General features: G+C 58.6%; 52 protein-coding genes, 2 tRNA genes and 8 pseudogenes (2 of these 62 cut by a window edge). 31 read left to right on the plus strand and 31 right to left on the minus strand.

The window, feature by feature from the left end:
- Both EP837_RS10215 and EP837_RS10220 read left to right on the plus strand, forming a co-directional pair.
- Positions 1-812 carry the 3' portion of an ATP-grasp domain-containing protein gene (locus tag EP837_RS10215; protein ID WP_082919605.1) on the plus strand. Its footprint begins 340 nt before the window's first position, so only the last 812 of its 1,152 coding nucleotides appear in the window; its start codon lies beyond the left edge, outside the window; the stop codon is at positions 810-812.
- A gap of 67 nt (positions 813-879) precedes the next feature.
- Positions 880-2,016, plus strand: coding sequence for a DegT/DnrJ/EryC1/StrS family aminotransferase (locus EP837_RS10220; protein ID WP_066527086.1), 1,137 nt, complete (start codon positions 880-882; stop codon positions 2,014-2,016).
- 14 nt (positions 2,017-2,030) lie between these two features.
- Here the strand turns inward: EP837_RS10220 and EP837_RS10225 are convergent, their stop codons facing one another.
- Positions 2,031-2,639 (minus strand): IS110 family transposase, encoded by a 609-nt coding sequence (locus tag EP837_RS10225; RefSeq protein WP_066529169.1) that lies wholly within the window; start codon positions 2,637-2,639, stop codon positions 2,031-2,033.
- 297 nt (positions 2,640-2,936) lie between these two features.
- Between EP837_RS10225 and EP837_RS10230 the strand changes: the two are divergent.
- Positions 2,937-3,473 (plus strand): annotated as a pseudogene (locus EP837_RS10230) (IS630 family transposase); the annotation flags it as partial.
- Between the two features lie 284 nt (positions 3,474-3,757).
- On the opposite strand, the gene EP837_RS10235 reads toward EP837_RS10230, so the two are convergent.
- Positions 3,758-4,483: an IS110 family transposase gene (locus EP837_RS10235; RefSeq protein WP_225870537.1), complete on the minus strand. Its 726-nt coding sequence runs from the start codon at positions 4,481-4,483 to the stop codon at positions 3,758-3,760.
- 7 nt (positions 4,484-4,490) lie between these two features.
- On the opposite strand from EP837_RS10235, the pseudogene EP837_RS20960 reads away from it, so the two are divergent.
- Positions 4,491-5,132, plus strand: a pseudogene (locus tag EP837_RS20960) (DDE-type integrase/transposase/recombinase); the annotation flags it as partial.
- Here EP837_RS20960 and EP837_RS20475 read toward each other — a convergent pair.
- The 9 genes and pseudogenes from EP837_RS20475 to EP837_RS20485 form a co-directional block, all read right to left on the minus strand.
- Positions 5,079-5,225: pseudogene (locus EP837_RS20475) on the minus strand (helix-turn-helix domain-containing protein); the annotation flags it as partial. The pseudogenes EP837_RS20960 and EP837_RS20475 sit on opposite strands and share 54 nt — an antisense overlap.
- A gap of 135 nt (positions 5,226-5,360) precedes the next feature.
- A complete protein-coding gene (locus tag EP837_RS10245) occupies positions 5,361-5,876 on the minus strand; it encodes a helix-turn-helix domain-containing protein (protein WP_066527087.1) in 516 nt (171 codons plus the stop codon).
- Between the two features lie 88 nt (positions 5,877-5,964).
- Positions 5,965-8,025 (minus strand): hypothetical protein, encoded by a 2,061-nt coding sequence (locus EP837_RS20965; RefSeq protein WP_156518466.1) that lies wholly within the window; start codon positions 8,023-8,025, stop codon positions 5,965-5,967.
- 396 nt (positions 8,026-8,421) lie between these two features.
- Positions 8,422-9,007, minus strand: a pseudogene (locus EP837_RS20480) (IS5 family transposase); the annotation flags it as partial.
- A gap of 60 nt (positions 9,008-9,067) precedes the next feature.
- A pseudogene (locus EP837_RS22030) lies at positions 9,068-9,181 on the minus strand (transposase); the annotation flags it as partial.
- 12 nt (positions 9,182-9,193) lie between these two features.
- Entirely contained in the window at positions 9,194-9,382 is a 189-nt protein-coding gene (locus EP837_RS21305) for a hypothetical protein (protein ID WP_197486265.1), read from the minus strand.
- A gap of 24 nt (positions 9,383-9,406) precedes the next feature.
- The gene (locus tag EP837_RS21310; RefSeq protein ID WP_197486266.1) at positions 9,407-9,841 is read right to left on the minus strand and encodes a transposase; all 435 of its coding nucleotides are present in this window, start codon (positions 9,839-9,841) and stop codon (positions 9,407-9,409) included.
- Complete coding sequence (locus EP837_RS21315) at positions 9,801-9,995, minus strand: hypothetical protein (protein WP_197486267.1); 195 nt, start codon at positions 9,993-9,995, stop codon at positions 9,801-9,803. Before EP837_RS21315 ends, EP837_RS21310 begins: the two co-directional genes overlap by 41 nt.
- Before the next feature lie 46 nt (positions 9,996-10,041).
- Positions 10,042-10,281, minus strand: a pseudogene (locus tag EP837_RS20485) (IS5/IS1182 family transposase); the annotation flags it as partial.
- Positions 10,282-10,398: 117 nt separating this feature from the next.
- Here EP837_RS20485 and EP837_RS20975 point away from each other — a divergent pair.
- Together EP837_RS20975 and EP837_RS21320 are read left to right on the plus strand one after the other, a co-directional pair.
- A pseudogene (locus EP837_RS20975) lies at positions 10,399-11,394 on the plus strand (transposase); the annotation flags it as partial.
- Positions 11,395-11,441: 47 nt separating this feature from the next.
- Positions 11,442-12,194 (plus strand): annotated as a pseudogene (locus tag EP837_RS21320) (transposase); the annotation flags it as partial.
- A gap of 146 nt (positions 12,195-12,340) precedes the next feature.
- Here EP837_RS21320 and EP837_RS10295 read toward each other — a convergent pair.
- From EP837_RS10295 to EP837_RS10305, 3 genes are read right to left on the minus strand one after another with little or no spacing between them, the layout of a single operon-like run.
- Positions 12,341-12,988 carry an ABC transporter ATP-binding protein gene (locus EP837_RS10295; protein WP_066527112.1) on the minus strand — a complete coding sequence of 216 codons (648 nt, stop codon included), beginning with the start codon at positions 12,986-12,988 and terminating at the stop codon, positions 12,341-12,343.
- The gene (locus EP837_RS10300) at positions 12,985-13,782 is read right to left on the minus strand and encodes an ABC transporter permease (protein WP_066527116.1); all 798 of its coding nucleotides are present in this window, start codon (positions 13,780-13,782) and stop codon (positions 12,985-12,987) included. The genes EP837_RS10295 and EP837_RS10300 overlap by 4 nt, the downstream gene beginning before the upstream one ends.
- 2 nt (positions 13,783-13,784) lie before the next feature.
- Positions 13,785-14,948, minus strand: coding sequence for a Wzz/FepE/Etk N-terminal domain-containing protein (locus EP837_RS10305; RefSeq protein ID WP_066527121.1), 1,164 nt, complete (start codon positions 14,946-14,948; stop codon positions 13,785-13,787).
- A gap of 179 nt (positions 14,949-15,127) precedes the next feature.
- Between EP837_RS10305 and EP837_RS10310 the strand changes: the two genes are divergently transcribed.
- The 5 genes from EP837_RS10310 to rfbA are packed head-to-tail and all read left to right on the plus strand — an operon-like array spanning position 15,128 to position 19,742.
- Positions 15,128-16,270: a polysaccharide biosynthesis/export family protein gene (locus EP837_RS10310; protein ID WP_066527123.1), complete on the plus strand. Its 1,143-nt coding sequence runs from the start codon at positions 15,128-15,130 to the stop codon at positions 16,268-16,270.
- A gap of 55 nt (positions 16,271-16,325) precedes the next feature.
- Complete coding sequence (rfbC, locus tag EP837_RS10315; protein WP_066527125.1) at positions 16,326-16,889, plus strand: dTDP-4-dehydrorhamnose 3,5-epimerase; 564 nt, start codon at positions 16,326-16,328, stop codon at positions 16,887-16,889.
- Positions 16,890-16,893: 4 nt separating this feature from the next.
- Positions 16,894-17,961, plus strand: coding sequence for a dTDP-glucose 4,6-dehydratase (gene rfbB / locus EP837_RS10320; protein WP_066527126.1), 1,068 nt, complete (start codon positions 16,894-16,896; stop codon positions 17,959-17,961).
- Positions 17,958-18,851 carry a dTDP-4-dehydrorhamnose reductase gene (gene rfbD, locus EP837_RS10325; protein ID WP_066527127.1) on the plus strand — a complete coding sequence of 298 codons (894 nt, stop codon included), beginning with the start codon at positions 17,958-17,960 and terminating at the stop codon, positions 18,849-18,851. The genes rfbB and rfbD overlap by 4 nt, the downstream gene beginning before the upstream one ends.
- A gap of 21 nt (positions 18,852-18,872) precedes the next feature.
- Positions 18,873-19,742 carry a glucose-1-phosphate thymidylyltransferase RfbA gene (gene rfbA / locus EP837_RS10330; RefSeq protein WP_066527133.1) on the plus strand — a complete coding sequence of 290 codons (870 nt, stop codon included), beginning with the start codon at positions 18,873-18,875 and terminating at the stop codon, positions 19,740-19,742.
- A gap of 752 nt (positions 19,743-20,494) precedes the next feature.
- On the opposite strand, the gene EP837_RS10335 is transcribed toward rfbA, so the two are convergent.
- On the minus strand, positions 20,495-20,809 hold the full coding sequence (locus EP837_RS10335) for a hypothetical protein (RefSeq protein ID WP_066527138.1): 315 nt from the start codon (positions 20,807-20,809) through the stop codon (positions 20,495-20,497).
- Positions 20,810-21,024: 215 nt separating this feature from the next.
- On the opposite strand from EP837_RS10335, the gene EP837_RS10340 reads away from it, so the two are divergent.
- Complete coding sequence (locus EP837_RS10340; RefSeq protein ID WP_066527141.1) at positions 21,025-21,303, plus strand: hypothetical protein; 279 nt, start codon at positions 21,025-21,027, stop codon at positions 21,301-21,303.
- A 100-nt stretch (positions 21,304-21,403) separates the two neighbouring features.
- On the opposite strand, the gene EP837_RS10345 is transcribed toward EP837_RS10340, so the two are convergent.
- Entirely contained in the window at positions 21,404-22,441 is a 1,038-nt protein-coding gene (locus EP837_RS10345; RefSeq protein WP_066527144.1) for a tyrosine-type recombinase/integrase, read from the minus strand.
- Between the two features lie 285 nt (positions 22,442-22,726).
- Positions 22,727-23,314: a hypothetical protein gene (locus EP837_RS20980; RefSeq protein WP_156518469.1), complete on the minus strand. Its 588-nt coding sequence runs from the start codon at positions 23,312-23,314 to the stop codon at positions 22,727-22,729.
- Positions 23,315-23,902: 588 nt separating this feature from the next.
- Between EP837_RS20980 and EP837_RS10355 the strand changes: the two genes are divergently transcribed.
- From EP837_RS10355 to EP837_RS10365, 3 genes are all read left to right on the plus strand, one after another.
- Complete coding sequence (locus EP837_RS10355) at positions 23,903-24,820, plus strand: ArdC family protein (RefSeq protein WP_066527147.1); 918 nt, start codon at positions 23,903-23,905, stop codon at positions 24,818-24,820.
- Positions 24,817-25,035 carry a sigma factor-like helix-turn-helix DNA-binding protein gene (locus EP837_RS21325; RefSeq protein ID WP_066527149.1) on the plus strand — a complete coding sequence of 73 codons (219 nt, stop codon included), beginning with the start codon at positions 24,817-24,819 and terminating at the stop codon, positions 25,033-25,035. The genes EP837_RS10355 and EP837_RS21325 overlap by 4 nt, the downstream gene beginning before the upstream one ends.
- 83 nt (positions 25,036-25,118) lie before the next feature.
- On the plus strand, positions 25,119-26,033 hold the full coding sequence (locus EP837_RS10365; protein WP_066527152.1) for a HEPN domain-containing protein: 915 nt from the start codon (positions 25,119-25,121) through the stop codon (positions 26,031-26,033).
- Here EP837_RS10365 and EP837_RS10370 read toward each other — a convergent pair.
- The gene (locus EP837_RS10370; protein ID WP_066527154.1) at positions 26,030-26,425 is read right to left on the minus strand and encodes a polyketide cyclase; all 396 of its coding nucleotides are present in this window, start codon (positions 26,423-26,425) and stop codon (positions 26,030-26,032) included. The genes EP837_RS10365 and EP837_RS10370 overlap by 4 nt on opposite strands.
- Positions 26,426-26,891: 466 nt before the next feature.
- Between EP837_RS10370 and EP837_RS10375 the strand changes: the two genes are divergently transcribed.
- Genes EP837_RS10375 through EP837_RS10385 form a run of 3 tightly spaced genes read left to right on the plus strand, consistent with a single transcriptional unit; the run spans position 26,892 to position 29,484 of the window.
- A complete protein-coding gene (locus tag EP837_RS10375; protein ID WP_066527158.1) occupies positions 26,892-27,242 on the plus strand; it encodes a hypothetical protein in 351 nt (116 codons plus the stop codon).
- Entirely contained in the window at positions 27,239-29,209 is a 1,971-nt protein-coding gene (locus EP837_RS10380; protein ID WP_066527160.1) for a type IV secretion system DNA-binding domain-containing protein, read from the plus strand. Before EP837_RS10375 ends, EP837_RS10380 begins: the two co-directional genes overlap by 4 nt.
- Positions 29,210-29,238: 29 nt before the next feature.
- On the plus strand, positions 29,239-29,484 hold the full coding sequence (locus EP837_RS10385) for a helix-turn-helix domain-containing protein (protein WP_335675633.1): 246 nt from the start codon (positions 29,239-29,241) through the stop codon (positions 29,482-29,484).
- Between the two features lie 738 nt (positions 29,485-30,222).
- Here the strand turns inward: EP837_RS10385 and EP837_RS10390 are convergent.
- From EP837_RS10390 to EP837_RS20495, 3 genes are all read right to left on the minus strand, one after another.
- Positions 30,223-30,296, minus strand: a tRNA-Gly gene (locus EP837_RS10390).
- A 227-nt stretch (positions 30,297-30,523) separates the two neighbouring features.
- The gene (locus EP837_RS10395) at positions 30,524-31,297 is read right to left on the minus strand and encodes an autotransporter outer membrane beta-barrel domain-containing protein (RefSeq protein WP_237234880.1); all 774 of its coding nucleotides are present in this window, start codon (positions 31,295-31,297) and stop codon (positions 30,524-30,526) included.
- The gene (locus EP837_RS20495; RefSeq protein ID WP_225870538.1) at positions 31,228-31,938 is read right to left on the minus strand and encodes a TrbG/VirB9 family P-type conjugative transfer protein; all 711 of its coding nucleotides are present in this window, start codon (positions 31,936-31,938) and stop codon (positions 31,228-31,230) included. The genes EP837_RS10395 and EP837_RS20495 overlap by 70 nt, the downstream gene beginning before the upstream one ends.
- Positions 31,939-32,196: 258 nt before the next feature.
- On the opposite strand from EP837_RS20495, the gene gmd reads away from it, so the two are divergent.
- The 7 genes from gmd to EP837_RS10430 all read left to right on the plus strand — a co-directional run bounded on the left by gmd (position 32,197) and on the right by EP837_RS10430 (position 40,503).
- Complete coding sequence (gene gmd / locus EP837_RS10400; RefSeq protein ID WP_066529174.1) at positions 32,197-33,291, plus strand: GDP-mannose 4,6-dehydratase; 1,095 nt, start codon at positions 32,197-32,199, stop codon at positions 33,289-33,291.
- Complete coding sequence (locus tag EP837_RS10405) at positions 33,275-34,816, plus strand: oligosaccharide flippase family protein (protein WP_066527165.1); 1,542 nt, start codon at positions 33,275-33,277, stop codon at positions 34,814-34,816. The genes gmd and EP837_RS10405 overlap by 17 nt, the downstream gene beginning before the upstream one ends.
- An 11-nt stretch (positions 34,817-34,827) precedes the next feature.
- Positions 34,828-35,874 (plus strand): glycosyltransferase family 2 protein, encoded by a 1,047-nt coding sequence (locus EP837_RS10410; protein WP_066527167.1) that lies wholly within the window; start codon positions 34,828-34,830, stop codon positions 35,872-35,874.
- Between the two features lie 7 nt (positions 35,875-35,881).
- Positions 35,882-36,853, plus strand: coding sequence for a GDP-mannose 4,6-dehydratase (locus EP837_RS10415; protein ID WP_066527169.1), 972 nt, complete (start codon positions 35,882-35,884; stop codon positions 36,851-36,853).
- Between the two features lie 3 nt (positions 36,854-36,856).
- Positions 36,857-38,098, plus strand: a complete 1,242-nt coding sequence (locus EP837_RS10420) for a class I SAM-dependent methyltransferase (protein ID WP_066527175.1) — start codon at positions 36,857-36,859, stop codon at positions 38,096-38,098.
- 175 nt (positions 38,099-38,273) lie between these two features.
- Entirely contained in the window at positions 38,274-39,575 is a 1,302-nt protein-coding gene (locus EP837_RS10425; protein ID WP_082919610.1) for a glycosyltransferase family 2 protein, read from the plus strand.
- Entirely contained in the window at positions 39,553-40,503 is a 951-nt protein-coding gene (locus EP837_RS10430) for a hypothetical protein (RefSeq protein WP_082919611.1), read from the plus strand. Before EP837_RS10425 ends, EP837_RS10430 begins: the two co-directional genes overlap by 23 nt.
- Before the next feature lie 74 nt (positions 40,504-40,577).
- Here EP837_RS10430 and EP837_RS10435 read toward each other — a convergent pair whose 3' ends face one another.
- A complete protein-coding gene (locus EP837_RS10435) occupies positions 40,578-42,356 on the minus strand; it encodes a hypothetical protein (protein ID WP_066527181.1) in 1,779 nt (592 codons plus the stop codon).
- 546 nt (positions 42,357-42,902) lie between these two features.
- On the opposite strand from EP837_RS10435, the gene EP837_RS10440 reads away from it, so the two are divergent.
- Positions 42,903-44,204: a hypothetical protein gene (locus tag EP837_RS10440; RefSeq protein ID WP_082919668.1), complete on the plus strand. Its 1,302-nt coding sequence runs from the start codon at positions 42,903-42,905 to the stop codon at positions 44,202-44,204.
- On the opposite strand, the gene EP837_RS10445 is transcribed toward EP837_RS10440, so the two are convergent.
- Both EP837_RS10445 and EP837_RS10450 read right to left on the minus strand, forming a co-directional pair.
- Entirely contained in the window at positions 44,178-44,903 is a 726-nt protein-coding gene (locus EP837_RS10445; RefSeq protein WP_066527183.1) for a class I SAM-dependent methyltransferase, read from the minus strand. The two genes, EP837_RS10440 and EP837_RS10445, sit on opposite strands and share 27 nt — an antisense overlap.
- Complete coding sequence (locus tag EP837_RS10450) at positions 44,876-45,892, minus strand: glycosyltransferase family 2 protein (protein ID WP_066527185.1); 1,017 nt, start codon at positions 45,890-45,892, stop codon at positions 44,876-44,878. Before EP837_RS10450 ends, EP837_RS10445 begins: the two co-directional genes overlap by 28 nt.
- A gap of 117 nt (positions 45,893-46,009) precedes the next feature.
- Between EP837_RS10450 and EP837_RS10455 the strand changes: the two genes are divergently transcribed.
- On the plus strand, positions 46,010-47,539 hold the full coding sequence (locus tag EP837_RS10455; protein ID WP_066527188.1) for a YfhO family protein: 1,530 nt from the start codon (positions 46,010-46,012) through the stop codon (positions 47,537-47,539).
- A gap of 531 nt (positions 47,540-48,070) precedes the next feature.
- On the opposite strand, the gene EP837_RS10460 is transcribed toward EP837_RS10455, so the two are convergent.
- The 4 genes from EP837_RS10460 to EP837_RS10470 form a co-directional block, all read right to left on the minus strand.
- Positions 48,071-48,442, minus strand: a complete 372-nt coding sequence (locus EP837_RS10460) for a type II toxin-antitoxin system VapC family toxin (protein WP_066527191.1) — start codon at positions 48,440-48,442, stop codon at positions 48,071-48,073.
- On the minus strand, positions 48,439-48,636 hold the full coding sequence (locus EP837_RS20500; RefSeq protein ID WP_082919612.1) for a type II toxin-antitoxin system VapB family antitoxin: 198 nt from the start codon (positions 48,634-48,636) through the stop codon (positions 48,439-48,441). The genes EP837_RS10460 and EP837_RS20500 overlap by 4 nt, the downstream gene beginning before the upstream one ends.
- A 139-nt stretch (positions 48,637-48,775) precedes the next feature.
- The gene (locus EP837_RS10465) at positions 48,776-49,813 is read right to left on the minus strand and encodes a tyrosine-type recombinase/integrase (RefSeq protein WP_066527196.1); all 1,038 of its coding nucleotides are present in this window, start codon (positions 49,811-49,813) and stop codon (positions 48,776-48,778) included.
- A 508-nt stretch (positions 49,814-50,321) separates the two neighbouring features.
- Positions 50,322-50,396, minus strand: a tRNA-Val gene (locus tag EP837_RS10470).
- Positions 50,397-50,520: 124 nt separating this feature from the next.
- Between EP837_RS10470 and EP837_RS10475 the strand changes: the two genes are divergently transcribed.
- Complete coding sequence (locus EP837_RS10475) at positions 50,521-51,855, plus strand: dicarboxylate/amino acid:cation symporter (protein WP_066527200.1); 1,335 nt, start codon at positions 50,521-50,523, stop codon at positions 51,853-51,855.
- Positions 51,856-51,860: 5 nt separating this feature from the next.
- On the opposite strand, the gene cpdR is transcribed toward EP837_RS10475, so the two are convergent.
- Positions 51,861-52,238 (minus strand): cell cycle two-component system response regulator CpdR, encoded by a 378-nt coding sequence (gene cpdR, locus EP837_RS10480; RefSeq protein WP_066527203.1) that lies wholly within the window; start codon positions 52,236-52,238, stop codon positions 51,861-51,863.
- A gap of 148 nt (positions 52,239-52,386) precedes the next feature.
- On the opposite strand from cpdR, the gene EP837_RS10485 reads away from it, so the two are divergent.
- A complete protein-coding gene (locus EP837_RS10485) occupies positions 52,387-53,280 on the plus strand; it encodes an N-formylglutamate amidohydrolase (protein WP_066529188.1) in 894 nt (297 codons plus the stop codon).
- Positions 53,281-53,346: 66 nt separating this feature from the next.
- Here EP837_RS10485 and EP837_RS10490 read toward each other — a convergent pair whose 3' ends face one another.
- Complete coding sequence (locus EP837_RS10490; RefSeq protein ID WP_066527205.1) at positions 53,347-54,651, minus strand: sugar MFS transporter; 1,305 nt, start codon at positions 54,649-54,651, stop codon at positions 53,347-53,349.
- Positions 54,652-54,752: 101 nt separating this feature from the next.
- On the opposite strand from EP837_RS10490, the gene EP837_RS10495 reads away from it, so the two are divergent.
- On the plus strand, positions 54,753-55,910 hold the full coding sequence (locus tag EP837_RS10495; RefSeq protein ID WP_066527207.1) for an aldose epimerase family protein: 1,158 nt from the start codon (positions 54,753-54,755) through the stop codon (positions 55,908-55,910).
- Positions 55,911-55,914: 4 nt separating this feature from the next.
- Complete coding sequence (locus tag EP837_RS10500; RefSeq protein ID WP_066527208.1) at positions 55,915-56,772, plus strand: SMP-30/gluconolactonase/LRE family protein; 858 nt, start codon at positions 55,915-55,917, stop codon at positions 56,770-56,772.
- Between the two features lie 5 nt (positions 56,773-56,777).
- Here the strand turns inward: EP837_RS10500 and EP837_RS10505 are convergent, their stop codons facing one another.
- Positions 56,778-56,861, minus strand: the final stretch of a protein-coding gene (locus EP837_RS10505) for a LacI family DNA-binding transcriptional regulator (RefSeq protein WP_066529189.1). The gene runs 906 nt beyond the window's last position; only the last 84 of its 990 coding nucleotides appear in the window; its start codon lies beyond the right edge, outside the window; it ends in the stop codon at positions 56,778-56,780.

Genomic DNA, 56,861 nt, shown 5'->3' on the forward strand with positions numbered 1-56,861 from the left:
TATCGTCCCCTCGTACGGTCGATCACGCAGCGTTTCCGAGAGCGGGCAAGTTCATTTGCAAACCGATCGATGCCTTTAGCGGTCGAGGCATCACTGTTTTCGATGGCCAAGACGCTGCCGCATTGGACGATGCCCTCTCGCTTGCCCGCGCGGCCAGCCCTACTGGGGCGGCAATCATTGAAACATTCGCCTCAGGGCAACTCTATAGTTGTAGCTCATTCATCAAGAATCAAATGCCGTCTGATACCTTCTTCGTTCGTGAAGGAACGTCGGCTCATCCCTTCGCGGTAGATACAAGCTATGTTAGCTACGATCTACCTGCTTCTTGTATAGAGAAAATAGGGGGCGATATTGAGAAGCTTTGCAGAGCCCTTAATCTAAAGGATGGCTTGCTTCACGTTCAGTTTATATTGTGCGACGAAATGCCGATGATTGTTGAGGTCACGCGCCGCTGCCCAGGCGATCTTTACCCCTTGCTGATCGAATTCAGTACCGGCTTTGAATATGCGGCCTGCTACGCGGCGGCATTCCTTGGAAGTGAGCACGGAGCCTCCGTGCAAACCCGACGCCACATTCTTCGACATACTGTCACGGCCGACCAAGATTCTTATTTCGAAGGCCTTATGTTCACCGATGACGTTCCGATCACTGCCTTCTACCCCCTTGCTTGCATGGGTGACGCCTTAAAGGAACGGCAAGGGAATCGCGCAGGCATTCTATTTTGCGAAGAGTCGAGTGAAGACCTATTAACATCCTTATACAACCACTTCCTGAATAGAGAGAGCTACAAGGTGGCGACACAGTTCAAATAAAGATGATAAATTTAGGTCAATAGCATTTGCTAGAGTTTATTGGCATTCTAAAGATTGAGGATTAACTGTGTCAAGACCTCTGTATGTCACGCGTCCACTACTGCCCGACCTGGCTTCTGTTCAGTCTATGCTCGCGGAGATCTGGAAGACGGGCATCCTTACCAACGGCGGACCGATGCATGAGAAGCTGGAACGGGAGATGGAGGCCTATCTTTCCGTGCCCAATGCCATGTTGTTTAACAACGGCACCATCGCTTTGCTCGTCGCTTTGAAGATGATGGACCTCCCCCCCGGCAGTGAAGTTATCACCACACCGCTAACATTTGCTGCGACCGCTCATGCGATCGCATGGAATGGCTTGGTGCCGGTCTTCGCCGACGTTGATCCTGACACTCTAACTATTGACCCTGCGTCCATAGAAAAGGCTGTCACGCGTAAGACCTCAGCTATTTTGGCTGTTCACGTATATGGCACCATATGTGATGTTATTGGCATTCAGGCTGTTGCTGATCGATATGACCTGCGCGTTATATACGACGCTGCGCACGTTTTTGGCGCAACGATGCATGGCCGCTCGATCGGGTCATTCGGAGATGCCTCAGTATTTTCTTTTCATGCCACGAAGCTGTTTAACACGTTGGAAGGTGGCCTTATAACGACACCTCGGCAGGAAGACCGGCAGGTTATATATAATTTGCGGAATTTCGGTATTAAAAGCGAAGAGGAAGTCGTTTCCATTGGTATCAATGGAAAAATGAATGAGGTTCAAGCCGCGATTGGCCTGTTAAATATTCCCCTTGTAGAGGAGGAACGCCGACGTAGGTCGATTCTTCGGGAAAAATATTTTAGTATTTTTCGAAGCATTCCTGGAATAACGTTACCTATTAAACAGAAGGGAGTGATCAACTCTGAACAATATTTTCATATCGTGATTGATCCGGCAGCTTTCGGTAAATCGCGCGATGAAATTTACGATAATCTCAAGAAACGTGGAATTTTTGCTCGGAAATATTTTCATCCTATTTGCACTGACTTTGAGCCCTATAAGGATTTTCCGATTTTCTCTTCTCTCGAACGCCCGTGGGCCGAAATAGTGAAGTCCCAAGTGCTATGCTTGCCTTTTCATAGCGGCGTCGAAGATGAGGATATTCTTGATATTGCAGAGGAGTTTGGCTTATCCGTAGCCGAAGTCGCGCAACACTAGAGTATCCGTGATGATCAAGCTGGAGATTGCGTCCAGCATCGATCGGCTTTGAGCAGGGCATTCGCGGTGACGACGAGCTTTCGCATGACGGCGGTGATGGCGATCTTGGCGGGCTTCCGAGCAGTAACGAGCTGCTGATATTTTGCCTTGAGATCGGGATTGTACCGGGCGGCGACGAGGGCCGGCATATAGAGAGCCAGCGCGGTGCGATCGCGCACGAGGCCGTCTCGGGCATTGATGAGCTCCGCCATCTGCGCCTGCTGTGCGCTTCGAGCGGGTCTGACCGGCGGCTGCAAGGTGGCCGCCATACGGGCCAGCAACATGGCATCGATGCGATCGGTCTTGGCCAGAGTGCCAGTCGCCTGGGCGAAGCGCCGGGCGCGCTCCGGGTTGAGCTTCACGCAGGGCCAGTCGGCCAGAGCCGCCTCCAGCGCCCGATGGTAGGTTGCGGTTGCCTCATAGGCGATCCGCTCGACCGGCCATTGTCGCAGCCAGGCGATCAGCGCCTTGTGGCCCTTGGCGGTGTTGGCGAACTGGCGCTCGGCGCCGGCAGGGTGGACATGGCAGTCGAGGCTCGCTTTGGAGATGTCGATGCCGATCGTCTGTGGTAGATTGTCGCTCATCTTTTCCGCTGTCCCATGCTTGTCATCCGGGTCCAAAACCCCGGTATCCGTTCGGGCCCGATGGAAAAGAAAGGGGCGATCCTACTCTAACCCGGTCCCACAACGACCGGCGCTTTCACGATCCGTCCCCTTCCGCCCGGGCCGGGGTGGCCACCCCGGCCCGGGCAATCCAGCATGACCCAAACGGACCGCAATGTCATAAGACAAGCGGTTTTCGACCGTTTTGAATCGATGAGGGATTTCCCTCGGGTCTGATTTGTGATTCAGAATCTGTGCTGGTGAAGGAGGCCGGCATGGATGGGTCACCCTCTCTCGATGGATTTGCGCACGCGGCTTCTGGCGGCGATTGATGGCGGACTGAGTTGCCGAGGAGCGGCGGCGCGCTTTGGGGTTGCGCCATCGACAGCCATTCGCTGGCAGGCGCAGCGTCTGGAAACCGGCGGCTTCGGTCCCAAGCCGCAAGGCGGCGACATGCGATCCCGCCGAGTGGAGGAGCGAGCGGCCGACATTTTGGCGTTGTGGGAGGCGCGCAAGGACATCTCGCTCGAAGAACTGCGCATTGCCTTGGCCGAAGCGGGCCTGACGGTGTCGGTTGCCGGACTGCACCGCTTCTTCGCGCGGCGGGGCATGACGCGCAAAAAAAGAGACTGGGATGCCATCGAGCAAGACCGCCCCGACGTCCTGAGGCAGCGCCACTACTGGTTCGAGAACCAGGTCGATCTGGAGCCGGAACGCCTGGTGTTTATCGACGAGACGTGGACCGCCACCAACATGACCCGCAGCCACGGCCGTTGTGCCAGAGGCGAGCGGTTGCGGATGGGATACCCACATGGCCGAGGCGATGCTCGACAACGTGGTGCTGAAGGATCTGGCATCAAAAAATGTATGACCCGCCCTGTCCCTGCAAGGGCTGATTGGTGGTGACGGTGCCAGTCTGCACAAATGTATCCGGCCTCTCGCGAATGGACCGCTGTTGCGGCCAGGCCTTGATGAGATCCGCACGTGTCGTTCCCGAATAAATGGTCCGGACTGCCCGCTTTTTTGACGGGGCTTACGACGCGCTGGTCAACTGTTTCGTCATCACGCTCTCGAACCTTGCAGTCTGTCGGCGGCTTGGATCAGCTGAAAGCTGGATCGCTCCGCGCGTAGCTGGCGCCAGGCTTGGTCAGGACCACCCAGAGAATGCGAGCGATCTTGGCCGCCAGCGCGACAGTGACCTTGTTCTTGTGCATGCGGCTTTCCAAACCGTTCAGCCACGGCCCGAGGCGGTCGCGGCTACGGTCGAAATGGGTGACGCAGGATCGCGCACCGTGGATCAGCATACGCCGCAGATATTTGTTTCCGCGCTTGCTGATGCCCAGCAGCTTTGTCTTGCCGCCCGTCGAATACTCGCGCGGGACCAAACCCAGCCAAGCGGCCAGATCGCGCGCCTTCCGGAACTGCCGGCCGGTTCCGGCTGCGGCCAGCAACGCGGTCGCGGCGAGTGGCCCGACGCCGGGAATGGTCATCAGCCGCCGCGCGGTATCACTACGGGCCGCAATGGCCTCGATCTCGCGGTTCATCGTCGCTATCCGCTGCTCCAGTTCGGTCAGTTCCCCGAAAATCTCGGTCAGAATGCACCGCATGGCGGCGGACAGCTCGTTGGCATCGTCTGCGAGTATCTTCGGCATATCGGCCCTGAACTTTCCAGCGCCTTGGTGGATAGCAATGCCGTATTCCAGGCAGAAAGCGCGCATCTGGCTGATCAATCGCGTCCGGTGCGCGATCATCCGGTCTCGGACGCGATGAAGTGCTTGAAGGTCGATTTGCTCCCAGAGTGTGAGCGGGAAGACAGGGCGGGTCATCTCATTAATGGTGTCGCCCGGCGCTAAGCGGGATGCCGTTGCCCATGCCCGTGAGCATCACGGGCTGAGCGAGCGTCGGGCGTGCAATCCGTGGGCGTGAGCCGGCGGGTGATCCGGTATCGGTCCTTGCGGCTGGACGACGGTCCGCTGCGGCAGCGGCTGCGCGAGCTGGCGGCGGAGCGCCGCCGGTTCGGCTATCGGCGCCTAGTATGCTGGCGCGGGAAGGCATGAGCCCCAACGACAAGAAGCTGCTGCGGATATATCGCGAGGAGAACCTGCGGGTTCGCCGCCGCGGCGGACGCAAGCGGGCCCTGGGCACGCGGGCACCGATGGTGCTGCTGGACGGGCCGAACCAGCGCTGGTCGCTGGACTTCGTTTCCGACGCCCTGACGTGCAGCCGGGGTTCCGCATCCTGTGCGTGGTCGACGGTTACACGCGGGAATGCCTGGCGCTGGTGGCGGACACGTCGCTGTCGGGCATGCGGGTCGCCCGGGAGTTGACGCGGTTGATCGGGATGCGCGGCAAGCCGCACACTGTGGTCAGCGACAATGGCACCGAACTGACCTCATCGGCCATGCTGCGCTGGTCGCAGGAGCGGCGAGTCGAGTGGCATTATATCGCGCCGGGCAATGTATTTACGGACGGTTTTCCGGTCGATGCCGACCTGGCGGGCGATAGCCGCCACCTTGAGGCCTTGGCGATGTAAATCCAGGATCATTATCAGATCTCCAAGCTTCTTCATCGTGGCGTGCCTCCCGTAGGAGGATCATGCCCGATTTTTCGCTTTGGCCCTTGTCCGGGGCTCGCCCCGGACAAGGGCCAATCAGAAGAAGTGGGGAATTTTCAAATGTCCGTTCTGGGGTATTTTACTCCGCCATCAACAGCTCGGCTGCAAAGCCCCCGTTTTGAAGTCCTCCATCGCAGATTCATTCTGCGCATGGTGACGCGGGCGCGCTGTCAGTTTGACATAGCCCAGCTTCTTCAACTCCCGTCCCACGGTCGTCTCGGTCAAGGACACCCCGAACTCATCATGGAGCCAACGCGCCAGGTCGATCAACCGCCAGCGCACAACCCCATGGATCGCCGGGATCGGCCCGCTTTCAACGATGTCTGCGAGAGCCTGGCGCTGGGCATCATTCAATAAGGAGGGCTTGCCCGGCGCCTTCCCGTCGAGGAGCCCGTCTGGACCACGGGCATTAAACCGCACGACCCAGTCCCGCACGATCTGCAACGTCACCCCGCTGATACGCGCCGCATCGCGGCGGCTCCCACCATAATAAATCTCCGCCAATGCCAGCAGCCGACGACCCTGGTTCGCGCTCTTCGTCGCGCGCGCCAGTAGCCTCAAACCCGCCGCGTCAAAGTCATCCCGCAATCCGATCGCTACACCCATGGACATGCCCTCCAACCGGCACCCATAGAGTCAGAGTTTCGTCGTTTTGGGAATCCCCCTCGTGAGTCAGTATCATGAGAGGCTGGTATTACGCTCCAGGCAGGATTTCATATTTCTTCTTCATAAGGTTTTCTATTCTAGCCACATAATCATCGAAATTATAGAGCTCATCCCATTTAGAACGTAGAGCAGTATTAAGCGCTGTGTATCGATTAGGGTCAGTTTCCAACCTGCGAATTGTGGGAACAATTTGATCGATCATTTCCCGATCAGTCGAAAAGAAGTTATCGAATTTCTTATAGGATTGATCAGGAAAAAATTCGTCGGTGTACAACGCCAAACCAATACCGCCTTGATAAATTGGTTGCGCTACATACCCGTCAAATCCCTCACCGAAAGAGACCGAAAAGCGGCATCGTGTAGCCAGATCCATGTACGTGTCAAACGTTATGTCACGAATTTCTATCAATTCATAATCGCCCATCTTATTTAGGCGCTCTAGAACCTCTTGCTTATAAGGCGCATCGTCCAAGGAGTAGATGATAATATCCTCCTTTTCTCCAAAATTCGATGCCGGATATTGTCTAAGGTCCGTATAAGCTGGCAAAAGTAAGCTGGGAAGATCGTAACGATCTGCCCATTCCTGTCCAAAAAAGGCATGGTGGGATATTGATTGCCCTATGCTGTCGCTGATACGCCTCAGGTCTCGGAACTTATCCGCCTCCGGCATCAACCTCGTATTTTGATTCAAGATGTTCACGTGCAGATGGTCGCGATATAAAAGATATCGTAACATTTCAGGCGACAAGTTTCGCACGAATTCCACGGTCGCATACTCAGGAATATGAATTTGAAGTTCAGACACCTCAGTGAACAACATCAGTTGCTCGAAACGCAGAATCGTTTCGCTATTTTGGAATGAGCTATTCCGTAGATAAGTCGATCCTTGCCGATTGGGGCGAGTCATAACCACTACATCATATCCATGCTTCCTACGCATTTTTCGGGCTTGATTGGCAATGGAAAACATGGAGTATATACCACCGCTCATAGCATCATGCTCGGGCACAACAAATACTGCGAGCTTGCGGGTATCAAGGATTTGCATTGGAACCATTAAATCTTGGGCTCGCTGCAAAACGAAATCCGGCTCTAATGAAGGCACATTCTTACCAGTCCTTCTCCAAATTTCATTGATTTTTTCGTCAAATAGACCAAGCGAACGCTGCTCTTTTTGCCCAACATTCGCATAATGCACCAGCGGATCGAGGCCGACGGCTTCCACTTCCGGATGTCGAAGATAATATTCGCGTACGCTGAACTCCGGATTTGGATTACGGAATTCACGTCGACCATGCAGGAGGTAATGCGTATACGGATCAACCTTCTGAAAATCTATGTCCTTATTCTTTTTAGAATAAAAATGATCATCAAAAAAGGACCGAGCGATCATAATAGGCTTGGTCATTATGGCATCAAATTTTGAGCCATATTTGAGAAATGCACTTTGCCCTTCACTTATACGTGCCTTCGTTCGGGCACGAACCCAATAAAAAGATTTATCTTCCTCGGTAAACTGAGAGTTTATTTCATTATTCTCTTCGGGCTGTTCGTATATTTTTGCATCACACAGAAAAACATAAGGCGCGAACTCACCGCCGCGCTGTCCCCGGCCTTCATAAGCAATAGACACTCGAGTTGATATGTTCCGTGAATTCGCCGGTGCCAGCAACGCTACTTTTTGATATTTATTTGTAGAAGTGCCGCCGAGAAAGTCAGGGTGGAACTCAACAAAGTGGCGCGTTGTCGCTCCGGTATCGAGATCTTCAAATTCTACATGAAGCGTTGCCTTGGCTCTATGAGTGGCGATGAAGGCTTCAAAGACAACTGGGTGAGAGGCATCCTGTACAATCAATGGTTCATTAAAAATGATTTGAAATGTAGGCTCAGCATAAAGCGCAATTTGAAGCGTGACAAGATCGGAGACGCACCAGTCGGTTAAATGATTTACTGAAATATTGCAGAATCCATCTTCCTGGAATATCTTTTCTTCTTTTGCGAGACTAAAGTTTAGGGGGTTTCCAAACAGCACATGCTTGTAATTTGATAATGTTACAGGCTCAAAAATGACCTCATCGACTTCCGTCACGAGGTACAAATCGGTCAGCTTTGGTCGATCAAAAAAACTGACATAGATTGTATCTTGTGACGTTACAACTGAACGCAAATTCTCAATTGAGTATCGGTGCATACTTATTTCCAGTTATAAATGTCTTTGTGGCACATGTTGAATAAATGATATTATTAAAGATCATTCACATGGCAATGAAAATCCAAAGCCATACGTGATCAAATAAGTATCTCTTCCTAAATCTGTTGCGACTTTGCGAACGGCCAATCCCCGCCTTGTTCAGACATCCGTTGGCCATAAATGCACTTTACCGCATTTCAACGTAAAAAATGATTTTGAATGGCCCTCCCCGACGAGAGGCTATCAAAAAGGGGACCTACTTGGACTGTCGTTCGCGTCGGCTCCGGTAGAGAACTAGGCCGTGGACTCATAAACGCGGAGCCCCAGGCGCATTGAGGCGAGTTGGACCATAGCGAGGAAGTTGCAGCGAGCTTGTCGTAACGAGTGGCGACGCGGCGGAAGTGCTTCAGCTTGGAGAAGAAGCGCTCGATCAGATTGCGCTCACGATAGAGCCGCTTACTGAAGCAGGGTATCCACTTCCGGTTGGATTTGACCGTGATGTTGGGTGTGGCGCCCGGTTCCTCCATCAAGGCGCGGATGCGGTCACCGTCATAGGCTTTGTCTGCCAGCACGATGGTGCGAGGGTCGAGGTGATCGAGCAGCGTATCAGCGACTTGTCCGTCATGCGCCTGTCCCGCCGTCAGGCCGAGCCGGATCGGGAGGCCGTGCGCGTCAACGACGGCGTGGATTTTGGTCGTGAGCCCGCCTCGGGAGGGACCGAGACAGTGATCTCGATCCCCCTTTTTGCCGTCGCGGCCTGTTGGTGAGCGCGAACGGAGGTGCTGTCGATCATCTGGATTTCGCCGTCGTGCGCGGCGGTGATAGGGTCCATCATCTTGTCCCAGACACCAGCTTTCCGCCATCGTACGAAGCGGCTGTAAGTCGCGCAGATATTCCACGATTTATCGATCCGGCCCGGGATTTGTGGTCGGAGGCGACATCATACTGGAACGGAGAGAATATTCATCGTGCGCTTAAGGTTGTAGGCGATGGCGGTGAGGTGGACTTGGACGGCGGCTTTGGCGAGGCCTCGCCATCGCATTCGGCGCAGGCCGTAGCATCGCTTTCATGTACCGAAGATCTTCTCGATGCGGGCGCGCACGCGATGGATTGGTTGATTCCATTCATTGAGCTTACGCAGTGTTTCAGCTTCGTCGCGGCACCCCATGCCGGTGGCGACGATCCGGGGAATACCGCCCTTTGCCAGCACGGCAGCACAAAAGTGATTGCCGCGATAGGCGCTGTCGGCAAACACCTCACCGGGTTTGTCGGGCGACCCTTAGGGACCAGCTTTGCCGTCATTGATATTTGCCGGTGTGATGAACAATTCTTCGACCGACGCGGTATCGGCATCGGCGCCCAGGTGGGCCTTGAAGCCGTGAACAGCCCGTTTTCTCTTGTGCTTCACCCAGCGCGCATCATCATCGCCTTCACTGGCCGAGGCAATGATGGTGGCATCGACCAGTGTACCGGTCTTGACCGTCACCGCTTTGGCCTTGAGCTGCATGGTCACGGTTTCAAACAGCGATCGGTCAAGTTGGTGCGCGATCAGCAGCCGACGGAACCTGACGAACGCAGTACGCTCTGGCGTCGCCTCGTTCGCGGAAAACCCACAGAAGCGGCGAAAAGAGGCCCGGTCGTCCAGGGCCTCACGCAGCTTCACATCGGACAGATCATACCAGATCGACAATAGAAGCGCTTTGAACATTGCCATGCGCGGGCTCACCTTTGGAGGCCGGATAAAGCGGATCGAGAAGAACCGCGACCGCGTGCCAATCAATCAGCGATACAAGCGTGTTCAGCGATGACGTCGTGCGCTCGGATCCTAAAAACCCAAACCGCTCCTGACCAATTGAACGCTGCGCCACGGCCGCTATCCTCCCTGGAAAGACCATAGAATCAGCAATCGACGCACCTGTCTACGCCCACCCGCGCACAGGTCTCATTATAACCGAACATCGGGATGGCCAGATCGATCGGCTTTGCCGCCTTGGGATCGGCGCCTTCCCTGACCTTGGCTTTGGTATATTTGATCGACCAGCGCGCATCGCGGTCTTTCTGTCGGGTTTTGGCGGGGCTCCAGTCCTGAGGGATCCGGCCTTCCTTGATCGCCGTCTTCTCCTCCTGAGTGTTCCGTTGCTTGGATGAGGAAATTCAGGGCCGATCAGACCGCAAGATCGGCCCACTTGCCTCGAACAACCCGGTAACTGCGAACCTGGCGCTCAACGTTTCCTACACGCCACCTCACAACCGGGTTCTTCGAGGTCTCCGACGGTGGAGCGGTGCATGGTGGAGGGACTGGTCGGCGGTGAAGGCTTTGCCGTCGATGCCAGTCTCATCGCGGCCGATGCCAATCGCCGGCGCGGGGTTCGCGGTGGTGAGCCGTTGCCGCGGGAGGCGATCAACCATGCCGTGAGGGAATATCGGGCCTTGCTTGACGATGCGGCGTTTGGCGCCGCGACGCCTGTCGTACCGACGTTCTTGTCGCCCGCCGGTCCTGCCGGGCGCTGCACCAGCGCCAAGGGCGGACAGGCCTTCTTCACCTGCTGCACCAATTACCTGATCGACCTGAAGAACACCGTCATCATGGATGTGGAAGCAAGTACGGCGGTACGTTAGGCTGAGTTGACTGCCGCACCGCGAATGATCGATCGTGTCCAGGACCGGTTCGAAATCTGGCCTGCGCGACTGGCGGCCGATACCGCCTACGGCTCGGCAGAAAACCTTGCATGGCTGGTGCACGAGAAAGGGATCGAGCCGCATACCCCGGTGTTCGACCACAGCAACCGGGCGCACCTGCAGCTTCACGCCCCCCGCCTTCCGCTTCGAGCATAAGCGCGGTGTCTATGTCTGTCCGGGAGGAAAAGATCTGAAGCGATATAACCGCAATTTCGCAGCAGCTCGTCCTGCCGTCGATCAGGATGGCTTCGTGCGATATCGCGCGTCCAAAGCCGATTGTGACGCTTGCGCGCTCAGCCGGACTGTTGTCCAAGCCAGCCTGTCCGAAAAATGCTGCGGTCAGTTCATGAAGGCGCCCGTGATCTAGCCCGCGATCTCGCGCTGACCGACGCCTATGTCACCTCACGCCGGGAACGAAAGAAAGTCGAGATGCTGTTCGCGCACCTCAAACGCATACTGAAGCTGGATCGTTTGCGCCTCCGTGGACCAAATGGGGCAAAAGACGAGTTCCTCCTTGCCGCCACCGCCCAGAACCTCCGCAAGATGGCTAGGCTTCTCCCGATGAAGGCTCAACCAGCACCGGGCTGAGATCCAAAGCGCCACTCATGCCGTTCCCGCTTCGATCCCCGCCTCCGGCAAAAACCGACTTTTTCAACACTATCGAACGGTTCTTGGCTGAAGGCGTGGATGGATTGCTGCGCGACAAGACCCGACCGTCAAGCATTGCTCCTGTTGATGCGGCTTCGTCGATAAAGCCGTGGCGCTGACGCTGGAACCCCCCCAGCCACGAAGCCACGGATTGGACGGTACGGGCGATGGCCAAAGTCGTTCGTATCGCGGCGTCACCGGTGGCGAAGATCTGGCACGATCATGGCCTGGCACCTCATCGGTGGGGTAACTTCAAGCTGTCCAACGACAAGGCTTCTCCCGAGAAGCTGCACGATGTCAGGGGCTCTATGTCTCGCCGCCCGCCCACGCCATCGCGCCGTCGGCCGAGAAAAGAGCCAAATCCAACATGCAGCGGCACCGGGAGTTCATCCGCTTCCCGAACGCTATGGAAGCCGAGAGGCCCGCCGATAAGCCATCCACGTCATCCTCGACAATCACGCGACCCACCAACAGCCCAAAGTCCGCGCTCGCCAGGCATCGGCGTTGGACCTTCCACTTTGTCCCGACTTCCTGCTCTTGGCTCAATGCTGTCGAGGGCTTCGTTGCCAAGCTGACGCGGCGGCGGTAATGGCGCCCTTCATTCCGTAGTCGATCTGCAGGCGGCCATCCACCGCTTCATCAAGGAGCACAACGAGGCGCCGCGCCCCTTCGTCTGGAAGGTCGATCTAGACGAAATTATAGCCGCTGTGAGGCGCGGGTACCAAGTGTGGGAATCCCCAGAATCTGCAAATACGGCTCACGCCAGCGTTCCAGATCTTCTGGCCAGTCCTCGTCCATCTCCAGCCATCATCAAAGCTGGCTTTCCCGTCGCCGATCCACGGGAAAGGGAATTCCCAAAATTACTCTTCTGCCAAAGTAGTGCCGATCAAAGGTTAGAGTAGATATTCACCGCCAAATCCACGTCCTCGTAAATTATGGCTTCTCCCTTGTTTATTATAACAGCTTTGTTGCACATACCCTTGACAAATTCTGGACTATGTGAGGCCAGAATGATGGATCTGTCTTTTCTCTTATCGAACATTTCCGCGTGGCATTTGCGCTGAAAGCTCTGGTCGCCGACCAAGATAATTTCATCGATCAGATAACAGTCAAACTCAATGGCGAGTGATAACGCAAAAGCTAAGCGCGCGCGCATGCCGGAAGAGTATGTCTTGACTGGCATGTTCAATTGCTTGCCGAGTTCAGTGAAATCCTCGACGAATCGCCGAAGGTCTGCATATTCGCGCTGGTAGATGCGCGCAATGAACCGAGCATTGTCCAGGCCGGTCAAGCTGCCTTGAAAGCCTCCAGCGAAACCCAGTGGCCAAGATACGGACATGTTGCGGATGATCTTGCCTGAGGTAGGCATTTCGACCCCCCCGATCAATTTGATCAACGTGCTTTTGCCGGCCCCATTTCGGCCGAGAAGGCCAATCCGATCACCCCGGTCAATACAAAGATTGACCCCGTTTAGAACCCGCTTATGCCCACCGCCGTGGGAATATGATTTTGTGATGTCGCTGCAAATAATCATTCGACGGTCAGCTTACGGCGAACGCGACGGCAGAGGATGAGACCGGCCAAGGTGGCGATGATCGAGCAAATGATAGGATTCCAGATATTATAATAGGCCGTCACCTGATCACCCCAAATCCCCTTTCGCATCATCTCCATGCCGTTCACGAAAGGAGAGAGAAGCAGAAATTCCCTAGCGCCGGGAGTTACCCAGGACACCATGTAGAACAGTCCGGAAAAAGGGATCATGACATAAGTCGTGACGGGAATGAACTTTTCCATAGCCTCAGAGACTTCCGAAAGTGGAGCGATGATGAGGCATAAGGAAAAGCAGAAAAGGGAATAGAGTAACCAGCCCGCAATGAGGAGGCCGATGTCTGAGGGAATAGGAAACTCGCCAAAACCGACCAGAACGACAGCCATGAAAAGATAAGCCATCATGCCACCGAGTAGCTCGATGATAAATCGCGACAGGATGAAATCGACGATCTTGATCTGGCGGTGATAGAGCAGGCTCTGATTGACTGTGAAGACGGCTACGCTGCGCGATACGCCATGTCGGAACAATGTGATCGGGATATAGCCCGTGGCCACGAATGCAATCACGCCCACCCCATGTTCGGTGGGGCCGTGCGTGAAATGCCAGACCAGTCCGACCAGCCCGGCGAACAGCAGTGGTTCGGCCATGATCCAGAGGAAGCCGATATTTTCGCGCCCGAAGCGGGTTATCAGTTCGCGGATCATCAAGGCGTGAATGATGCGAACCTGCACGGCCCAGCTGTTGCGCAATCGATGTAAGCTCCCTTTCGCCATCCTTAATCTTCTGGCGCATGCTCAAGAACGCCGATCATGAACATCCAAGTGATGAAATACAGGCAAAGGGATGCGGCGAACACGACCAGGATGTTGAGGAAGCGCTTGGGCAGCAACGGCGTGTCGGGCGTGTTGGGATCGACCACACGCTCGAGATAGAATTGCTGGCGCAGCGCTTCGGCGCGCGCTTGGACCAGGGCAACGTTGGCTGCAGTTAGGCTTTCGGTCGCAAATTTCTCCTCCACCAGCAGATCTTCATAACCGCCCATCTTCGAAGCGATGCCGCTTCCACTGCCGACAACACGGCTGGTCTGGGACGCGATCTGCACAGAAATCGCGCTGATGCGGTTGCGTAATGCCGGGATGGAAGGGTTGTTGGGGGTAAGGCGCTGCATCAGGTCCAGCTGCGCCTGTAGCGCAGCCCGCTCCGCGATCATAGTATTGGCGATTTCTAGCACACCGCCAGCCTGCTTCGTCGGATCGATCAGCGCCTGGGCATTACGATATTGCGCCAACGCGATCCGGGCATTCCTGGCCCGCTGAGCCGCGAGCTCGACTTGCTTTTGCGCCTCGGCAATGCCCTTGCTTTGCGCGCGGCTGTTGAGGCGGTTGACCAGCCCTTCGCTCAGATCCAGCAACTGCCGGTTGATGACATAGGCATCCTGCGGGGCGAATGCCTCGACCTTGATGATCGCGGTACCCGCTTCGGCGTCCAAGCGCGCATCGACCCGCTTGCCATAATATTTGAACAGGCTTTCAAAGCTATTGTCGGCAAATGGCTGGGGAAAGCGGCTCAGGAAATCGGCCTGCGGGGTCGAGAATTTGTCGCGAATATGGACCGTCTTCTCCAGCGCCTTGAGAGCATCGCGAGAGCGGACATAGGTCAGCACCTCGTTCGTCTGCTCCTGCCCGCCCGACAGGCCAGTAGTCTGCACCAGATTGGCCAGTGTAGACATTTGCGAGCGCTTCTGGTCCGGGCTCTTGATGACGAAGCGGGATTCCGAGACATAGACGTCGGACGCGATCAGGCCGTAATAAAGCGCCGCCAGAAGGGTGGGCAGCGCCACCATCATCAGGAACCACCGACGTTTCTTGAGCCAATGGACTAGGGCGGAATGCTGAACGGGTGCCTCGGCCTCGATCGGGAACGATGGATTGACGTTCATAAATATCTTCGCAGCGCTTTGAGAGAACCAAACCAGCCTTGCGCTAGGCCAACATGGAGCGCGGCGCAAGGCCAAGCGCATCTTTTGGATGCAATTGCGAGAGGAACTATTGTCCATTGCTGAATCCCGATGCTAAGGCGTCGGCCAATCGAAGCCGCAAGCCTCCGAGTTCATTAGCGATGCAAGTGAAGAATAGCGTTTATCTAGCCCTGCTCGCCGGACTAGCGGGGTGCGCCACGCTGCCGTCCAGCGGGCCTACCGGAGGGCAGATCGAAAAATCGGCTGCCGTTCCCAAGGATGGTTCGTCCCCGATCCGGGTGGTTCCGATCCACACGATCGCGGATGTGCCAGGGGTCGGTGCGATAACGACGAGCTTGTTGCCCGAGCTGGCGCCGCCTCCCACCGACATGATCGGTCCGGGGGACGTGCTGGACATCAATATCTACGAAGCGGGGGTCACCCTCTTCTCTGGCGCTGGCGGTGGTGGCGGGGGACTGAGCCAGATTGTCGCCAATCCCGGCGTACAGGTGCAAAAGCTGCCGCCGACGCGGGTCGACGATTTGGGCGACATCACCATCCCTTATGCCGGAACGCTGCATGTGGCGGGGATTACGACTGGTGAGGTCGAAGCGATGATCCGCAATTCGCTGGCGCGGTTGTCGCAGAACCCGCAGGTGATCGTCACGCTGAACCAGGCCATCACCAATTCGATCATCGTCGGGGGTGAGGTGGCCAGGCCAGGCCGCCTCGTCCTCCAGACGAACCGGGAAACCCTGTCCGACGTGATCGCGCTCGCCGGCGGCTATCGCGGTAACGCCAAAGATCTGCTGCTGCGGATTGTCCGGGGTGAGCGAAGTGTCGACGTTCGCGTCAATGATCTTGTCGACAATCCCAGGCTGGATGTGCGGGCCTATCCCGGCGATCGGCTGATGCTGATTAATAATCCCCGTACCTATTCCGTGCTAGGAGCTCCGGGGCGGGTGGAGCAGGTGCCGTTCAGCCGTTCGTCGGTTTCCCTGGCCGAGGCGGTCGCTACCGCCGGTGGCGTCAATCCTGGAATCGGCAATCCCGCGGCAATCTTTGTGTTCCGTTATGTCCGCGATGAGCAGGGCAATGAGGTGCCGCGGGTTTATCATCTCAATATGATGAAAACCGGTTCCTATTTCCTCGCGCAGCGCTTCGCCATGCAGGACAAGGACGTGCTTTACATCGGCAATGCTGCGGCCAATCAGCCCAGCAAACTCATTCAGCTGATCAGCCAATTGTTTTCTCCGATCTTGACGGTGACAAGCGCGGTGCAGACTGTACAGAACAGTAACTGAACCTCCTGAGGGGCGACCTGGCCGTCGGCCGCTCTCTCTGTTTGGAAGTGGGAAGATGGAGATAGAGTTCTTCGACATCGTCGGCATCAAGTTGCTCACCCCCCGTCATATCGGGGATGAGCGGGGCTATTTCGCAGAAATTTTTCGGGCCGATCTGTTCGCTCAGTATTGCCGCGATCTCAGCTTCGTCCAGGACAATGAATCGCTAAGCGTCCGTCAAGGCACCATTCGCGGGCTGCATTTCCAAAGCGAGCCGCACGCCCAGGGCAAGCTCGTCCGCTGCACCGCGGGCGCCCTTTTCGATGTCGTAGTGGATATTCGCCAGGGCTCCCCCACCCATGGGCAATGGTTGGCCGAGACGCTCACCCCTGACAATGGCAAGCAGCTTTGGATTCCGCCGGGTTTTGCCCACGGCTTCTGCACGCTCGCGCCTGATACGGTCATCTGCTACAAGGTGACCGACTATTACAGCGCTGAGTGCGACAAGGGGCTGCGCTGGGACGATCCGGCGATTGGCATCGACTGGCCCCAGATCGCTGATCCCGACACATTGTCGCCGAAGGACCGGCAGCAACCGCTGCTGGTGGATCTCCCCGCTTATTTCACCTGGAGCGAATAACCTCATGCGCGTGATCGTCACCGGCGGCGCCGGCTTTATCGGGTCGGCCCTCGTCCGCTATTTGGTGCTGGAAAAGGGCTATGAGGTTCTGACCATCGACGCTCTGACCTATGCGGGTTGCGAGGCTTCACTCAAGACGGTCGAGGGCAAAGCCAATCACCGTTTCCTCAGGGCCGATATCTGCGACCGCGCGGCGATGGACCAGGCAATCACCGGCTTCTGGCCCGATCGCATCATGCACCTGGCGGCCGAAAGCCATGTCGATCGCTCGATCACCGGCGCGGCCGACTTCATCCAGACCAATGTCGTGGGCACCTTCACCCTGCTGGAGGCGGCACGTGGCTACTGGAACGGACTTGAAGGTGCGGCTAAGGAGGCTTTTCGCTTCCTCCACGTCTCGACCGACGAGGTTTACGGCTCGCTGGGCGATGAAGGGTTGTTCGAGGAGAGCACGCCCTACGACCCGAGCTCGCCCTATTCGGCGTCCAAGGCCGCATCGGATCACCTCGCCAAAGCCTGGCAGCGCACTTATGGATTGCCGGTGGTCGTGTCGAACTGCTCTAACAATTACGGCCCCTATCACTTCCCCGAAAAGCTGATCCCGCTCACCATCCTGAACGCGCTCGCGGGCCGTGCGCTGCCGGTCTATGGCAAGGGTGAGAATGTGCGCGACTGGCTCTATGTCGACGATCATGCACGCGCGCTCGACCTCATCATCGAGCGCGGGGTGCCCGGCGGAACCTATAATGTCGGTGGACGTAACGAACGGCGCAACATCGACGTTGTGCGGCGGATCTGCGCCGTGCTGGACGAGCTGGTTCCCGCCGACGCCCCCCGCGAGGGGCTGATCGAGTTCGTTACCGACCGCCCGGGCCATGACGCGCGATATGCGATCGACGCGGCCAGGCTGGAGACGGAACTTGGCTGGCGTGCGCAGGAGAATTTCGACAGCGGCATCGAGAAGACGGTGCGCTGGTATCTTGAAAATGAATGGTGGTGGAAGCCGTTGCGCGACCGTTATGACGGCCAGAGGCTGGGTCTGAGTGCTGCGCTTGCCGGAGTGGCTGCGTGAGGATTGCCGTCACCGGCAAGGCTGGGCAGGTCGTCACCAGCTTGGTCGAGCGTGGAAGCGCGGCCGGGCATGAGGTGATTGCGCTGGGCCGGCCTGAGATGGACTTGGCCGATCCGACTTCGATTGCCCGCGCGTTCGAGGAGGCGGCACCCGATGCCATCGTCTCGGCGGCGGCTTATACTGCAGTTGACAAGGCGGAGAGCGAAAGGGACCTCGCCCACGCCGTGAACGGCCGCGGCGCCGGCGCAGTAGCGGAGGCCGCGAGGGCGCTGGGCGTGCCGCTGATCCATATCTCGACCGACTATGTCTTCGACGGCAGGCTCGATCGGCCCTACGTCGAGAGCGATCCGACCGGACCGACGGGCGTTTATGGCGGGTCCAAGCTGGCGGGAGAGCAGGCGGTGCTGACTGCCCATGGCGGCAATAGCGCGGTGCTGCGCGTGGCGTGGGTCTATAGCCCGTTCGGCGCGAATTTCGTGAAGACCATGCTGCGCCAGGCCGGTGACAGGGACGAGGTGTCCGTCTTAGCCGATCAGCTGGGCAATCCCACCAGCGCGCTCGATATTGCCGATGGCATCATCCGGGTTGCTACCAATTTGGTATCCGATAGCTATCCTGAGCTGCGCGGGGTCTTCCACATGACCGCCAGCGGCGAGGGCACCTGGGCCGACTTTGCCGAGGCGATCTTCGCCGCCTCCGCCGCGCGGGGTGGACCTTCGGCGCGGGTCAAGCGGATCACCACCGCCGACTATCCGACGCTGGCCACCCGGCCACCCAATAGCCGTCTCGATTGCGGCCTGATCGCAAGGGTGCATGGCGTGGCCTTGCCCGACTGGCGCGGGTCGTTGGAAACTGTGCTAGCCCGGCTGCAACCGGCAGCGGCCCACTGACCCACCTAAAAGGAACGACGCATGAAGGGTATCATCCTCGCCGGTGGCAGCGGCACCCGCCTTTACCCGATGACGCTGGCGACCTCGAAGCAGCTGATGTCGGTCTATGACAAGCCGATGATCTATTACCCGCTGAGCACGCTGATGCTGGCGGGTATCCGCGAGGTGCTGATTATCTCCACCCCGCGCGACCTGCCCGCATTCCAGGCGCTGCTGGGCGATGGGTCGCAGTGGGGCATGCAGTTCGAATTCGCCGAGCAGCCGAGCCCCGACGGGCTCGCGCAGGCCTATATCATCGGCGCCGATTTCGTGGCGGGGCAGCAGTCGGCATTGATTTTGGGTGACAATATCTATTATGGCCATGGCCTGCCCGAACTGCTCGCCAGCGCATCGTCGCGAAAGCAAGGCGCGAGTGTCTTCGCTTACCATGTGACCGACCCCGAGCGGTATGGCGTGGTGAGCTTCGATGAGTCCAAAAGGGCCATCAGCATCGAGGAGAAGCCAGCGCGGCCCAAGTCCAATTGCGCAGTCACCGGGCTTTATTTCTACGACGAGCAGGTGGTGGACATCGCCGCCAATCTGGAGCCGTCCGCTCGTGGTGAGCTGGAGATTACCGACGTCAATCGCGTCTATCTGGAGCGCGGGCAGCTCAACGTGGAGATCATGGGGCGCGGCTTCGCCTGGCTGGATACCGGCACGCCCGACAGCCTGCTCGATGCGGCGGAGTTCGTGCGCGTTCTCGAAAAGCGGCAGGGCTTTAAGATCGCCAGCCCCGAAGAAATCGCTTTCCGACAAGGCTTTATTGGAGTCGCGGAACTGGAGCTCGCGATCGGCAAGCTGGGCAAGTCGGATTATGGCCGCTACCTGCAAGGGATATTAGTGGACGTTTGAGTAGAGCGTGGGCAGCACCGCCCGCCTCAGGCAGCTCCTCGAACGAGTCGAAATATGCATCTTTACCCCCTCAGCTGTCGGCAGGCATAGCTCGGCATCGCAGAACTATAGCCCTCCAAGCAACCGAATTCGGCGAACTCCCTTCTACGCCCCAGCTTTTCAGCAGGTAGAGCTGGTGGATGATGGAGAACAGCTCACGGATCAGTAGGGTTCGCAATTGAAGTCTGTTGAACCCGGCGCGGCGGTCCTGTTGGTCTGCGGGCAATGTTGCTCGACAAACCGGCAATGGGCATAGGTAGTCGCCAGCTAGAGTGCATAATCGGCAAAGATCGGCACGGCGTTGACGTCGGGCGTTGCCGTGATCCAGAGCAGGGGATCCCCGAACCGGTTTGCCCGGCGGCCGTTGACAATGCGGTGCAGCCCTCGGGCCAGTAGAGGCCGATCGCATCGGCTACCCGGCGCGGGAGCGATCCCCGGATTTCCCTTTCGGGCGGCGCGGCCAGGCTGCGCGCGGTGGCCGGGACCGTCAGATGCAAGGTCGCCAGCGTGGTGCTCGGCAGACTGGGCTTTGTCGGGCGCGCCAAGATGCGCAATTCACCCAAAATTTCCTCAGGATATCAGCGGTGATCGCCCAGCCAGGCTTTCACGCGCACCGGTCCGCGCCCTCTGCATTCCTGCTCTCAGATGGGGTGAAAACACATTGTCCGGTATTCACCAAACCGGCAGCAGGCCAGTCTCTCGATAGGCAGGTCTCATACCAGCGCGCGCTCTCCGTTCTGGACGGTGAGCGCGACAGCCCTGGCGGTCACCGTGCCGTCGATCCGCAGATTGACATGCGTGCTGTTGAGCCGGATCGCGGACAGGCCTGTTACGGTGACGGTCGCACCCTGGGCGATGATCGTCGGGAAGTCAGAGGTGACGGTGAGCGGGGCGTTGTCGCCGGTGCAGGTGACGATGCCGCTAGCGCTCGTGCAGGCGGCCTGCGCGGATGAAGCCATGGCCGGCGCGGCAAAGACGCTCACGCTACCGAGCAGCGCCCACTTGGACGCGCCATTTCGAATGTTCACCTTGTACTTTATAGCCCCGCAGCCGGCGTACACGGAAGACCCTAGAAGCTTTGATTAATTAAGTCGGAGAAACAACTTTATGAGAGATGGAAGTGCTTTTCTTTGAATTGCTGCCAAGGCATCACTGTGACGTGCCGGTTCGCACTTGAAGACTAACTTGTTAAGGCGCGAAATTGATTTATGGCGCTGCTGGCGGCGCATGATATGGTCCGCCCATGACGCCGATCGAACGCGCCGCCAGGGCAATGTATAATGCTGTTAAGCCGGAATGGGACTGGAACGATCCAGATGCAGAACTCTTGCGGCGCATGTATAGAGAAAACGCTCGGGCCGCCATCGCTGCCCTTCGCGAACCGGACGACCTCATGGTCCAGGCAGGCGCTGAGATCGTCCGACATATTGGAGCGGCGGAATCAGACGAAGCCTTCCTGAACGATGCGGCGAACACTTGGCGATTGATGATCGATGCTGCGGTAGCTGAAAGGGAATGCTGATCTCGCAACGCGGCTGGCTGCGCTTTCAGCCGATATTACATTTGGGATGCGGAACCCGCCTAAAACTCGGTGATGTTAGGCTTGCACCGAGGGGCGGTGCTCAGCTCAACCTGTTGATGGACTCACGCATGTGATCCACGCTGACGCTGGAATAGCGCTGGACCATGCGCAGAGACTTCCAGCCGCCCATGTTCATGATTGTGATGAGGTCGATCCCCGCCATGACGCAGTGAGACGCCCAGTGATGGCGCCAGTCATGGACGGTAAAATCCTCGATCCCAGCGCGCTTGCAGGCGGTCGCATGCTGGTTCTTGATCGGGTTGCCGCCGGGTATGTTAGACCTGCGCGTGTCAGAATAAGGTTTGCCAAAGCGGTTGAGGAAGACGTGGCCCTGTGTCGGCTGTCCGCGCTTTTCCCAGATCGGCCGAAGGATGTCGAACACGCGAGAATGCATAGGCACAGACTTGATGACGGCGTTCTTGCTGTGATTGAGCCGGATCGATCTTTCCTTCATGTCGACCCCTTCGACGCCCCAAGGTATCTGCAAGGCTGTCTGGATACGCGGACCCTGAAACGCCAGCATGATGATAATGGGCTGGATATGAGGTGAATAGGCTGCGATCAGCCGATCGCGGTCTTTCTTGCTGAGGAAGCACACTCGCTCATTGTTGAACGGGATGGCCTTGATCCGCAGGGGCGGGAGGTCGTGCAGATCGTAATTGACATTGATCGCTGCCTGGAACACCGCGCGGTAGCGATCCTGACCACCCGGGTCATGGCCGGTGAGGTAAGCGCGGCGAAAATGCTCCCAAGCCTGCTTGGGTTCGCGCAAACTGAAGTCTCCGATCAGGCTGTTAAGTTTCCCGATGCGCAGGACGTCGGACGCGCAGGGGGGCTTTGCCTTTGTTAGATAGCTGGAAAAGGCATCGGCAATGGTGCCCTGCGCGACGATCGCGGCAGGACCGAACATCAGCTGTTCGCGCAGATTCGTCTCATGTTCCGCCCTCAGGTGCGACGCAGCATTTGCGTCACTCGTTCTTGAACTGAATTCTTTGACGACGATCTGCCTATCGCCGAGCGAGACAGTGCCTCGGATATAGTAAATGCGGTTCTTCCCGCGGGCTCGCATGGAGAGCATGTGATTTTTTCCAATAGCAGTTGGTACTGTTCCTCCGTCGCGCGAATCTGTCCGCACGCATGAACATAGGGCACGCCATGTTTCTTGAAGATCCGGCGCATCCATTTCGTCGGCTCGCTACTAGTCATGCTGAACCTAGCGAGGATGTCACGCGGAGTGAGAAGTGGCTTTAAACCAGCGGCAGCGCATCCATGACTCTGCGGTTGCCCTCCATTAGCATCACAGGCTGTGAATGGAGTGCGAGCACCCGAAGCGGGTGACTTTTGCTTTGGGCCCAAACGGTGTTTAGATGACACCATGGAGCGAGCTCCTGTACCTGTGGCGGCATTCGCGTAAAATCGGGATTGCCTGCGTTCGGTCGCTAAAAAGATTGATCTGCGACCGGGCTTCCTTGATCAGGCATTGCGCTTTGGCCATGCCTCGCTCAGGCGGAGACATTCCGTCGAACATCATCCAGTAAACGCGCCCAGGCATTTGTATGGAATTCCTGCGCCGCCTCCAATCAGGCATGGTCGGCCGACTGCCCGATTGCATGAAGATCGATAGGCGGGTGCGGAAGATCATCATCGATCGTCCTTCCCTCCCACGGAAGGATCCCATCCAAGCCACTTTCGAAAGTGGCTTAGCGAGAGGATCAATATGCCGCTCGCGACAATGTGTGCGGATAGTTATTAGGTCGGGGGCCTTCCGTGATCGCTCGGAAACCCATTTTGCCACCATCGCAAAAGACTGGCTGAACGAACCTGCCAGATCGGACCGGCCAAAGCTGATTTGGCCGCGATGACTACAAGCAGAACCGCCAAAATAAGAGGTGGTGGCAAGGCGCTGGAGATGCCCTCGAATTTCTTCGTTAAGCTTGATCACGACAGACATAAGAAACCCTTTTTAAGGGCCTGCCCGCCAAAGCTTTGATATCATAGCAACACCGCGATCACCGGGAAAGAGCGCTGAGAGAGTGGCTGAAAGTTTTTTAGGATCGCGATGCCGTCCCCTTGCGATCGAACCGATAGGAAGAGGCCATTTTCGGTGGTTGCGTGGTTTTTGACACCTAAAGTTACCGCAAGGTCAAGTTCGGCCGTGCCAAGGAGCGGCGCATCATGGCCGACGGTCTCCACGATCCGGGTGTCTGGCTGATGGGATGCGGAGCGCTGCGGCAGGCAGCGCGAAGATTGTGGCTGCGGACAGCGCGCGGGACGCGATGGCGTCTGTTTGATGTCTGATCGGCCTCCGGCGCGGCGGGGGTGGGCGTCGCTGCCCTCTAGTCCCACCGCGGCGAGCCGCAAGTCGGGGCTTCGCCCCAACTCCTCCACTGCGTTGCGGCCCTGCAAGCCACCCCATTGCCCAAGCGCAATGGGGACCCCGGGGGTGCTGCCCGCCTCATGTCGGTGGGACTGCCGGTCCGCTCCTGCCGCCCACCCCCGCCGTTCCGGCGGCCGGTGCGATGCGGGAAGGAGAAAGGAAATGGGGTATCAGGATAAGGGACGGACCGGCGCCACCCTCTATAGTGAGGTGACGGATCGGATCATCGCGCAGATCGAGGAAGGCACCTTGCCTTGGGTGCGGCCATGGGATGATGGCAGGGCGGCATTGGGTCTGCCCCGCAATGCCGGGACGGGAAGGCGTTACTCGGGGATCAATGTGCTGATCCTGTGGAGCCGCTTGTTCGAGGAAGGTTACGGGTCGCAGCGCTGGCTGACCTATGCCCAAGCGCAGGCCATGGGCGGCAATGTCCGCAAGGGGGAGCGGGGCACTACCGTCTGCTATGCGGATCGGTTCACCCCCAAGGAGGGCGACACCGTTCCGAGCGGCCCGGATGGCGAGCCGCGACAGATTGCCTTCTTGAAGCGCTTCACCGTCTTCAACATCGACCAGTGCGATGGATTGGGCGAACGGGCCACGGCCGCCGTCACCACATGGAATGAGGCGCTGACCCTTCCCATTGCGCAAACGCTGATCGAGGCGACGGGGGCGGACATACGGGTCGGCGGCGGGGAGGCCTATTACGCCCCGCAGGATGACTATATTCGCGTGCCCCGGCCCGAACATTTCCATGAGCCGATCAATTGGTTTCGCACAGCGCTCCACGAGCTGGGGCATTGGACCGGGCATCGTTCACGGCTGGATCGGCTCCCCGATACCGGCTTTGGCAGTCCAGCCTATGCGCGGGAGGAACTGATAGCCGAATTGGCCAGCGCCTTCCTCTGCGCGGAATTGGGCATCGTGCCGACTGTCCGTCATGCCGACTATCTGGGCGCATGGCTTTCCGTTCTGCGGGAGGACAGCAAGGCGATCTTTCGCGCCGCCAGTCAGGCCAGCAAGGCCGCCGACTATCTCCTCGCCTTCGGGCAAGGGGAAGAGCAGCAGGAGGAAGCGGCATGACCCACGATCCCCATGCCGCAGCGCGGCAGCGCTATCGCGCGGCGCTGGCCGGGCTTCCTGCTATCCCCCGCATCGTCTTCCTGCTGCACAGCCTCGATTGCCTGAATTATGAGCAGATCGCCTTCCGCATCGGAGAGGATGTGGGCGCGGTGGAACGGCATTTTGCCACCGCGCTCAAACATTTGGTGCGGGAGATAGACGGGCCTTCGCAATGATACGCCATTTTGGCGATAGTCTCCCGGCCGCGCCCGTTCATCTTCATTTGGTGGACGGGCGCTGTTTGGGTAGGAGGGGGGCGATGCGCACCGACCTCGACCATCTTCCTCCTGCCAAGCAGCGCGAACTTGAGCGCGTAGTGCAGATCATCTTCGAGGAATTCGGGGACGCCAACAATCTCGCCACCGGCAAGCGCAAGGCGGGCCGCATCCACAAGATCATCCTCTATGGCAGCTATGCGCGGGGCGGATGGGTGGACGAGCCGCACACCGCCAAGGGCTACAAGTCGGACTATGACCTGCTTATCATCGTCAACCAGAAGGAACTCACCGACCGGGTCCAATATTGGGAGAAGACCGACGAACGGCTGATGCGCGAACTGGCCATCACCCAGACCCTCAAGACCCCGGTGAACTTCATCGTCCACACCTTGCAGGAGGTGAATGACGGGCTGGCGCATGGGCGCTATTTCTTCATGGACGTCGCCGGGGAGGGGATCGCCCTCTATCAGGCCGACGCCAGCGAACTGCACAAGCCCCGGCCAAAAACGCCAGCGCAAGCGCTGGCCATGGCGAAGGAATATTTTGATGAGTGGTTTCCTTCGGCCGGAGGATTTCAGCGGAACGCCGGTTATGCTGTGCGAGACGGCGACAAGAAACTTGCCGCCTTCCTATATCATCAGGCCGCCGAACGGCTGTATCACGCGGTGCTATTGGTAACGACCTTTTACACCCCTCACGTCCACAATCTGGGCTTCCTCCGCACCCAAGCCGAGCGCCTCGATTTCCGCCTGTTCAACGTCTGGCCGCGCGACACGCGGGCCGAGCGGTCGATGTTCGAGAAGCTGAAGGACGCCTATGTGAAGGCGCGCTATTCCAAGCATTATACGATCAGTGAGGAAGAGCTGAGCTGGCTTGGAACCCAGGTCGAGGAGCTGGGCCGCGTCGTCCATATCGTCTGTAGCGAGAAGATCGCCGCCCTTGAGGCAGCCCTCTAGCCGGTGATGAAATTCTTGAGCGCTCGCAGGTCGCGGGTGATCCACTTCGCATCGCGGGCGAACATCTCATCATCCATGCCGGGCTGACGGAACAGCGTCAGCATCACCTCCGCCCCGTCGCCATTCTGGATGACGCGGAGGGGGACATGGATTTCCTGACCATCCCCCGTATCGACGAAATGATCCATCACCCCACAGTCGTTATGGGGGGTGAACCGGATCGAGATCGGTCCTTCCGGGCCATCGGCGAACCATTGGTCGCCCTCCTGTCGGAGGTCGGATTCGGCGAGGCCCGATGCCCATTTGGGGAAGACTTCGGGCCGCCAGATCGCTTCGTAGAGCGCCTGCCACTCGCGGTTGATCGATATACTGTAGGTGCGCGCGGGCAGCATGGCGCCGGTCCTCTTTCTGGTTCGAATGCCGACAGCGGTTAGCGCCGTTGGGCCGCGCTGTCACCGACCGGACCGAAGTGTTGCGCCCCAGAACTTGAAAGCGGACGCAGCGGCAAGCCGCTGCGAAGTGTCCGACGCACGGCCAAGGCCGAGTGTAATGCACCTTACGCACGGCTGCTGCGGAAAAATGTTTATATATTTCAGTAAGATATGACAAAATACAGGTATTCGCCGTTTCGGCTTGCGCGCATACACGTATTCCCGTCAGGCAACGATATCCGGCCTATCTTGTTGCGATATATGGATAATTCATCGAGAATACGCGTCTTCGCTGAGGCGAATACGCGTATTCCGCCAGATCGGCGAAAGTTGTTGGCGGAAGCGCCTTGTCGCCCGCTTTACGGCGCTCAGCGCCTGATGATATAAGCTCTTTCCTGGCGGACAGATCATTACGAAAGTAATTGTCATGCCGATTATCACCATACGTCTCGATGAAGAGCTTCACCGGCGCGTCAAAGGCCGGGCAGCCAACGCTCATCTTTCCATTTCAGACTTTCTTCGCCCCTTGCTGGAGGACGTCGCCTTCCCCGGCGGCCGTTACGCTTACACCGGCCAGGACGAACTTCTGGGCATCGCCATTCAGACCTATGCTCTGATCGTCGAGATCGCTTCGGTGCAGCCATCCCCCGTCCTCGTGGAGCGCGCGATTGCCAATGCCGGAACTCTGATGCGAGAAAGGGGGCTGATCGATCCCGCCGCCGAAACGCTCGCCGGGGTGCGGTCAGCCCTGTTCGGAAATCGGGAGGAAGATCGATGAGTATCTTCCGCAACGACACGCTGGGCTCCTGGACCAGAGGTGGTCAGGCGACCGTCCATAACGTCCGCATGACCACGCAGGTCTTCAAACAGACGACCCTTGCCGGTCTGGTTCTCTGGGTCATGCTGACCGTCTGGTTCGTGTATGAGGCGCTTCATGATTCTACTCGCACGCTGCTCGGCAAGATGCTGGAAGCGTGGATACAGCTTTACGTGGTCGGCAGTCCGGCCAGCCCCATCCTGTTCACGCCGCCAAGCGGGTTGAGCTATTGGACCAGGGCAGACGCTCTTCTTCGCTCCGGCATCGCGCGCAGTGCGCTCGATGAGTTGGAATATGGCTTCAAACTGGTGGGTGTCTGTACGGGGATTTTCGTCCTCGCCGCTCTTTTCCTGGCCTGGTATTATTTCACGGTTTCGGGGCGTGGGCTCGGCTCCAATCAGTTCATGCGCGGGGCGCGGTTCGCGTCGGTAAGGCAGTTGCGGCGGCGCCTGAAGGATTTGCCTAAGGGCAGTCTGAAGGTCGGCGGCATCGCAATTCCCGCCGCCTATGAACCCGAACATATCCTGCTCAGCGGTGCCCCCGGAACGGGGAAGACCAACATACTCCACGTCATGCTTGAAGGCATCCGCAAGGAGGGCAAGCGCGCGATCGTTTATGATACCGCCGGCAGCTTCGTCGAACGCTTCTATCGGCCGGGTAAGGACATCATCCTCAATCCTTTCGATTGCCGCTCCTCGCAATGGTCACCCTGGCTGGATGCGCCCATCGACTATCATTACGACCAGATCGCGGAGTCCGTTGTGCCGGATACCGGCAAGGATCCATTCTGGGCAAAGTCGGCGCGTGGCACGCTGGTCGCGGTCATGCGGACGCTGGTGCAGCACGACCGTATGCGTGTCTCCGCACTGCTCGACATCATCACCCGGTCCGGTCTCAAAATCCTGGCGCAGTTCGTCGAGAACACCGACGGCTCCGCCTTCATATCGCCGGAAGGCGAGCGCACTTCGGCCGGCATTCAGGCAGAGCTGGCTTCGGTATTGCGGGGGTTCCGCTATCTTGATGACACTGACGAGGGCGTTTCGATCCGCGAGTGGGTAAAGAATGAGGAGGATGACGCTTGGCTGTTCATCACCGTGAAGGCAGATCAGCTCCCGACCCTTCGCCCCCTCATCACCATGTGGCTCGACATCGCCATCAATGCGATCATGAGCATGACGCCCGACCAGCACAGGCGTCTCTACTGCGTCATCGATGAGCTGGCCACGTTGCAGCGCCTGCCGTCGCTTTCCGACTTCCTAGCCCGCGCCCGCAAATATGGCGGCTGTGGAATATTGGGATTCCAGTCCTACCCACAGCTTGAAGCCGTCTATGGCCGACAGGAGGCGGCGGCTCTGACCGGCTATTGCTCGACCTGGATCGCGCTGCGGGCCAACGACACCCAGACGGCGCGACACGTCTCCGACAATCTGGGGCAGGTGGAGCAGGTTGAGGCCAATGAAGGCATGTCGTACGGTGTCAACGACATGCGCGACGGGGTCAACCTCTCGCGCACGCAGGTTACGCGACCTCTCGTCCTGCCGACAGAGATTGTGAACCTCCCCAATCTCGCCGGCTACCTGCGGTTCGGACGCGATTTGCCGGTGATCCGCTTTGTCGATCGCTTCCATCCCGGCAAGGTCAGAGAACCGGCTTATGTGGATCGTACCGAACCCGCGATCCGACTTGACCCATCGCCCTATCCGCCGATCGACGACAGCCCGGCCGAGGCGCCAAAGGGATTTGTCGCTCCGACCAAGGCAGCGTCGGACAACCCCTCGGACGGTCCGATCAACCATGCTGGGGGCGAGCCGGAGAAACCGTCGCCCGCCCCATATCCGGGGTTGATAGGGCCGCGCAACTCGTCGGGCAGCTCGCTCCGCTATCAGAATCGCCCTAACGGTCCGTTCCGTCCGGCGAACCCCGCCTGATCTTCTCTCTCCCTTCGAAGGACATTTCCATGCGTCGCATCACGCGTAATCCCGCCATTATTGTTCGCTCATCCGAAGGCCCATCACAGCTGGAAGACCACATGATCGCGCCTATCAGCGTCCGTATCGCTACAGCCGTCAGAATGACGGGCATCGGACGATCAAAACTCTATGAGCTGATCCAGGAAGGAGCGATCGACATCGTCAAAATCGGCACGGCAACGCTCATTCCAGTCGCCAGCCTGTATCAGTTGTTCAAACGAAATCGGAAGTGAGGCGAATTGGGAATTGCGATTGTTATCATCGCGGTTGCCGGCTTCTAAGCCCCCTGACCGCTATTCGAAGACATAGACCAACCGTTTGACCCAAATCGCGAGAAGAAACGGTGGGCTTGTCTCCGAGGAGAATTGCGTACTCAATTCCATCGCTCGCGCGAGTGGGATTCGTTCACCTCCCGCCCCTGGAAACGATTGCGGCCAAGGCGCGGTTGCCCTCGCACTCCTTCGATTCGACGGCCCAGGAGACCTTTCGAGCAGTTTGGCGCGCTGTAGGCCAAGAAAAGGCGCATCTACATTCTCGCGAGAAGTTGTGGCTGCCATCGAAAGCATCGAAAGTGCCTTGCAATCTGGATATGCACCAGCTCCTTCTCAGAAATATTCATCTCATAATATCGATTGCGCGCTCTGATCAGAATCAAAGCAAGCTTTGGAAACAGTCTTGAATGCGCCGTTGGTGTGACTGACAGATCATGAGTGGGCAGTGATCGAGCCGCTTCTGCCCAACAAGCTGCGGGCGTGCCGCGGAAGAAACGAGCTGCCGAGATTGCGGAACCTGTGAGCGCGCTCAGCTCAGCCCGGATCTTCGGTCGGGCAACAAGGTGAGGTTCCGGTTCGCTTTCGGAGAGCCGTAAGCGTCTGACCTGCCATCCTTATCCGCCGCTGGCGCACTCATATACAGAAATGCGCCTTGAAGTACCGGTTGGCAAAAAACGGCATTGTCCAGAGCGTTATGACTGGAGCGGGTAGCGGGGATCGAACCCGCATCACAAGCTTGGAAGGCTAGTGCTCTACCATTGAGCTATACCCGCCCGCAGGCCAGCGCCCTGCCATCATTACTAGGCATTCGTCAACACTAAAACGCGACGTCCAAGATGCGCTCTGATCGGGACAATAGCAGAGCCGAACGGATTATAGCCGTCTACTGTTGTCCATTCCACAGCCTAACATTATCACTCCGCTGGCGCGGTCGTTGGAGGGGCGAAATGCCAGTTGTCGATCACCCGCGCCATAGCCTGCATCAATCAGATCATGTGCTTCAGAAGCGAACCCTGAAGCCCACCGTCGCGCTCTGGCCGCTACTCTCTGCGCCGAATTTGCTGTTTGCACCGAAGAACAACGCAGCGGTGGCCGACACCTTCAAGCTTGCTCCCGCGCCGACTGTGGCGAGGGTTTCGCTGCTGTCGGAGCCTGCGACGGTCAGACCATCAGCCACACCCGTATAGGCGGCGGTGGCGAAGGTCCGCCTGCGGCTTAGCTGGTGCAGGACGCCTGCGGAAAGCCACGGGCTGATCCGTGCCTCGGCCGAGCCATGCAGTTCCAGTGCGCCGCGCAGGAAGGTCGCCTTGGTGCGGCGCGCTTCGACGCCGAGGGCCCAGACCGCATCGCCGCTCTCGTTCGCGCCACTGCGGCGGGAGGAGATGTGGGTGATACCGATCTCGGGCGCGATGGTCCAGTTCTGGTCCAAGGCGAAGGCATGGCCGAGGGACAGGTCAGCCGTCCAGCTGCGCAGGCGATAATGGCTGTTGACCTTGCTGCCGCCGAAGAGGGTGCGGTGTGTGTCGGCCTTGCTGCCGTCGTAGCTCAATGATGCGGCAATCTGGAAGCCGCCTGCCGTGCCTTGGGCGACTACACCGGCAAGTATGCCGCCAGCCTCCGTCCGGGCCGCAAGCGCGCCGATCTGCTGCCGTGCGTCAATATAGCCGACATAGGTGCCTAGCGAGGCGTCCTCATTGCCAACGCCTACTCCGGCGAGTGCGCCATAAGTGGAGACATTCGCGCGTGATGTGCCAATCGTCGCGTCGCTAGCCAAGCGACGCCAGCCACCCAGCGCCTGGCCAAAGGTGAAGGGGCCTGCCTCGTCCCCCAGCATACTGGTCGAGGCGCGGCGCGACCTTCGCTGGGCGAACAGCGGCGGCCGCGTCCGTCATTTGCGCCTCCCAGACTTGCCCTGGTCGATGCGCTCGATGCGAACGACCTGCTGCTTGCTGGACCCGAGCCGCAGTTCCGCTGCATCGAAGAGGCGGTCGATGATATAGTAGCGGCCGCGCACGCGATAGTGACCAGTTCAGCCTTGCCGTCCGGGCTGGTGACGAACAGCGGCGGCGCATCACCCTGGCCAAGCGACGGCGGAGACTCGACGTAGATGCGCTCGCCATCGTCGAACGCGCACAGCGGGCGGCAGCCTGCTCGGTCGCCGCTGATAGCGTAGTTGAAGTGCAACTGCTCGACCGTGAGGCCAGCAGCGACTGGGGCTGCTGGCTGCGCCGCTTCGGTCCGGCGCTTGAGCGCCAGCAATTCGGCCTGCGGATAGGTCCAGCGCATCGACCAGATCGCCGTGCTGCGCGTGCTGACCAGTCTTACATGATAGGTCCGGCGGTCGGAGGGGATGACGGGATCAGCTGGCAGTTTGGTCGCGCGCGATCCGTTCCCGTCATCTCTTGAGCGGGTCAATGACGCACCACGTCAAGCCAGCCCAAGCCGGCCCGTATGCTCGATGAAAGCGGCATATGACCACAAGGCTGAGTGGCGCCATCCCGGGAGAGCTTGGCTGTGGGTGCTTGGATGGGTATCCGTTCTGCTGCCGCTGATCGATGAGGACGTCCCAATTTTTTGATATTTTTGCCCGCAGCAAAAGTTCATTAGGAAATTATGGTTAATTCAGCCCATCGTGTCGAAGCCGAACGAACGAGGGTGCGCAAGGGGACCATCATGCAGAAGAATGGCAAAGTTGCATTGATCACTGGTGTTACCGGCCAGGACGGAGCCTATTTGTCGGCACTTTTGCTGTCCAAGGGTTACATCGTTCATGGTATCAAGCGGCGCGCCTCGCTCTTCAATACGGTCCGCATCGATCATCTTTATCGCGATCCCCACGAAGAAGATGTCAGGTTTTTCCTGCATCATGGCGATGTGACTGACTCAAGCAATTTGATTCGGGTCATCCAGCAGGTACAGCCCGACGAAATCTACAACTTGGCTGCACAGAGCCATGTCGCCGTTTCGTTCGAGGAGCCGGTCTATACCGCTAATTCTGATGCGCTGGGTACGTTGCGGCTTTTAGAAGCTATAAGAATTTTGGGTCTGGAAAAACGTACTCGCTTTTACCAGGCATCCACTTCCGAGTTGTTCGGTCAAGTACGTGAGACGCCCCAGACAGAACAAACACCCTTTTACCCGCGATCGCCATATGGCGTGGCGAAGCTCTATGCTTATTGGATAACTGTAAATTACAGAGAGGCCTATGGCCTCTATGCTTGCAACGGAATTTTGTTCAATCATGAGTCGCCCCTGCGCGGAGAGAATTTCGTCACGCGAAAAATCACTCGGGCACTGGCGCGGATAAAGCTCGGTCTTCAGGAGACGCTTTATCTCGGCAATTTGAGCGCCAGACGAGATTGGGGACACGCGAAGGACTATGTCGAAGCCATGTGGCGCATGCTGCAGCTCGACTTGCCAGAGGATTTCGTGATCGCCACTGGAGTTCAGCATAGCGTCCGCGACTTTGTAACCTCAGCGGCCGCCGAACTCGGTATCGTGATGCGTTGGGAAGGCGATGGGCTCGAAGAAAAAGGATACGATGAAAAGGGCCGCTGTCTCGTTCGAGTAGATCCTCGCTATTTCCGCCCAGCTGAGGTCGAAACCCTGCTGGGCGATGCAGCAAAGGCTCGCAAACTTTTAGGATGGAGTCCTGCGACGTCCTTCGACAATCTGGTTCGCGAAATGGTCTTGGAGGACCTTAGGACGGCGCAGCGGGACCAGTTGGTCAAAAGACATGGCTTTCAGGTTCATGACCATCACGAATAAGCAGGCACCGAGATTGGGATGGAACTTCGCTGCCGGCGTCGCCAGTACAGCGTGGACAGCGATCGTCACCATATGCACGGTGCCGCTCTATCTCCACTATCTTGGGGTGGAAGCTTACGGCTTGATCGGCTTCTATACCGCGCTCCAAGCGATGTTTGCCGTTCTCGATCTGGGCCTTTCACAGTCGATCAATCGGGAGGTCGCGCGCGCCCACAGCGAAGATGAGCTCGCGCGGGCCAGGGACCTGCTTCACACGCTCGCTTTGGGGTACTGGGCGGTGGCGGTCGCGATCGCGGTTGGGATGTGGGCCGCCGCGCCATGGATTTCACGACATTGGCTGAGCGCATCCATCGACACAGACACGCTTTCCAACGTGATTGCGCTCATGGGACTCACGGTCGCCTGTCGTTTTCCTCTCTCTCTCTATCTTGGGGCCTTGATGGGCGCTCGCCGCATGGGCCTGGCCAGTGCGATCGAGATTATCATGGTTACTATCGCCAATTTGGGCGTCGCTGGGATCCTTGCCATGGTTTCGCCAACTCTGGAGGCATTCTTTTATTGGCAGGCATTGGTTGCAGTAGGCAATGTGCTAATCGTACGAGCCTTTGCGTGGCGCGCTGTCAAGCAGCCCGGCAGTCGGTCGCCGCGTTTGGATTTAATCGATGTGCAACGCATCTGGCGCTTCTCGGCGGGACTGGCAGTTACCTCCCTCACCGCCGTCGTGTTTTTGCAGAGTGATAAAGTCATACTCAGCAAGATCGTCCCACTCACTGATCTCGGTCGCTATACCTTAGCATGGATTGCAGCGCGCAGCCTTTACGTTCTGACGGCGCCGACGTTCAGCGCGATCTATCCGCAAATGTCCGCGCTACACGCACATGGGCTTCTTCAAGAGATCGCACATCTCTATAGATCGGGAACTAGGCTGCTCATGGCAGTGATTTTTCCGGCGGCGATGTTCTTGGTAATGTTCTCCACAATAATCTTCACATTTTGGACTGGCGACGCGAAGCTCGCGAAAAGCCTAAGCGTCGTGGTGGCTTTCCTGGTCTTGGGAACAGCGCTGAATAGCGCTATGCATTTTCCCTATGCGCTGCAGCTCGCATTTGGGAAATCTAACCTGCCAATGATAATTAACACATTGTTATTGTTTGTATTTTCTCCATTGGTCATATTTCTTTCTGTCAGATTTGGTATAGCCGGGGCTGCGGCAGCTTGGGCAATCCTTAATCTGCTCTATCTCTTTTTGGGAACTTGGCTTACGCATCGGTATATGTTGCCAGGTATCAGTTTACAGTGGCTTGGTGGAGACGTTGGCCTACCTCTTCTAATTAGTTTGACTGTCGTCGGCGGCGGCGGCCTGATGTTGCAGGCTCTTTCTCTGCCTCCTTTTGCGACAGTAGCGGTTGGGATGATGCTTGCCGGCGTTGCCTTCGCAGCTACCTTCTGGCTGACCCCGAACCTCGCCGACTTTGTCCGGCAGACGTTTGGATGGCACCCACAATTATTCAGTGCGAAAGCTTAGGTGAGGCAACTATGCAGCTAACGATCTGCATCGCCACCTACAATCGCGGTGCCTTCATCGGTGAGACGCTGGATTCTATCATCCCGCAGCTCCGACCCGGCATCGAGGTCGTGATTGTTGATGGCGCCTCGCCGGACAACACAGCGGCGGTGATCGCTCCCTACCTTGAGCGCTCTTCGGCTATAAGATATTTTCGTGAAACCGAGAACTCCGGTGTCGATGGCGACTATGACAAGGCGGTCAACTATGCGGTCGGTCGACATTGCTGGCTCTTTCCAGACGATGACCTGTTAGCGGCAGGGGCGCTCGATCGTGTCCTCGAAGCTCTGGAAGGCGGCGCAGTCGATTTGCTGATCGTGGATGCCGAGGTGCGAGACCGAACTCTCAGCCGTACGTTGCAGTCTGGCCGCCTCGCGTTCAGCGGGGAGCGCCGCTATGGTCCGGAGGATGCGGAAGCCCTGATGGCGGACGCGGGATATTGTTTGTCGTTCATCGGCGGAGTCATCATCCGCAGGGAATCCTGGATATCGCGATCGAGAGAGCCCTATCTCGGCTCCTTGTTCATTCATGTCGGGGTGATTTTTCAGGAGCGCGGCATAAGGCTGGCGAAAGTTCTGGCCGAACCACTGGTAATGATCCGTGCCGGAAACGCCATGTGGCGGGCGCGGGGATTTGAGATTTGGGCCTTCAAATGGCCATCGTTGATCTGGAGCTTCGAAGGGTATTCGGATGCAACAAAGGCAAAGGTCACGCCGAGTGAGCCTTGGCGGCGTTTTTGGTGGCTATTGGGCTATCGGGCGCTTGGTGCGTATTCGCGCTCTGAATATGATCTTTATTTCTCCAACAGACTTTCCCGTTCTGAACGCCTCGTTCCGGGCTTGGTCGCAATTTTCCCGGGGCGGCTCGCTAACCTGATCGGAGTGGCTGTGCTGGCGCTGGTGGGGAAGGGAGGCGGAGCGGTGGCATACGACCTCATCGCCTCCAGTCGCTTTTCCAATGTAGCGAGCCGTTTTTTGACCAGCTTCTGGTTGGGCCGGTTTAAGCGGCCGCTCCCATGATCCAGCTATGACCAATCGATGTGCAATCATAACCGGTATCACCGGCCAAGACGGCTGGCACCTTTCCCGTTTGTTGTTGGGGAAGGGTTACAAAGTCGTCGGGACCACTCGCGATCTGCTCGGCGCGGATGGACGTACTCATCCGGACATCGATCTCGTGCAATGGGACATGAAAGACCAGGCTGCGTTTGCCGCGCTTTTGCAGATGGTTCGTCCGACAGAAATCTATAACCTCGCCGCCTACGCCGCGGGCGCAACCATGTATGACGAGCCTGTTGGTACTGGCGATATTAATGGCCTGGCCATCGCTCGCATCTTGGAGGCAATCCGCAGTGCCAACCCCTCCATCCGCCTCTGCCAGGCGTCGAGCAGCGAGCTATTTGGCGAGCCGCTAGAAAGCCCCCAGTGTGAAACTACCGCCTTTCGACCGCGCAGTCCTTATGGCGCGGCGAAGCTTTATGCACATGAGATGGTCGGCATTTATCGCCGACGCCACGGTCTGTTTGCCTGCTCTGCTATTCTCTTCAATCATGAAAGCGCGCGACGTGGTCGGGCGTTCGTAACCGGGAAGGTTGCCGAGGCCGCAGCACGCATCAAAGCGGGGCTCGCGCCGGAATTGGTGCTGGGCAATCTCGACGCGCGGCGGGACTGGGGGTTCAGCGGCGACTATGTGCGCGGGATGTGGCTGATGCTACAGGCGCCGATTGCTGACGACTATGTGCTCGCAACGGGACAAAGCCATTCAGTTCGGGACTTGTGCGACCTGGCTTTCAAACGCGTTGGGCTGGACTACCGAGATCATGTTCGCGAGGGCGAAGGCGCTTTCCGGCCTACTGAAGTCGTTCCTCTTATCGGCGATGCGTCCAAAGCAAGGGAAAGGCTGCATTGGTCGCCCGAGATCGATTTTCCGAGCATGGTCAACATGATGGTCGACGCCGAGTTGGAGCGGCTCGATCAAACCAACGATAAGCCGAGGTAAAAAATGTTCACCCAAATTACGCGATGCAGGATCTGCGGCAACTCTCATCTCGAGCGCGTGCTGGATCTTGGTGAGCAGGCGCTGACCGGCGTCTTTCCTCGCAGCAGGGAACAGAAGGTCGGAAGCGGTCCCCTGCGACTCGTTAAATGCGTTGGCGACGTTAAGAGCGCCTGTGGCCTGCTCCAGCTTGAGCATAGCTATGCTCTCAGTGAGATGTACGGCGAAAATTACGGCTACCGTTCAGGCCTGAACGCCAGCATGGTTGCTCACCTTAACAGCAAAGTGGAGCGGATTTCGCGCCAGGTGTCACTTGAGCCAGGTGATCTGGTTATCGACATCGGAAGCAACGATGCGACCACCCTCAAGGCCTATACCCAAGCCGGGTTGCAACTGGCTGGGGTAGATCCGACAGGCTCCAAATTCCGGGAATATTATCCGCCACATGTCGAGTTGATCCCTGATTTCTTTTCGGCCGAACTTATCCGGGCGCGATTTGGCGCCCAGAAGGCCAAGGTGGTGACGTCGTTTTCGATGTTCTACGATCTTGAGGCGCCGATGTTGTTCATGGCCGAGGTCGGCGAAATCCTCGCCGATGATGGGATCTGGGTATTTGAGCAGAGCTATATGCCGAGCATGCTGGCGACTAATTCCTTCGACACGGTCTGTCATGAGCATCTCGAATTCTATGCGCTCAGACAGATCCAGTGGATGGCAGAGCGTACGGGGCTGAAGATCGATGATGTCGAGTTCAACGATGTGAACGGAGGCAGCTTCTCCGTCACGGTGCGCAAATCTCTCAAAGAAGAACCGCAGAATGGCCTTGTAACCCGTATACTCCACGATGAGGCCGCAGCTGGCTTGGACGGCTTGGCTCCATTCTGCGCATTTGAGGATCGGGTCGAACGCGCCCGCGAGACGGTCAGCGCGTTTGTTGCCGATGCTCGAGCAGAAGGTAGGAGCGTCGCAGGTCTTGGCGCCTCGACGAAAGGAAATGTGCTCCTGCAATATTGCGGGTTCACTGCTCATGATATTTTCGCCGTTGGCGAAGTGAACTCCGATAAATTTGGCTCCTTCACCCCGGGCTCACTCATCCCAATCCTTTCCGAGCAGAAGTTGCTGGAGCAGAGCCCTGATTATCTGCTGGTTCTGCCGTGGCATTTCAGAAGCTTTTTTGAGCAGTCCCCCGCATTCGCCGGGCGCATCTTGGTATTCCCGCTTCCGGAATTCTCGACCGTTGAACGGTAGCTCAATCGCTCAATAGGACGATTTAAAGGCTGACAGACCGCGTTCATCACCGCTGCTTGAGAAGGTCCCCTACGATCGTTTGAGCCTAACCATCCATTAACCATTTCTTTCGATCTATCATTCATTATGATGCTGAACGCTAGCAACTTGCGTTCGTCGGGACAGGGGTGCTGAAATGGGGGATGTAGGATCAGTTCTCGGGGCGGCCCATCGCCCCTTTTCGGCCGGGCATCAGCCGACGGAGCAGGGCTGCGATCCAGAGGTCGAACTGTCGATCGTCATTCCGTGCCTGAACGAGCGCGAGAGCCTTCCGCACTGTATCGCACAAGCCTCGCGCGCAATTAGCTGTCTGGCGGATCTTCACGGGCTGGTCGGCGAAATCCTGGTTGCTGACAATGGTTCGACCGATGGCAGCCAAGCTCTGGCGGAAGCCATGGGCGCTCGCGTTGTGCCCGTGGTGCGCCGTGGCTACGGCGCAGCACTCATCGCCGGTTGTGAAGCCGCTCGAGGACGATATCTGCTGATGGGTGATGCAGATGGTAGCTATGACTTCACAGAAGGAGTCGCCATGATCGAGCGACTGCTCGATGGAGCAGATTTGTGCATCGGCTCGCGCTTCAAGGGCGGCATTGCGCCTGGCGCGATGCCGTGGAAGAACCGCTACATCGGTAACCCCGCTTTGACCGGAACTCTCAATCTGCTCTTCGGTACAAAGATCGGCGACGCCCACTGCGGATTGCGCGCGATCAGTAAGGAAGCATTTCAGAAATGCGGATTGACATCCACGGGCATGGAGTTCGCCAGTGAGATGATCATCAAGGCGTCCCTCAAGCAACTTCGTATCGATCAGACGCCTGCAACCCTGTCACCCGACTTGCGCAGCCGTGAGCCGCACCTTCGCCCGTGGCGTGACGGCTGGCGACATTTGCGATATTTGCTGATGCTCAAGCCGACCCGCGTATTGGGCTTGCCCGCCCTGATCGCACTGACGGTGGGTTCCATGTTGTTGGTGGGATCTAGCGCGGAATATTTTCTGCCGGGAACAGTGCCGCAAATTGGTTCCTACTGGACTTTGCTTGGTTCCACATTGGTGGCGTCGGGGCACATGGCCTTCATCATGACGTTGATCGGCTGCCTGTGCGGTATCCATGCAGGATACCGGCCATCGAGGTTGTTCACTCGACTGATCACCCGGTTCACCAACCTCGAAGGCATGTTGCTGGTCGGGTTCGCTCTCATAGCTGCTGGGCTGATGATATTGATCTCCGTCGCGGTCGGATGGGTCCAGCGAGATTTCCAGTCAGCCAATTCCATTCTCCCCCCCGTCCTGGGAGCCCTGGCGATTACGCTGGGCCTCCAGACTGCGTTAGGCGGCTTCGTCCTTGCTATCGTCGGCGGGAATGAGGCGCATTTCTTTCGAGATTTCCTGAACGGAAGCGCCAAATCTGCGCGCGATGGCCATGACACCTTGGCTTAGCGTCATCATTCCCGTCCACATGGGCGCACAATTTCTGCCCATGACGCTGGCCAGTGCGGCGGCCGAGGATCCCACTGGTGTCGAATTCCGCATCTATAATTCGGGCGACGATAATGGGGCTGCGCGGCGCGCTGCTGCCCCCTTTTTCTGCCGTATGAACATCATATGGGAAGATGTACCAGATCTCCTGCCGTGGACTTCCAAGACCAACAAGGGCGTGCACGACGCAGGCGCCCCTCATGTGGTCATGCTCCATCAGGATGACCTGTGGCTACCTGGTCATTTGGATGCCGTTCGGACCGCGCTGCAGTCCTGGCCTGACGCAGTCATGTCGATTGGGGCCTCGCGCTTCGTCGCGGCCGAGGGTCGCCTGCTGGGGCACTGGCGGCTACCTTTTGCTGCCGGCCTCCACGAGGGGGCGGCACTGCGAGATATTTTGCTGGTACAGAACAATATCGCGATCCCGAGCCCGGTCATTCGGCGTGAGGCTTGGCTCGCAATCGGCGGAATGGAGGAAGCCCTCTGGTTTACAGCGGATTGGGATCTCTATCTGAAGATCATGAAGTTAGGGAGAGTTGGGGTTCGAAATGCCGTTACCACAGGGTTTCGGATCCATGGAGGGTCGCTGACAATAAAGGGCAGCCGTGATCCAGCCGCTTTTCTAGGCCAATTTAGAGTAGTGTTGAACAATCACGCTGATGCTTTCGAGCAGCTCTCTTTGGCTAACAAGAACAAGGTGTGTGCATCCATCGCTGTGAATTGTGCGCTGGCCGCTGCCTCTTGTGGCGATTTCTCGGGGCTGCTGCCTGCGCTCATTAAAGTTGTGAAGCTGGGTCCAGTTGGTGCAGCTAGCTACCTTCACAAATCACGGATTCTTGACCGCCTGCGCCCGCGGCTCGACCTCGCTCGGAGACTCATGAAGGCGTGATGATGGCCGCAGCGGGACCTCTTTTATCGCTCGTCTGATGATGACCTTGACCATAGGAACCAGTCCCCGAACGATCACGAGATCAATCTAATCTTGCATCCCGCCTTGATGAACGGCGCTTTGATTTCATATAGATTCATGCTGGCTAGACGCTCGGGCTTGTTACCAAAATAGGACCATGTTGGAGCGTAGAAGGCATCCGTCCCGAACGCTATTGTCCCCCCGGCCTTGCATATACGCCGGGCGAGCGGATGTGCATCTTCAATGTCTTCAAATCCAAGTCGGAGTGGCCGATTGGAAAGGTCAGGGCGGTTGAGCACAAGGTCGTGCGTCAACGGGCCATCAGTCGCCTTGATGAGGAAGTAGTCCGCGCCGCTTTGCTTGATTTTTTCACTCATCAGCGCGAACGGGGCATAACGGGCATGTGCCATCCATGCCTGAGCCGGCAAAAGGATCAATAAGCTGGCCGCGGAGGCTCGGAGCATGATCGGCCGCAACTCCTCATGGCGGATCACCAGTGTCTGCCAGCCAAACAGCGCCAGCAGCACTGCATTTCCAAGGACTCCATGAAGATATCGATAGCCAAAACCTATTCCCTGGTAGGGTAGAATGACGGCGATCACCACAATGGGCAGCAGGAAACTAGCTGCCAAGGCAGCAGCGAGCCGATTCTGGCGCACAGCGCGAATGCCGACCGTCATCAAAGGAATAAGGAAAAGATGCTGCCACGTGCAGAACCGCAATATGTTCGCCGCTGTTAGCGTCGGATTGGCTATCGACAGGGAAAACACCTGAGCAATTCTGGACAGATAATCTGTCCCAGCAGCAGCTGTTATCGATGCAGGACCTGCTACGAGGCTATGGATGAAGATCGGCCAGGAGAGCCAGAAAATACCTATGACGCCATAGCTGAGCGCAAAAATGGCAAACCTTTGCCATCGGCGCTCAAACAGAGGCAGTAACAGAAAAGGCGCTACAAACATGGGGTGGAACAGCGGCTGATGCAGCCCTGTTGCTATGAACCCCACCAGGATCGCTAATCCGTCGCACGGACGACGATCAGCTAAAAAGAGCCGCAACCAGAGAAGGTTGAAGAACAGATGGGCAGGCATGGCATAGGCCGTCATACCTGTAATCACGAATTGGCCGGATCCGAGCAGAAGCAGCACGGCGATGGTGGGCACCTCCCGGTCTGCTGGCCAGATGCGTTGAGCGATGCTCCAGATTAGCAGCAGCGAACCGGCCGTCAGCAAAGGTCCGGTGAGCGCGGGGTCGGCGATGCTGCCGACGACCGCCCGCAGCGCTGCATTGAAGGGGAGATATGCCGAAACCCAAGCGGCCGGGTTCCCGACCGGAAGCATGAATTCCAAGTTTAGAGCTGATGCATCCTTTTGCCATTCAGCAGCCAGTGGCCAGGCAAAGCGGCCATGCGAGAATATCGCAGCATCGAAATTCGCCATCTGCTCATCGCGGCTAAGATCATAGTCCATGAGGAGAAGGCGGTGCCCGATATAGCACAAGATCACCAGCGCAAGGGCTATAAGTAAGGTATGCGCGTCACGAAGCTGCCATTCCCTCGGCATGGGACGGGCTGAGATAAAAAGCGGAACGGACAGAAACAAGAACGCTTCAAGCAACCAGAGATCCTGCTGTACCAATAGCTTTGTTGTCACCCAGAAAAGCCGAACTTGAGGGATGAATAAAGCGATGGCGAAAAGTACAACCATCGCCATCAGGCACTGGACAGCGATCCGCAGGAGCAATTGGGGAGCCGCTTGCTGTTGCGGTTCAATTGGCGCTTTTGTGTCGCTGATCGTAAGACTCTTATCGATCCATAAGCGGATGTTGCGCATCTCTAAAGGCCTCGGTTTCTTGCGTCGTTCCGCTTAATATCTCGCGTAAATTAAGTATATGCCAAAGCGCTCTAAACCGTGCTGATCTCTCTCTTGTCCGAGTTAGAGGCTGATGCGACATCGACGCACGCGTCAGAGTCAATCTCGCCGGGGTCGTAAGTCATGTCATTTACCCTGACATGCTGAGAGGTTAGAGCGGAGGACCAACTCGGGGGCATACTTTCTTTATCAAACGCTGCTCACCTGTGGACTCTAGCGCACAGTCTTAGGGCCTGAAAAATGCAAGAAATACCTATGATTGAAGGTGCTAGGTTATTCCCCGGTGCCGACCACAAGATAGCAAAAAATCGGCGCTTCGGTCCCGTCGCCCCGGGCTGGATTTGGGCGGTTCTTATCGCCTGGCTTGCTGGCAGCCAGATGCTGCTCTGGCGATTTCTCAATGTCGCGCCTCTTTGGGTCTATGCAGTCGGTGGCATGGTCGTTGTCTTCCTTTGCTTGTTCACGGTCAAAATCACAAGGGATAGCCGCGGTGTTGGGCTGAGCACCTTGCTGACCTGTTTCCTGGTTGCGCTAGGCTTGCTGCTCCTGAGCGGCGAAGGCCGGTTCTTCTATGCCAATGTGGATTGGCAGGTGCGCTTTGCCGTGCTGCGGGACATGGGGATCAATCCTTGGCCCTTCGTCTATACGGCGCGCGCCGAGCCTGACCTGCTGCGCGCGCCGATAGGCATGTTCCTGGTGCCCGCGCTGGTCTTCAAGGTCCTTGGCGCGAGGGCGGCAGACGTGGCGCTGCTGCTGCAGAATGTGACGCTGATCGCGCTCCTGCTCGCCCTCGGCAGCCAGCTGTTCGCCGATCGGCGCTCGCGCTTGATCGGCCTCACCATCTTTATCCTGTTCTCCGGCATGGATGCGATCGGCGACCTTCTGATGCAAGGAACGCTCACCGGTCATCTGGAAGACTGGGCCGAAATCCAATATTCCTCGACAATCACCCTGCTGTTCTGGGTGCCGCAACATGCGATTGCCGGCTGGCTGGGCGCTGTCGGCTATATGCTATGGCGCGAGGGCCGTGTCCCTCTCGCCCCTTGGCTGGCAGTGCTCCCACTGACGGCACTCTGGTCGCCCTTGGGATTGATGGGAGCGATGCCTTTCGCGGCCTTGGCAGGATTGCGGACGCTGATCTCGCGTTCCCTTCTTTTGCGCGACCTTCTAGCTCCCGCAGCTTCCCTTCTCCTTTGCGTTCCGTCGCTCATCTATCTGGCCGCCGGATCGGATGATGTTGGCTTTCATTGGCAGCCGATCCCTTTCGTCCAATGGCTGCTGTTCCAATCCTTCGAGACGCTGCCTTACCTGATACCTCTGGCGATCGCAGAACGATCGACGCGGTTCGGACGGGACAGCCTGTGGCTGGCCTTCGCCTGGCTGATGCTTATTCCCTTCGTGCAGATCGGCTGGTCGACCGATTTCATGATGCGCGGTTCGATCACGGGGCTGGCTGTGCTCGCGGCGATGGTCAGCGACCATGTGGTGCAACGGGGCGAGAGACGGCGCTGGCTCATGGTGGTGCTTGCCATCGGCAGCCTGACCGGCCTTGCTGAAATCCGCCGTGCCTTGGTCTATCCCGCAGCACCTGAAGTGCGCTGCAGTTTCTTCAAGGCTTGGGACCAGACCTTCGCAGCCTTTCCCAAAGGATCCTATCTTGCCCCTCTCGACAAGGTTCCGGCACTCATCCGCCCTGTTGATCCCGCCCCTGCCGATGCACACGAGCCGGCGCGTTGTTGGGATGGCTCCTGGAAACTGCCCTATGACCCGCGCAATGCCCTGTCAGACAGAGAGGATGGCGTAAAGTGACAGGCCCCTGGGAAAGGGAACGCGACCGAGCAGGTGTCGCTCCGCTGCAAAGATACGCTGAAGCGCGGCATTGAGGAGCGGCGCGGGGCGCGCGTCTAGCGGTGTGTCACGCCGCAGCAGTTGGTGGGCGAAGCGCTGCGCCACCGCGAGCGGGAAGAGCAGGCTGTTGAAATAGCCTGAGACTTCGACTTTCAATCCTGCTTCACGGACAACGTCGAGCAGACCCTCATGCGTATAGCGGCGCTTATGGTGATGCAGCACGTCGTGATCCGACCAGAGCCAAGGCGCTGCGGGCACGGTCAGCAGCAGCCGTCCGTTGGACGCCAGCCGCGCGCCCAAGGCGCGAAGTGCAGCTTCATCTTCCTCGACATGTTCAAGCACGTCTAGCAGCGCGATCATATCGTAGCGGGTTTCGCCAAAGCCGATCGCGTCGGGCAAGGCGCCTTCCTCCACACGGCACAGATCGCGCGCACTCGCCAAGGCGCGTGCATCCTCGTCATATTCCATGGCGTCTAGCGCCCCATATTGCGCGAGCAGGGCGAGGTTGCCGCCGGTGCCGCAGCCCGCCTCGAGGATGCGAGCATCGGATGGCAGTGGAACATGGGCGCGGACCAGGCTGTCAATGATGGCGCGGCGAGCGACAAACCACCAATGATCCTGCTCTTGCGCGCTCATGCTCGCATAGGCTGATCGATCCATTCGTCCTGTTCCTCGCAATGGGGTTGGTTCACGGACCGTGTTGCCGGTTCGCTTTCCTCAGCCACCACATAAAGCGGCCGATCGCGCACTTCCTGCGCGACGCGGCCCAGATATTCGCCAATGATGCCAAGACTCATAAGATTAAGGCCGCCCAGCATCAGCACCGCGACCATGATAGAGGCATAGCCGGGCGTATCCACCCCGGTCAGCAGCGTATGCAGCACTAGGAACGCGGCATAGGCAAAGGCCATGACGGCGATGCCGCCGCCAATATACGACCATATGCGCAGCGGCATCGTGGTGGATGCGGTAATTCCGTCGATCGCAAGCCCCCAGAGCTTGCCGACCCGCCATTTGCTGATTCCGGCCTCACGCGGGGCACGTTCATAATCGATGGTGGCGACGCGGAAACCAATCCAGGAGAAGAGGCCTTTTGTGAAGCGCGCCTGCTCGCCGAGCTGCTTGATCACGTCCACTGCCTGGCGATCCAGCAGCCGGAAGTCGCCGACATTCTCCGGAATGGGATGATCGGAAAGGCGGTTGATCAGACGATAGAAGCGGTGTGCGCTCCAGCGCTTGAACCAGTCGTCGCTCGACCGGTCAGCGCGCCGCGCATTGACCACCTTCGCTCCCGCCAGCCAGTGGCGCACCATCGAGATGATGACCTCCGGCGGGTCCTGGAGATCGACGTCGATCGGAACGACGGCGTCCCCTCTTGCCCGATCAATACCGGCCGCAAGCGCTGCTTCCTTGCCGAAGTTGCGTGACAGGGTGACCAAACGAATGTCGGGGCTCAGACGAGCAAGGATTGTCAATATGTCGCCGGTGCGATCCGTGCTGCCGTCATCAACGAAGAGAAATTCTGCGCGGGCGTCAGGGCCGATCAGGTCGAGCGCCTGAGCGACCGCAGGACGCGCTGCGTCCAGGAAAAGCGAGATGCTTTCCTGTTCGTTGAACACCGGAACGATGATCGACAGCGAAATGCGCATGGGTCTTGGCCTGGTCCACCCGGGATTAGACCTTAGGCTATCGGCCAGAATGGTTAATGGAAGATGAGGGGAGGCGAGGTTAAAGGCAAAATTTACCATGGGCTGGCATGAGGAGTTATGCCCAACTTCCGAGCCCTGATCGCAACGCCCGCTTTCATCCTGACCCTGGTAGGCATTGGGGCCTTGTTGCCCAGCTTTGTACTGGGGCCCGGGGCGACCCATTCGCATCTCTATAACCACATGTGGACGGCCCATTTCGGCGAGCAGATGGCGGCGGGCCATCTTTATGAGCGCTGGCTTCCGAACAGCTTTGAGGGTCTGGGCGCTCCCACCTTCTACTTCTACCCACCTCTCGCCTACTGGGTGTCCGGCGGACTGCATGCGCTGGGGCTCTCGGTGCCTCAGGCGATAAATGGTGCCGGCCTGTTGCTGTTGATCGCTTCGGGGCTCACCATGCATGCCTGGCTATCAGCGCGGGACACTTACCCGCTGCTGGGTTCCATTCTCTACATGCTGGCACCCTATCATCTCTATAACTTTCATGTGCGAGGGGCCTTGGCGGAATTCGCCGCTCTTGTCTGGCTGCCGCTGATTGCGCTTGGGATCGAGCGCCTGCCGCATCGTCGTGGCCTTCTGCTGCTGGCGCTGTCCTATGGTGCCCTCATCATCACTCATTTGCCGCTAGCAGTGCTCACCGGGGTGTTTTTGATAGGGCCGCTGATGCTCCGGCGCATCTGGCATGAGCCGACGGCGCTTCTACCTGGGGCTGCGGCAGGGGTGATCGCCTTGGGGCTGTCCGCGTTCTTCCTGCTGCCGGCGGCGACGCTTCAGGACCATATCTCCACGGTTCTCCTCTGGGGTCCAGGCTATCGGGCGACGGACTGGTCGATCTACAACACGAACTTCACGATGTTTACTGGACCGGCATTGGCACTCATCGTTCTCGCCCGGCCGGCGCGTTCCTTCTGGACCGTGCTGACGGTTATCGGGGCGCTGGCCGCTGTGCGTCTCCTTCCTTTCGTCTGGGACATTCCCCTGCTCAACAAGGCACAGTTTCCCTGGCGCATGATGGGCATCGTTGAGTTTACCGCGATCACAGCGCTCTTGTCCTGCCAGTTACACCGCATCCGCCTGTTTCTTGGAGCAGGCGCGGCCCTCCTCATTTTTGCCTACGGACTCATGGCCTCGAGGGCGATGGACGCGCTTCACCATCCAGTGGACTATGCCTTGATCGACCGGATCAAACCGGACGCGCCGGAATATCTGCCGCGAGGCTTCGATACTTCCCTGGTAGAAAAGGAGTATCGCTGGACGGACGTGCAGAAATTTCGTGCTCTGCCGCACGGGAACGAGATCCGGGTCGGGACAGCCGGGCGGGTTACAGTCCATCAGGCGGATTTTCCGATTTGGCGCGTGATGCGGGACGGCTCGCCCGTCCCGCATCGGGGGCCGCTCATCAGCTTTGACGCCCAGCCTGGCATCTACCGCATCGAGCGGGTTGCGATCTGGCAGGAGAAGGTCGGGCTGGCGATCAGCATGATGGCGGCGCTTCTGCTTGGGCTCACGCGATTCTCTAGACGCGGAGCCAGATCCATCGCCGAACCTCAATCGGCCACTTCCGAGGGAACGCGGCTACAACGAGCTTGAGGTAAGCAGATCGGATTAAGCTGCATTTACGTTCCAGCACTTAAGATTTGGGCCGCGCAAAGCGCTCTGTTCAAACAAAAGGGGGAGTGGCATTGTTCTGTTCAATGATGATGCGGCGATTGGACGGGAGCGGTAACTCCCACCGCATCCAATCCCATAGCTGATCGAAAGTGCGATCGTTTCCCGGGCGCCATCCAGTCGAGGGCCTGAGGCAGCGCTGCCTGGCCCAGCCATTCGCGCCAGTTCTTTCAGGGTCAAGCTGGTACACGTTCTCAAGCGGAGGACATTTCAGGCGGGAAGGTCAGGAAATGCGAAATTATCCTGCGGAGACGCTGACGCTGGAATAGCGCTGGACCACTCGCAGCGATTCCCGCCGCCCATGTTCATGATGATTCTGATGACGATTTCCGCCATGACCTGCGGGATCCCCAATGATGACGGCAGTCATGAAGGGGCGAAATCCTCTATCCTGGCGCGTTGGCAGGCGGTCGGATGCCGGTCTGGATCAGGTCGCTGCCGGAGATAAGCCGGCTACTGATCCAGAGTCGCACCCACGCCGAGCTGCGAGGCAGCTGCCCTCAAGCGCTTATCACGTGTCCAGAAGCAGGCGTCGGGCGTCAGACACGTTGCTGCCAGCAGATGTGCATCGATGTAGCCGATGCCCAGGCCGAACAGTCTGTGGCGGTCAATGAAGGCATGAACCTCGTCATCGTGCGCGACCAGAGCTGACGGCAATCCGCGAAGCGCTTCTAGGATGAGATCTCTTTGCCGAAGGCTTCCCAGCGCCAACTCCCCGATAACGAAGGGATGGGAAAGAACCTGCCGCTGGTCGAGTGATCGGGCGAGCGCCGGATCATCATGACGAAAATGATCGATCCAGACGGAAGTATCGACCAGGATCATGCAGGATCGGGACGTCGGCGCGGAGCGGCTTCACTATGAGGCTCAGTGCCGCCAAGACGGGAAAGGCGTGCGGCGCTCTCCCGTTCTATGAGAGCTTTAAGCGCTTCACGAACGAGCGCTGATTTTTCGGTCAAGCCGGTGAACGACTGAGCCTTCGCAATAAGCTCGTCATCCAATGCTAGGGTAGTTCGCATAAACCTCGTCTTTCTGATGCACGGAATATAGCATCATATGATGACAGTTCCAGTGCATTTGGTTATATAAGCTGCTTCATCTGCTCACCGGCGGAACGGAGCAGACCATGTGGTCTGCCCCAGGTCCAAAAGATCTGCCTCAGCTCAACCTGTTGATGGAATCGCGCATGTGATCCACGCTGACGCTTGAATATCGTTGGACCATCCGCAGCGATTTCCAGCCGCCCATGTTCATGATGGTGATGAGGTCGATGCCCGCCATGACGCAGTGAGACGCCCAGTGATGGCGCCAGTCATGGACGGTGAAATCCTCGATCCCTGCGCGCTGGCAGGCGGTGGCATGCTGATTCTTGATCGGGTTGCCACCGGGGATCTTCGCCTTGCGGGTGTCTTGATAGGGTTTACCGAACCGGTTGAGGAAAACATGCTCCTTTGTGGGCCGCCGCTGTTTCTCCCAGATCGGGCGCAGCACGTCCATCACGCGGGGATGCATCGGCACGGACCGGATGATCGCATTCTTTGTGTGATTGAGGCGGATCGATCCCTCGTGCATATCGACGCCCTCGACGCCCCACTGCAACTGCAATGCGGTCTGGATGCGTGGACCATGGAAGGCGAGCATGGTGATGATCGGCTGGATGTGAGGCGAATAGGCTGCGATCAGCCGGTCGCGGTCTTCCTTGCTGAGGAAGCGCACTCGCTCATTGTTGAACGGGATGGCCTTGATCCGCAGCGGTGGGAGATCATGCAATTCATGATAGACATTGATCGCCGCCTGAAACACTGAGCGATAGCGGTCCTGGCCCGCCGGATCATGGCCGGTAAGATAGGCGCGGCGAAAATGCTCCCACGCCTGCTTGGGCTCGCGCAGGCTGTAATCGCCGATGAGGCCATTGAGCTTCCCGATGCGCAGGACGTCGGACGCACATGGCGGCTTTGCCTTTGTCAGGTAGCTGTCGAAGGCCTGAGCGATGGTTCCCTGCGCGACGAGTGCTGCCGGACCAAACATCAGCTGGTGACGCAGCTTCGTCTCATGTTCAGCCATCAGATGGGCCGCGGCGTCAGGGTCGCTCGTTCCTGTGCTGAATTCCTTGACGATGATCTTCTTCTTGCCCAGTCCGACTGAGCCCCGGATGTAATAGATGCCGTGCTTCCCACGGGTACGGATGGATAGCATCTTGGTTTCCTTTAATTTTGTTCGCCGCCTGCGTCGGGCGGATCTCTCCGCACGCCGGACGAGCGACGCGCCATGTCTGATGAAGATCGCTCGCATTCTGCGGACCCGTTCGCCGGAGGCTGGATGCCGGGCAGGCGGAGTGTCGCGAGCCTGGAGGCAATTGATCATCGCCTGAGGTGGCGCCGAGCCCTTGAGGCTGGCCGCCGCGGGGCGCAGCGCTGGCCGAGGGCACTCCACCGGCCCAGGCCCGGCCGGGGCGAAGCTGCCATATTGGTCTGGGTGGGCGGCAGCGAAGGGACATCGGCTGACACATCCACAGGTGGTTTCGTTGGCGTCCGCGACTCGGGAAGTGGCTGCGATCGCCCGGCATTCGCATGCCCAGAAATTGCCAAAAGAAGCGGGGGATTTGCCCAAAATTTGCCGAAAGGGCCGAAGGCCGGGTTCGGCCGCTGGCCTCCTCCAGGCAAACAAAAACCCCGCCAAACCGTTGATTTGACGGGGTTTTCGATGGTGGGCGTGGCAAGGATTGAACTTGCGACCCCTGCGATGTCAACACAGTGCTCTACCACTGAGCTACACGCCCACGGGAGTTGCGCCAATAGCGGCGGTCCGGGGGGGGCGCAAGCGGGAAATTCGCCTTTCACTCAATTCTCTGGACAGAAGGTGCGCAGTTCATATGCTGCGGTGCAAAGGGGGCGCTCAGCAGCATGATAAAGTTCGACGATGCGACGGCCGGAGCGACCTCACCCTTGCCCTTCTACCGCCAGCTTTATGTGCAGGTGCTCGTCGCGATCGGCATCGGCGTCCTCATCGGCCACTTCTTCCCGCAGGCTGGCATCGCCCTTCAACCGCTTGGTGAGGCGTTCATCAAGCTGGTGAAGATGATCATCGCCCCGGTCATCTTCCTGACCATCGTCACCGGCATTGCCGGCATGAAGGAATTGGGCGCGATAGGGCGGGTGGCGGCGAAGGCTTTCGCCTATTTCCTGACCTTCTCTACCCTGGCCCTGATCGTCGGCCTGATCGTCGCTAATGTCGTGCATCCGGGGGCCGGGCTGAACATAGATCCCGCCAGCCTCGACGCGGGCAAGGTCGCGGAATATCAGCAGCAGGCGCATGATCGCACGCTGACCGGCTTCTTGATGGATATCATCCCGGCAACGCTGATCTCGGCGGTCGCGGACGGGCATAACATCCTACAGGTGCTGTTCGTCGCTATCCTGTTCGGCATCGCCCTGACGCTGATCGGCGACCGGGCCGATCCGCTGATGCAAGTCTTGGATTCGGCGAGCCATGCGATCTTCAAGCTCGTCTCCATCCTGATGAAGGCGGCGCCGATCGGTGCGCTGGGGGCGATGGCTTTCACCATCGGCAAATATGGCGTGGGCGCGCTCGCCAACCTGATCGGGTTGGTCGCGACCTTTTATCTGACCTCCCTGCTGTTCGTCCTGCTCATACTCGGGCTCGTCGCCAGACTGGCGGGCTTCAACATCCTGCACCTCATCCGCTATCTGAAGGCGGAACTGCTGCTGGTGCTCGGCACTTCCTCCTCAGAAGCGGCGCTGCCCAGCCTCATCGAAAAGATGGAAAGGGCAGGGTGCCGCAAGTCCGTCGTCGGCCTGGTCGTGCCTACCGGCTACAGCTTCAACCTCGATGGCACCAATATCTATATGACGCTGGCGGCGCTGTTCATCGCGCAGGCGACGAATGTGCATCTTAGCCTGGGCGATCAGATCCTGCTGCTGCTGGTGGCGATGTTGTCCAGCAAGGGAGCGGCGGGCGTTACCGGCGCGGGTTTCATCACCTTGGCGGCGACCTTGTCGATCGTGCCGTCCGTTCCGGTTGCGGGCATGACGCTGATCCTGGGCGTCGATCGTTTCATGAGCGAATGCCGCAGCCTCACCAACTTCATCGGCAATGCGGTCGCCACCATTGTGGTGTCGGCATGGGAGGGCGGCTTGGATCGGAAGCGATTCGCCGCCGCCATGGCTGGCGCACCGCTGCCCCCGACTCCGGATATGGAGGAAGTCGTCGCCGGTTGATCGATTCAGTTAAGGCCCGTCATGCTGGTGCTGCCGAAGATGCGGTCGATCTCCAGCACCAGATCACGCAGATGGAACGGCTTTGAAAGCACTTTGGCTTGCGGCACCGCCTTGCCGGCTTTCAGCGTCACGGCGGCGAAGCCGGTGATGAACATGATTCGCATGTCCGGCGCTACCGCCGCAGCATGCTGGGCCAGTTCAATACCGTCCATTTCCGGCATGACGATGTCCGTCAGCAGCAGGTCGAATCGGTCGCGGTCGATGTGCGGCACGGCCTGCGAGCCGTTCGCCACAGCCACCACCTCATATCCCGACCGCTCCAACGCGCGGGCGAGATAGGTGCGCATGCTGTCATCATCTTCGGCCAGCAGAATTCGAACCATCGCTTTAAGTCAGTCTCGTCTCTGGCCGGTCTCGGCCGATCGGTGCGGCACCCCTCCTGGGTGGCGCTGCATGCCATTATATGCGAGAACAGCCAGAGATATCCAGCCGAGTAACCATTTTTGGGGGCGTCCTGTGGAAGGAGATGATTTGAGCTATTCCGCACCGCGCGCTCCGGCCGAATCCACCGCATCGCATGACCTTTACGGCCCGGAACGCCCCATCGCGCCGGTCATCATTTCAGTGCCCCATGCGGGGCGCGATTATGACCCGGCGCTGCTGGACGGAGCCAGAGTCGCGCCGGACGTGTTGCGACGGCTAGAGGACCGGTGGGCGGACCTGCTTGCCTATCCGTTGATCGAACGGGACTATCATGTGCTGGTGGCGCGTGCGCCACGCGCGATGATCGACCTTAATCGCCATGAGCGGGAGATTGATCCCGCCATGGTGACGGGCCTGCCGCGCGACGCCTCATTCCAGGGCAGTGCGAAGCTGCGCGGAGGGCTGGGCCTGATCCCCCGGCGCTTGCCCGGCGCTTATGAGTTGTGGCAGCGGCCAGTCGGCTGGGACGAGGTGCGCCGCCGGATCGACCTCATTCACCGCCCCTATCATGCGAGCCTCAGCCGGATGATGCGGGCGGCGAGGGACGCGCACGGCCATGCCGTGCTGATCGACCTGCATTCCATGCCGCCGCTTCCACCCGCCGCCGCGGGGCAGGCCGCTCCGCAGGTCGTGCTGGGCGACCGCTTCGGCCGCGCTGCGTCGGCGCGCCTTATGACGCTGGCGGCGGATGTGCTGACCGGCCATGGGCTGACAGTTGCGCAGAACCATCCCTATGCGGGCGATCATATGATCGAACGGCATGGGAACCCTGCCGGTGATCTTTATGCGCTGCAGGTGGAGGTGGACCGCAGCCTCTATCTCGACGCGGCGCTCGATCGGCCGGGCCCCGGCCTGCCGCGGCTTCAGGCGATCATCAGGGCTCTGATCGACGCACTTTCTGCGGAAAGCCCGCGCGCTGCCTATCCCCTTGCCGCCGAATAGTGCGCAGCAAAAAAGGCCGGAGCGATGCGCGCCCCGGCCTTCCTATTCTCCGACCGTGTCAGCCCCTTATTCCAGATGCTGGTCCGGCAGGACGTGCGTGGGGCGTGAACCCCACAGCGCATAAAAGAGAATGTAGAGTTCGCAGACCGCGGTCAGCAGGAAGGACGTCTGCAGGCCATAATTGTCGGCCAGCCATCCTTGCACCACGACCAATGATCCGCCTGCAATCGCCATAATCAGCAGGCCCGACCCTTCCTCGGTCAGCGGTCCCAGACCCCGAATGCCGAGCGAGAAGATAGTCGGGAACATGATGGAATGGAAAAGACCCACCAGGATCAGTGACCACATGGCGACAGGGCCGTCGGACAGGACGGTGACGATCATGACGATGAAGGCGCCGGTGGCGAAAGCGGCCAATACCTTGCCTGCATCGACCTTCTGCATGATCGCCGAACCGACGAAGCGGCCGACCATCATGCCACCCCATAGGAACGTCAGGTAACGGCCCGCATGCTCATGGGTAAGGTTCGCGATGTTCGGCTGGCTGACGAAATTCACGAAGAGGTTGGCGACGCCAATCTCCGCGATCAGATAGATAAAGATCGCCGGAATGCCGAAAACCAGGTTGCGGTGCGACCAGAGCGAATGTTTCTTGCGTTCTTCCCGGGCCAGCCTTGCCGTCGCCGATCCCATGGCGGGAAGCGGGAAACGGGCGATGACGATGGCCAGCACTACCAGAACCACCGCAACCAGCGCATAGGGCAAAATCACCGACTGGGCGTCGGCGATCCGCTCCGCCTCGGTCAGCACCGTTCCGGCGGCAGCCGTACCGCCCTTCGACCGCCCCAGGATCAGATAAGCGCCGAACAGCGGCGCCAGCATCGTTCCGGCAGAATTCATCGCCTGCACCAGGTTGAGGCGCGACGATGCGGTTTCCGGCTTGCCCACCACGACGACGTAGGGATTTGCCGCAACCTGCAGCAGCGTGATGCCGCTGGCGATGACGAATAGCATGGCCAAGGTCACGCCATAGGAAGGCAGGCTCGCCGCCAGCATCATGCCCAGCGATCCGGCGGCCATGACCAGCAGGCCGATCACCAGAGACTTTTGATAGCCTACCCGCTCGATCAGCTTGGCCGAGGGGATCGATGCCACGAAGTAAGCGATGAACCAGACAGACTCGATAAGCGTCGTCTGGGTATAGTTGAGTTCAAATACGCTGCGCAGGTGGGGCAGCAGCGTGTTATTGATGACGGTGATGAAGCCCCACATGAAGAACAGGCTCGCCAGCAGCGTCAGCGCCGGCCCATATCGAGTAGCGGGGTGATGTTCGGCCGTCAGAGTGGCTGATGATGAGGGAGGTGCGGGCATTCATCTTCTCCAACAGGCGCTAACAGGCTTGTGCTCTTTCAATTTGTCCGAGTATATAGCTCGCTGTCGGGCGTCAATATCTCGGTAGCAAGGGGGCATGCATGCAGAGGGCCTGGATCAGCCATGCTTTTCGAACATCATCGTCCTATTATCTGGCGCTTGTGATGGCAAGCGCATCAGCATTGGCCGCCGAGACGAGCCGCGCGCCTGCAGGTCATCTGCCCGAGGGCACGCCCGTCGAAGCAATCACGCTGTCGAACGGGCACGGCGTTTCCGCCAAGATACTGACCTACGGCGCCACGCTGCAGTCGCTGACCGGGCCTGACCGCAATGGCAAGCAGGCCGACGTGCTGCTGGGCTATGACGATCTCGCGGCTTATCTGGCGCGGCCCGATTATTTCGGGGGGACAGTGGGCCGCTATGCGAACCGCATTGCAGGCGGCAAGTTCACCCTTGACGGCCAGAGCTATCAGCTGCCGCTCAACGACAAAGGCAACACGCTGCATGGCGGCGGCAAAGGGTTCGACAAGCAAGTGTGGAAGGTCGTGTCCCTGACCGGCGGCCCCCGGCCTCAACTCGTCCTGTCCTACAGCAGTCCGGATGGAGAGGCGGGCTATCCCGGCAGGCTCGACACCCGGATCAGCTATGCGCTGGACGAAAGCGGTGCGCTGACCATCAGTTTCGAGGCGGAGGCAAGCAAGCCGACCGTCGTCAACCTGACCAATCACGCCATCTTCAACTTGGCCGGAGAGGGCGCGCCGGGCGGTGCGCTCGGCCATTTGCTGACGATTCCGGCAAAAGATTATACCCCCGTCGATGCCGGGCTTATTCCCACTGGTGAGATAAGGCCGGTCGCGGGAACCCCGTTCGACTTCCGCACGCCCCGCCGGGTGGATGACGCAGTCCGTGACGGCGCCGATCCGCAGATCCGGTCGGGCCGCGGCTACGATCATAATTGGGTGCTGGACAAGGGGACGACCGCGAACCCTGAACTTGCCGCCCGGTTGGAAGACCCTCCTTCAGGCCGTGTCCTTGAGGTGCTGAGCACGGAGCCGGGGCTGCAATTCTATTCGGGCAACTTTCTCGATGGGACTTTCGTCGGCAAAAATGGTCATCTCTACCGGATGGGCGACGGCTTCGCCCTTGAGCCCCAGAAATTCCCGGACTCGCCCAATCATCCGAACTTCCCGTCAGCGCGGCTCGACCCCGGCAAGCCCTATCGGCATGTCATGATCTATCGCTTGTCGGTAATGCGCTGATCCGATGGCGCAGTGGGAACTGATCCAGCGCGATATTCGCGACACGCTGGGCGAAGGCACCTTATGGTCCGCGCGCGATAATGCTGTCTATTGGACCGACATAGTCGCACCAGCGGTCAATCGCCTGTCACTTGCCGACGGCAGCATCCTACGCTGGGCCATGCCTGAGCCGATCGGTTGGATCGTCGAGCGGCAGGGCGGTGACTTCATCGCCGGATTGCAGAGCGGTTTCGCCCGTCTCTCGCTCGATCCGCTCGCGATCGAACCGATCGGCGACCCTGAGCCGCATTTGCCCGGCAACCGGATGAATGACGGCAAGGCGGATGCCGAAGGACGCATCTGGTGCGGCACGATGGACATGGCGGAGCAGGCGGAGAGCGGCGCTTTCTACCGCCTGGATCCAGACGGGCGCTGGCTCCAGATGGACAGCGGCTACAAGGTGCCCAATGGCCCGGCCTTCTCCCCCTGCGGCCTTTGGCTCTACCATACGGACAGCGCGCGGCGCAGCGTCTATCGCTTCGCCCGAACGGAAGGCGGCGGCCTTGCAGACCGGGAGTTGTTCATCCGCTTTAGCGAAGAGGATGGCTATCCTGACGGCATGACCGTTGATGCCGACGGTCATTTGTGGATCGCGCATTGGGATGGCGCGCGCATCAGCCGTTTCACGCCCGAAGGCAAGCTTGATCGCGCCATTCCCTTGCCAGCGCGGCAGGTCACGAACATCTGTTTCGCCGGAGCAAATCTCGACCGCATGTTTGTAAGTTCGGCGGCCGTGGGCCTGCCCGAAAGCGAATATGATGGCGGGCTGTTCGAGGTCGATGCGGGCGTGAAGGGCCTGCCGACGCCCTTGTTCGCAGGCTAAGCAGGCTAAGGGAAGGGCGGCGCGGAACTGTCGCGCTGCACCAATTCGAAGCGGAACGCTGGCGGCTCCGATGGGCCGTTGATCAGCGA

Origin of the sequence: Sphingobium sp. EP60837 (genome assembly GCF_001658005.1) — a bacterium.
Classification (GTDB): domain Bacteria; phylum Pseudomonadota; class Alphaproteobacteria; order Sphingomonadales; family Sphingomonadaceae; genus Sphingobium; species Sphingobium tyrosinilyticum.

Coding starts and splice junctions, on each gene's coding strand:
- EP837_RS10225 (WP_066529169.1), bottom strand. CDS start 2,639: ATGAGCGACAATCTACCACAGACGATCGGCATCGACATCTCCAAAGCG.
- EP837_RS10235 (WP_225870537.1), bottom strand. CDS start 4,483: ATGACCCGCCCTGTCTTCCCGCTCACACTCTGGGAGCAAATCGACCTT.
- EP837_RS10245 (WP_066527087.1), bottom strand. CDS start 5,876: ATGGGTGTAGCGATCGGATTGCGGGATGACTTTGACGCGGCGGGTTTG.
- EP837_RS21310 (WP_197486266.1), bottom strand. CDS start 9,841: ATGGCAATGTTCAAAGCGCTTCTATTGTCGATCTGGTATGATCTGTCC.
- EP837_RS10295 (WP_066527112.1), bottom strand. CDS start 12,988: ATGATTATTTGCAGCGACATCACAAAATCATATTCCCACGGCGGTGGG.
- EP837_RS10300 (WP_066527116.1), bottom strand. CDS start 13,782: ATGGCGAAAGGGAGCTTACATCGATTGCGCAACAGCTGGGCCGTGCAG.
- EP837_RS10305 (WP_066527121.1), bottom strand. CDS start 14,948: ATGAACGTCAATCCATCGTTCCCGATCGAGGCCGAGGCACCCGTTCAG.
- EP837_RS10310 (WP_066527123.1), top strand. CDS start 15,128: ATGCAAGTGAAGAATAGCGTTTATCTAGCCCTGCTCGCCGGACTAGCG.
- rfbC (WP_066527125.1), top strand. CDS start 16,326: ATGGAGATAGAGTTCTTCGACATCGTCGGCATCAAGTTGCTCACCCCC.
- rfbB (WP_066527126.1), top strand. CDS start 16,894: ATGCGCGTGATCGTCACCGGCGGCGCCGGCTTTATCGGGTCGGCCCTC.
- rfbA (WP_066527133.1), top strand. CDS start 18,873: ATGAAGGGTATCATCCTCGCCGGTGGCAGCGGCACCCGCCTTTACCCG.
- EP837_RS10340 (WP_066527141.1), top strand. CDS start 21,025: ATGACGCCGATCGAACGCGCCGCCAGGGCAATGTATAATGCTGTTAAG.
- EP837_RS10345 (WP_066527144.1), bottom strand. CDS start 22,441: ATGCTCTCCATGCGAGCCCGCGGGAAGAACCGCATTTACTATATCCGA.
- EP837_RS20980 (WP_156518469.1), bottom strand. CDS start 23,314: ATGTCTGTCGTGATCAAGCTTAACGAAGAAATTCGAGGGCATCTCCAG.
- EP837_RS10355 (WP_066527147.1), top strand. CDS start 23,903: ATGGGGTATCAGGATAAGGGACGGACCGGCGCCACCCTCTATAGTGAG.
- EP837_RS21325 (WP_066527149.1), top strand. CDS start 24,817: ATGACCCACGATCCCCATGCCGCAGCGCGGCAGCGCTATCGCGCGGCG.
- EP837_RS10365 (WP_066527152.1), top strand. CDS start 25,119: ATGCGCACCGACCTCGACCATCTTCCTCCTGCCAAGCAGCGCGAACTT.
- EP837_RS10370 (WP_066527154.1), bottom strand. CDS start 26,425: ATGCTGCCCGCGCGCACCTACAGTATATCGATCAACCGCGAGTGGCAG.
- EP837_RS10375 (WP_066527158.1), top strand. CDS start 26,892: ATGCCGATTATCACCATACGTCTCGATGAAGAGCTTCACCGGCGCGTC.
- EP837_RS10380 (WP_066527160.1), top strand. CDS start 27,239: ATGAGTATCTTCCGCAACGACACGCTGGGCTCCTGGACCAGAGGTGGT.
- EP837_RS10385 (WP_335675633.1), top strand. CDS start 29,239: ATGCGTCGCATCACGCGTAATCCCGCCATTATTGTTCGCTCATCCGAA.
- gmd (WP_066529174.1), top strand. CDS start 32,197: ATGCAGAAGAATGGCAAAGTTGCATTGATCACTGGTGTTACCGGCCAG.
- EP837_RS10405 (WP_066527165.1), top strand. CDS start 33,275: ATGACCATCACGAATAAGCAGGCACCGAGATTGGGATGGAACTTCGCT.
- EP837_RS10410 (WP_066527167.1), top strand. CDS start 34,828: ATGCAGCTAACGATCTGCATCGCCACCTACAATCGCGGTGCCTTCATC.
- EP837_RS10415 (WP_066527169.1), top strand. CDS start 35,882: ATGACCAATCGATGTGCAATCATAACCGGTATCACCGGCCAAGACGGC.
- EP837_RS10420 (WP_066527175.1), top strand. CDS start 36,857: ATGTTCACCCAAATTACGCGATGCAGGATCTGCGGCAACTCTCATCTC.
- EP837_RS10425 (WP_082919610.1), top strand. CDS start 38,274: ATGGGGGATGTAGGATCAGTTCTCGGGGCGGCCCATCGCCCCTTTTCG.
- EP837_RS10430 (WP_082919611.1), top strand. CDS start 39,553: ATGGCCATGACACCTTGGCTTAGCGTCATCATTCCCGTCCACATGGGC.
- EP837_RS10435 (WP_066527181.1), bottom strand. CDS start 42,356: ATGCGCAACATCCGCTTATGGATCGATAAGAGTCTTACGATCAGCGAC.
- EP837_RS10445 (WP_066527183.1), bottom strand. CDS start 44,903: ATGGATCGATCAGCCTATGCGAGCATGAGCGCGCAAGAGCAGGATCAT.
- EP837_RS10450 (WP_066527185.1), bottom strand. CDS start 45,892: ATGCGCATTTCGCTGTCGATCATCGTTCCGGTGTTCAACGAACAGGAA.
- EP837_RS10455 (WP_066527188.1), top strand. CDS start 46,010: ATGCCCAACTTCCGAGCCCTGATCGCAACGCCCGCTTTCATCCTGACC.
- EP837_RS10460 (WP_066527191.1), bottom strand. CDS start 48,442: ATGATCCTGGTCGATACTTCCGTCTGGATCGATCATTTTCGTCATGAT.
- EP837_RS20500 (WP_082919612.1), bottom strand. CDS start 48,636: ATGCGAACTACCCTAGCATTGGATGACGAGCTTATTGCGAAGGCTCAG.
- EP837_RS10465 (WP_066527196.1), bottom strand. CDS start 49,813: ATGCTATCCATCCGTACCCGTGGGAAGCACGGCATCTATTACATCCGG.
- EP837_RS10475 (WP_066527200.1), top strand. CDS start 50,521: ATGATAAAGTTCGACGATGCGACGGCCGGAGCGACCTCACCCTTGCCC.
- cpdR (WP_066527203.1), bottom strand. CDS start 52,238: ATGGTTCGAATTCTGCTGGCCGAAGATGATGACAGCATGCGCACCTAT.
- EP837_RS10490 (WP_066527205.1), bottom strand. CDS start 54,651: ATGCCCGCACCTCCCTCATCATCAGCCACTCTGACGGCCGAACATCAC.
- EP837_RS10495 (WP_066527207.1), top strand. CDS start 54,753: ATGCAGAGGGCCTGGATCAGCCATGCTTTTCGAACATCATCGTCCTAT.
- EP837_RS10500 (WP_066527208.1), top strand. CDS start 55,915: ATGGCGCAGTGGGAACTGATCCAGCGCGATATTCGCGACACGCTGGGC.